35 protein-coding genes (2 of these 35 only partly in view) are annotated in these 57,671 nt (G+C 59.9%); 12 read left to right on the forward strand and 23 right to left on the reverse strand.

The window, feature by feature from the left end:
• The 7 genes from DW821_RS01285 to DW821_RS01315 all read right to left on the reverse strand — a co-directional run.
• Positions 1-6,534, reverse strand: partial view of a DUF4430 domain-containing protein gene (locus DW821_RS01285; protein ID WP_147487016.1) — the 5' portion only. The gene continues 741 nt to the left of window position 1, outside the view; the window shows 6,534 of its 7,275 coding nt (coding positions 1-6,534); the start codon lies at positions 6,532-6,534; its stop codon lies beyond the left edge, outside the window.
• 384 nt (positions 6,535-6,918) lie between these two features.
• Positions 6,919-8,682 carry an AarF/ABC1/UbiB kinase family protein gene (locus DW821_RS01290; protein ID WP_118065111.1) on the reverse strand — a complete coding sequence of 588 codons (1,764 nt, stop codon included), beginning with the start codon at positions 8,680-8,682 and terminating at the stop codon, positions 6,919-6,921.
• Positions 8,683-8,690: 8 nt separating this feature from the next.
• The gene (locus tag DW821_RS01295; protein ID WP_117637319.1) at positions 8,691-9,107 is read right to left on the reverse strand and encodes a hypothetical protein; all 417 of its coding nucleotides are present in this window, start codon (positions 9,105-9,107) and stop codon (positions 8,691-8,693) included.
• A 148-nt stretch (positions 9,108-9,255) separates the two neighbouring features.
• A complete protein-coding gene (locus DW821_RS01300; RefSeq protein ID WP_117564483.1) occupies positions 9,256-10,779 on the reverse strand; it encodes a C69 family dipeptidase in 1,524 nt (507 codons plus the stop codon).
• 366 nt (positions 10,780-11,145) lie between these two features.
• Positions 11,146-12,000: a bifunctional 5,10-methylenetetrahydrofolate dehydrogenase/5,10-methenyltetrahydrofolate cyclohydrolase gene (locus DW821_RS01305; RefSeq protein WP_117637321.1), complete on the reverse strand. Its 855-nt coding sequence runs from the start codon at positions 11,998-12,000 to the stop codon at positions 11,146-11,148.
• Between the two features lie 2 nt (positions 12,001-12,002).
• Complete coding sequence (locus tag DW821_RS01310) at positions 12,003-12,635, reverse strand: cyclodeaminase/cyclohydrolase family protein (RefSeq protein ID WP_158551275.1); 633 nt, start codon at positions 12,633-12,635, stop codon at positions 12,003-12,005.
• Positions 12,636-12,819: 184 nt separating this feature from the next.
• Complete coding sequence (locus DW821_RS01315) at positions 12,820-13,659, reverse strand: zinc-ribbon domain-containing protein (RefSeq protein WP_118065113.1); 840 nt, start codon at positions 13,657-13,659, stop codon at positions 12,820-12,822.
• Between the two features lie 352 nt (positions 13,660-14,011).
• Between DW821_RS01315 and DW821_RS01320 the strand changes: the two genes are divergently transcribed.
• From DW821_RS01320 to DW821_RS01360, 9 genes are all read left to right on the forward strand, one after another.
• On the forward strand, positions 14,012-14,623 hold the full coding sequence (locus DW821_RS01320) for a hypothetical protein (RefSeq protein WP_117637325.1): 612 nt from the start codon (positions 14,012-14,014) through the stop codon (positions 14,621-14,623).
• Between the two features lie 226 nt (positions 14,624-14,849).
• Complete coding sequence (locus DW821_RS01325) at positions 14,850-15,443, forward strand: hypothetical protein (RefSeq protein WP_117637326.1); 594 nt, start codon at positions 14,850-14,852, stop codon at positions 15,441-15,443.
• 304 nt (positions 15,444-15,747) lie between these two features.
• Positions 15,748-18,207: a phosphatidylinositol-specific phospholipase C gene (locus DW821_RS01330; RefSeq protein ID WP_118065115.1), complete on the forward strand. Its 2,460-nt coding sequence runs from the start codon at positions 15,748-15,750 to the stop codon at positions 18,205-18,207.
• Positions 18,208-18,613: 406 nt separating this feature from the next.
• Complete coding sequence (locus DW821_RS01335) at positions 18,614-19,525, forward strand: YhcG family protein (protein WP_304999776.1); 912 nt, start codon at positions 18,614-18,616, stop codon at positions 19,523-19,525.
• A 62-nt stretch (positions 19,526-19,587) separates the two neighbouring features.
• On the forward strand, positions 19,588-20,376 hold the full coding sequence (locus tag DW821_RS01340) for an ADP-ribosylglycohydrolase family protein (RefSeq protein WP_118065117.1): 789 nt from the start codon (positions 19,588-19,590) through the stop codon (positions 20,374-20,376).
• 35 nt (positions 20,377-20,411) lie between these two features.
• Positions 20,412-20,633: a hypothetical protein gene (locus DW821_RS01345; protein WP_118065119.1), complete on the forward strand. Its 222-nt coding sequence runs from the start codon at positions 20,412-20,414 to the stop codon at positions 20,631-20,633.
• An 866-nt stretch (positions 20,634-21,499) separates the two neighbouring features.
• Positions 21,500-24,589: a type I restriction endonuclease subunit R gene (locus DW821_RS01350; protein ID WP_118065121.1), complete on the forward strand. Its 3,090-nt coding sequence runs from the start codon at positions 21,500-21,502 to the stop codon at positions 24,587-24,589.
• A gap of 14 nt (positions 24,590-24,603) precedes the next feature.
• On the forward strand, positions 24,604-26,127 hold the full coding sequence (locus DW821_RS01355; protein ID WP_118065123.1) for a class I SAM-dependent DNA methyltransferase: 1,524 nt from the start codon (positions 24,604-24,606) through the stop codon (positions 26,125-26,127).
• Positions 26,117-26,668 (forward strand): restriction endonuclease subunit S, encoded by a 552-nt coding sequence (locus DW821_RS01360; RefSeq protein WP_118065125.1) that lies wholly within the window; start codon positions 26,117-26,119, stop codon positions 26,666-26,668. The genes DW821_RS01355 and DW821_RS01360 overlap by 11 nt, the downstream gene beginning before the upstream one ends.
• On the opposite strand, the gene DW821_RS01365 is transcribed toward DW821_RS01360, so the two are convergent.
• Both DW821_RS01365 and xerA read right to left on the reverse strand, forming a co-directional pair.
• A complete protein-coding gene (locus DW821_RS01365) occupies positions 26,640-27,596 on the reverse strand; it encodes a restriction endonuclease subunit S (RefSeq protein WP_199584239.1) in 957 nt (318 codons plus the stop codon). The two genes, DW821_RS01360 and DW821_RS01365, sit on opposite strands and share 29 nt — an antisense overlap.
• A 186-nt stretch (positions 27,597-27,782) precedes the next feature.
• Positions 27,783-28,706, reverse strand: a complete 924-nt coding sequence (gene xerA, locus DW821_RS01370) for a site-specific tyrosine recombinase/integron integrase (RefSeq protein ID WP_118065187.1) — start codon at positions 28,704-28,706, stop codon at positions 27,783-27,785.
• A 200-nt stretch (positions 28,707-28,906) separates the two neighbouring features.
• Between xerA and DW821_RS01375 the strand changes: the two genes are divergently transcribed.
• Entirely contained in the window at positions 28,907-29,566 is a 660-nt protein-coding gene (locus DW821_RS01375; RefSeq protein WP_147487017.1) for a hypothetical protein, read from the forward strand.
• 20 nt (positions 29,567-29,586) lie between these two features.
• On the opposite strand, the gene DW821_RS01380 is transcribed toward DW821_RS01375, so the two are convergent.
• The gene (locus DW821_RS01380) at positions 29,587-30,924 is read right to left on the reverse strand and encodes a hypothetical protein (protein ID WP_118065129.1); all 1,338 of its coding nucleotides are present in this window, start codon (positions 30,922-30,924) and stop codon (positions 29,587-29,589) included.
• 259 nt (positions 30,925-31,183) lie between these two features.
• Between DW821_RS01380 and DW821_RS01385 the strand changes: the two genes are divergently transcribed.
• On the forward strand, positions 31,184-32,365 hold the full coding sequence (locus DW821_RS01385; RefSeq protein WP_118065131.1) for a cation diffusion facilitator family transporter: 1,182 nt from the start codon (positions 31,184-31,186) through the stop codon (positions 32,363-32,365).
• A 110-nt stretch (positions 32,366-32,475) separates the two neighbouring features.
• Here the strand turns inward: DW821_RS01385 and DW821_RS01390 are convergent, their stop codons facing one another.
• Positions 32,476-33,432: a hypothetical protein gene (locus DW821_RS01390; protein WP_118065133.1), complete on the reverse strand. Its 957-nt coding sequence runs from the start codon at positions 33,430-33,432 to the stop codon at positions 32,476-32,478.
• A 137-nt stretch (positions 33,433-33,569) separates the two neighbouring features.
• Between DW821_RS01390 and DW821_RS01395 the strand changes: the two genes are divergently transcribed.
• Positions 33,570-33,806 (forward strand): hypothetical protein, encoded by a 237-nt coding sequence (locus DW821_RS01395; protein ID WP_118065135.1) that lies wholly within the window; start codon positions 33,570-33,572, stop codon positions 33,804-33,806.
• Between the two features lie 105 nt (positions 33,807-33,911).
• Here the strand turns inward: DW821_RS01395 and DW821_RS01400 are convergent, their stop codons facing one another.
• From DW821_RS01400 to DW821_RS01455, 12 genes are all read right to left on the reverse strand, one after another.
• Positions 33,912-35,963 (reverse strand): zinc ribbon domain-containing protein, encoded by a 2,052-nt coding sequence (locus DW821_RS01400; RefSeq protein ID WP_158567522.1) that lies wholly within the window; start codon positions 35,961-35,963, stop codon positions 33,912-33,914.
• A gap of 191 nt (positions 35,964-36,154) precedes the next feature.
• Positions 36,155-37,822, reverse strand: a complete 1,668-nt coding sequence (locus tag DW821_RS01405) for a formate--tetrahydrofolate ligase (RefSeq protein ID WP_118065139.1) — start codon at positions 37,820-37,822, stop codon at positions 36,155-36,157.
• A 144-nt stretch (positions 37,823-37,966) separates the two neighbouring features.
• Positions 37,967-39,034 (reverse strand): Holliday junction branch migration DNA helicase RuvB, encoded by a 1,068-nt coding sequence (gene ruvB / locus DW821_RS01410; RefSeq protein WP_118065141.1) that lies wholly within the window; start codon positions 39,032-39,034, stop codon positions 37,967-37,969.
• Positions 39,034-39,654 (reverse strand): Holliday junction branch migration protein RuvA, encoded by a 621-nt coding sequence (gene ruvA, locus DW821_RS01415; RefSeq protein ID WP_118065143.1) that lies wholly within the window; start codon positions 39,652-39,654, stop codon positions 39,034-39,036. The genes ruvB and ruvA overlap by 1 nt, the downstream gene beginning before the upstream one ends.
• Positions 39,654-40,175 carry a crossover junction endodeoxyribonuclease RuvC gene (gene ruvC, locus DW821_RS01420; protein WP_035137351.1) on the reverse strand — a complete coding sequence of 174 codons (522 nt, stop codon included), beginning with the start codon at positions 40,173-40,175 and terminating at the stop codon, positions 39,654-39,656. The genes ruvA and ruvC overlap by 1 nt, the downstream gene beginning before the upstream one ends.
• A 137-nt stretch (positions 40,176-40,312) precedes the next feature.
• Entirely contained in the window at positions 40,313-42,298 is a 1,986-nt protein-coding gene (locus tag DW821_RS01425; protein ID WP_118065145.1) for a hypothetical protein, read from the reverse strand.
• A gap of 117 nt (positions 42,299-42,415) precedes the next feature.
• A complete protein-coding gene (locus DW821_RS01430) occupies positions 42,416-42,778 on the reverse strand; it encodes a desulfoferrodoxin family protein (RefSeq protein WP_089572163.1) in 363 nt (120 codons plus the stop codon).
• Between the two features lie 150 nt (positions 42,779-42,928).
• Positions 42,929-46,393 (reverse strand): DEAD/DEAH box helicase, encoded by a 3,465-nt coding sequence (locus tag DW821_RS01435; protein WP_118065147.1) that lies wholly within the window; start codon positions 46,391-46,393, stop codon positions 42,929-42,931.
• Positions 46,394-46,553: 160 nt separating this feature from the next.
• On the reverse strand, positions 46,554-50,357 hold the full coding sequence (gene dnaE, locus DW821_RS01440) for a DNA polymerase III subunit alpha (protein WP_118065148.1): 3,804 nt from the start codon (positions 50,355-50,357) through the stop codon (positions 46,554-46,556).
• A gap of 175 nt (positions 50,358-50,532) precedes the next feature.
• Positions 50,533-54,159, reverse strand: a complete 3,627-nt coding sequence (locus DW821_RS01445) for an exodeoxyribonuclease V subunit beta (RefSeq protein WP_118065150.1) — start codon at positions 54,157-54,159, stop codon at positions 50,533-50,535.
• A gap of 3 nt (positions 54,160-54,162) precedes the next feature.
• The gene (locus DW821_RS01450) at positions 54,163-57,261 is read right to left on the reverse strand and encodes a PD-(D/E)XK nuclease family protein (protein ID WP_118065151.1); all 3,099 of its coding nucleotides are present in this window, start codon (positions 57,259-57,261) and stop codon (positions 54,163-54,165) included.
• Between the two features lie 157 nt (positions 57,262-57,418).
• Positions 57,419-57,671, reverse strand: partial view of a YerC/YecD family TrpR-related protein gene (locus DW821_RS01455; protein ID WP_006235366.1) — the 3' portion only. Its footprint extends 47 nt past the window's final position; 253 of the gene's 300 nt are visible here — the last part of the coding sequence; its start codon lies beyond the right edge, outside the window; the stop codon is at positions 57,419-57,421.

A 57,671-nucleotide genomic window follows, 5' to 3' on the forward strand; every position in this document is an offset into this window, starting at 1 on the left:
CTCGGTGTCACCCAACTTGTAACGATATACGCCACCGCCCGTGGTGTAGTTAACGAAATCAGGGCTCTCGCCGTAGTTAACCGTGAAGTAGACATACGCGTCTTTGCCCTGGGCACTCACGAGCGGAGCGCCCTTGATGCCACCAAGTCCGGCCGGCAGCTGAGAGCCGTCCGCCGTCGTGACCAGCGTCCTGGCAAAGTCCTTGGCCGGGTCAATAATCGCCAGCGCAGAGCCGCCAGCAACCTCGCCGCCAACAATTAGCTTGCCATCATACATCGTAGGCGCACACGCACAGCCGGTAAGGCCAAGGTCAACTACGCGCTCCTCGGTAATACGCGAAGCGGCATCCGCATCGCGTGAGTCGCCATCAGAAATCGCCAATACGTGCAGCTTGCCGTCGCGCGAGATGAGATAGGCATGGCTACCGTCGTCAGAAAACACGCAGGTGGAGTTGACAATCGCCCCAACCGAGACGCTGCCGAGCACATCGCCCGTCGACTTGCTCAGCATCTCGACGGTACCGGAACTGGTGGGAACCAAGACAAAGTCATCGCCCACCGTAGCGCCTGTCCAGTAATAGCCCTCGTTCGGATTGACATGCTGCCAAGAAACCGCTCCGGTCAGGATATTGATGCGCGTCAGATGGCCGTTGTCATACGTGCCCTTTCCATAGTCGACATCAACGGTGCCGACATAGAGGTAATTGCCATCAACCGTCAGCTGAGAATTCGACTGAGCAGTCCCGCTCACGAAGTCAGTGACCCAAACCGTTGTGAGCGTGTCAGCCGTCAGAGCCTGGACCGCACCGCGGTCGAGCGGAACGATAACCAAACCGTTCGCGTAAATCGGGCGCGAGGTGTAACCGACCGCAGTCTTAAGCTTCGACTCGGCAAGGACCTTGCCCGACTCGGCGTTAATCTTTAGTAAACGCTTGTTGACGGCGAGGTATACGTAGCCGTTAACAACGATAGGCTCACTTGCGTTGGGATTCGTGGCACCCGAGTACGCCTTCCAATCGAACGTCCAGGAGCTCGCTAGCGCACCCGTAGGCGTCGAAACGTTCTCGACCGCTGCATTGGACTTGCCGTCCCAATCGGACTTCCAATCGGTCGGACGTGGGGCGCTCGGATTGACTACGACCTCGTCGGGATTAGGCACCGTATCGCCGGCAGCATAGGCCCAGACGATCTCGTCACGCGACTTGAGCACGTAGTCACTGTCGAGTTGAGATCCGGGAACACCGTTAACAAAGTACGACCAAGCGCCGGCCAACTTAGTGCCGTCAAGCGGAGAGACGAGGCTGTGAACGCCCCAGAAGCCCAGCTGATCGTACATCTCGGACTTGATGCCCAAAGCATCGAAGTAGGCGGCAGTGGCGTCCTTGATCGTCGTGCCCCCAACAAACACCTGCTTCGAAGGATCGGTCCAGCGCTGTGCCTTATCGTCCTTCTTGCCGATGATCTCCATCGAGACAGAGACCTGACCGGGCATGGTGCCATCGGAACCATAGACCCAGGTAATCTCATCGCCGGCCTTGAGCGTGTAGTTGCCGGCGCCGACATTGGCCATCTTGCCGTTAACGAAGAACTGCCAGGACTTCCAGGTGCTTTCGTTTACCCGTACGGTCGAAAGCTTCACGCTCTTATTGAACGGAGAAGTCAGCGAATTGAGGAACCAACCATACGAACCGGTTTGGACGTCGGCGCCAATACCGGCCCGCTTAAAGACCTGCTCGGAAAGATCGGCGGCAGTTGCGCCCTCTTCCACCAGTGCAGTCGTAGGCTGCGCCCACGTCTGCTGAGCACCCGAAGCGTCCTGACCGATAACGGTGCAGCTTACCGAAAGCTGGTCGGTGGGTGCAGCGTCGCCGTACTTCGAATAGCACCAGACAACAGAGTCGCCCGCATCGAGGGGGTAACTGCCAGCGCCAACCGACGCCGCAACACCATTGATAAACAGCTGCCAATAGGCACCCGTAGCGGAATCATACGCAAGAGTACGATCAGCGTCGAAAGGCGACGTAATGGAGTTGAGCACCCAGCCCCAAGAACCATTGGGGTCGTAGTCGACCTTGAGACCGGCCTGCTTAAAGAGCTCTTCGGAAAGATCGGCGGCCGTCGAGCCATTCTTGAGCGTGTACTGCGTCGCGGCAGCCCACGTTTGCTGTTTACCCTTGGCATCGATGCCAATGACGGAGCACGTCGCCGTAACCTCGGGATCGTTTTGACCGCTCGTGCCCAGAACCGTGATCTTTGCCGACACGTCCTGGTTGGCAAGCTTGGCGTACGTAGCGTTGTCGGGGTAACGCTCAGCGTAGCGAGCGTACTTCTCGCTCGTCAGACGCGAGGAAACGACAACCTTCGTGTTGTACTGCGGCTGCGTGACCTTGAGATTCTCTGCGGAAACAATAGAGCTGTTGCTCGACTTAAACAGACGCCAATCCTGCCCGGACATCGCGTCATAGCCAGGCAGATCGACCGGAACAATACCGGGGGACGTCGAATCGGTCGTTGCCTTGTTGTAGCTCCAGGCAAGGTTGCCGTCGGCATCGAGATATGCCTTCTGGAACGCGTGCATGTCGGTCGAAACGGCACTAGCGTCCTGGCCATTCAAGATGGCAGCGGCGTAGCCGGCCTTAGCCTGCTCCATAAGAGAAAGCTCGGCATCGAGCTCGCCCTGGTCCTGCGGAGCAATCGCAAAATCGAGGGTCTTACTAGCCGTGACCTCGGAGTTCGACTTGTCGGTCACCGTGAGGGTGATCTTGGTGTTTGCGGCCTTGGCTCCGGGCAGCGGCTGATAGACCGTGCCCTTGTAACCGTTGAACGTGATGTCATCGGTGCTGGCAGAGTACTTGACCTCGTAATACTTGCCGTCGAGATTGAGCGTGCTCGTGCGTGGCATCTGCAGGTCGGCGGTCAAGCCGTCCTTGTTGGCGACCACGTCGGTGCCGGAGTACTTGATATTATCGTAGGTAAAGGCCGCATTGACCTTCTCCTGCAGTGCCTTCTTGTCGGCGTTGACTTTCTCGGGATCGCCCTTGACCGTCACGACGAAGTCATGCGAGCCGGCAAGCTTGATGTCGCCGCTCGTAACCGTAACCTTGGCGGTCAGCGTCACGTCTCGATCGCTCGATGCGCGCGAAACCTTACCCGTCTTATCTTCCCAGCTATAACCAGAAACAAACAGGCGCTCGGTGTCGGAGCTTGTCCATTCAACAGAGAATTTCTTTGCGGAACCCGCCTTGTACGGAAGCGTGACATTTTGAGTCACGCCATCGGCGGACTCGCCCGACGCGTAGTCAATCTGCAGGGATTCGGCGGCTCCGTCAAGAAGGTCTTGCAGTTTAGCCTCGTCCCAAGCAACCTGCACGGACTTGTTGGGCAGGTAATACTCGGTCTTGCCATCGCGCGACAGTTCAAACGCCACATCGGCGTTACGCAGACCGTCGATGTTGTAACCGGTGTAGTTGTTGGGGTCAATGAAGAAGAACGTCACATTGCCATTGGTCTTATCCTGGGCGTCGGAGATACCGACCGTAGCCTTGGCGTCCTCGGCCTTAAAGGCAACGCCGCCCTCAGAGACCTTGACGTCAATATCGGTAAAGCCCAAATCGGCAAGCTGCGCCTTCAGGACATCGTTGACGTTGCCGCCCTTGGCGCTGTAATCAACGGCGATCTGCTTATTGGCATCGTTAAGCTTTTGGACTGCGGCCTCAAGCGAGCCCGCGGCGATAACCTTGTTAGCGGAGACGAGCTCGACCGTCGAGCTGCCGCTCGTGGCGACAGCCTTCAGATACTTGCCAGCAGCAGATGCCGAAACCGTTGCCGCGGCGCCCGACATATCGGGCAGCAGCGTCCAGTCGGCCGCCGGAGCCTTCGCGTCGTCGGCCGCATACCAGGCTACAGTCGCCTGGTCGGTGACATCGATACCGTTGGTGGTCGAACCGTCGGCGCGCTTGGCCTGCGCTGTCGCCTTTACGCTATCGCCCGAGACGAGATGGGTCGAATCGCTATTAATCTGCGGGCTGGCGATCACGCGCAGCAGGCTATACTCCCCCGCCGCGGTGACGCTATCGGACGAAACCCATTCAACCGTGTTGTCGAGAGCGCTCGCCGTAACTTTGATGCGCTTGCCGACAAGCGCATCCGTAAGAGTCAGGCTGCCATCGGTCTTATCGATGCCGTCGGTGAGCTCGGTCCAATCGGCATCGCCCTCGCCCTTGGCATACCACGCCATGGTGAGCTCGGCATCTTCGGGCACGTCCTTCGTCGAGCCCGACCAGCTGCCCGGAACCTGCACGCTCGGCGTGATCTTTGAACCCACGCTGAGCGTAACGTTCTTATCGGCAAGCTCAATGCCTGCCAGCTTGTACTGGCCCTTAAGCGTCACGGGGCCGAGCGGGGCAACGGACTGCGTGCCGCCGTAGGAGCTCTTCTTCTGCGTGCTGGAAACGGTATTTTCGCTCGTCACCTTCACGCGCAGATACTTGCCAGCATAGGCAGCGTCAACGGTATAGGCGGCCTCGGTAGCACCGGGAATATCGGTATAGGCGGGGTCGTAGCTCGAGCTGCTGTTTGCATACTGCCACTGGTAGGTCACGTTATCGGTGCGGTCGATATAGTTGTAGCGCGAACCGTCCTTTTTGCGCACCTTAGTCTTGAGCGTATCGCCTACGTGCACGCCATTGGTAGCAGGAGAACCCTCGAACTGCACGTCATAGAGCTCCACTTGGCCCGCGACGGAAACGGGACCCACCGCATAGTACGGCTTCTGCTCGCCATAGCCGCCGTTGGCCTTGGCCACGACGTAGTAGCCCTTAAGGGCGGCGGTCACCGTCAGGGTGTTACCGGTCTCACCCTTGATAGGCGTGTCGCACTTGCTTGCGGTGTTCGAGGTGCCCTTATACCACTGCCACGTGACATGCGAATCGGCGGTAACGTCGGTGGAACCCGCCTTGGCGGTCGCCGTAATCGTAGAACCAACCTCGACTTTGCCCGAAGTCGGGCTCATAGTCACGCTCGTAACGTTAATTGAACCGGTAGCCGCAACGAGAGCGCCCGTGTTGTTGGCCATGCTCGAAGAGCCGATCTTCGAGGACACCTTGCACTTGAGGTACTTGCCACCTAAAGCGTCGGTAAGCTCGAGGGTCTCACCCGTGGCACCCGCAATGTCGGTATACGTGCCACTCTTGGTGTCAGAGCTCTGCCACTGATAGTTGAGCTTGCTCGCGTCGACGAACGCGCCGTACGCGCCGCCCTTCTCCTTAGCGCGGGCCTTAGCGGTATCCCCCACCGCAAAGACGCTCGTATCGTCCTTGGTATTGATGATGGACACGGCCGAAATCTCGACCGCACCGGCCTGTTTGACCTTGCTGGAAGTGGTCTTGTTCACCGTGTTGACGCCAGCGTTGGCCTCGACCCTGATGTACTTGCCCTCAAGGTCGTCGCCCACCACGAGCGAAGCACCCGTCTTGCCCTCGATCTTGGTAAAGCCCGAGTACTGCGAGGTGGATGCGGACCACGTGTAGGTAACCTTGGCGTCGGCGGGGGCTTGCTGATAATAGCTTATGTACGGAGTCGCCGTCAGGGTGTCGCCTATGCTCGGCGTGTCGCTACTCAGCTTGACGTTGTTAAGCTCCATCTGCCCGGCACCCAGCACGGGACCGGGGATGTTGTTGGCATTGATACCCGAGCCGGAAGAAACGGACGGACCATAGTAGTCCTTGCCATCAACCGTTACCCTGCAGATGAAGTATTTGCCTTCCATCGCGGCGGTGACGGTGAGCGACTGCTCGTGGCCTACGACCTCGGTGTAGTCGGCGACATTGCTGCTGGCCCTAGTCGTACCGGCGAGCCAGGTGTAAGTCCAAGTGCCGGGATTGGCAACGGGCTCAGTCGAAGTGCCGTACCAGTCGTCCTCGACCTCATCGTACATATTTGCCCAAAGCGTCTCACCGGCCTTGAGCGCGCCCGACTTCGTGGAATAGGAGCTGTCCTTATCCTTGGTATCCTGGATGAAGACCTTGGCCTCGCTCGAAAGCGTTGTGGCAGACGCGGCGGCAACGGCGTTCTTCTGCTCCGAAGCAGCAGGCGTCGCAGCAGAGTTCTCGGACTCAGTCGCGTTGCCTGCGGCGGTGTCGGCACCATTCGCGGCACTCGCAGTTGCGCCCTGATCTGCGCCGGCGTCATCGGCAGCAGCGCTCGCCGCCGCACTGTTCGCGCCGGTGTCGGCAGCGGTGCCATCGTCGGCCGCCGCGCCCTCGCCGCCCGTCGCAGCCTGCGCCACGGCCTCGGCAATGCCCTCGGCGCCCTCGGCCCAAAGTTGCGCCGGCGTGGTGCCAAAAGCCATGGCAAAAGCCAGGAACGCCACCAGACCGCGCTTGGCTACGCCGCGGGCAATCGCTCCATGACGACGCCACGAGGCGCGTTGGCACTCATCCTCAAACATATCCATTTGTCTCCTATTGTCTGAACTTGGGACATTGCCCAGCGGCTGCCCCACGTCATCGCGCATATCGCGCTTGAGTACCCCCATCGGGGTCCCCCTTCCCTCCAGAGCCCAACGCGTACCGGCGGCATGCGCCGCGGCCGCGTACAAGATGGGAGGCGATCCGACTTAACCTTACCGACCCGGGCGCGCCGTCCGATCTGCGACGCGACCATCCCGGGCCAAGAGGAATTACGGTTACTGGTACAGCCGGGGACTTACACCCCGATTCTCCCAAACGCGCAGGAAAACCGCGCATTCGTGCGTCTCCGCACCACCATCTAGGCCATCGATTATTACTGTCGATATGGTAGCACGCAAAAGGGCCCCGCACACAGGCGAAGCCCAAGGTACAAGCTATGGTTTGCGATAGAAAAGGGCGGGGATGAAGTGCCGAGCAAAATAACCCGTTTCCCCGACCCCGGGAAATCGCTAACGCTTACCGCCGTGGCTATTGCGCCAGATCTCGCGGCCCAGCATCAGTGCCAGCGCCAGCGCGCTCACGTAGCCCATAAAGCCAATGACCGGGATACCAAACACAACCGGCTCGATACGCGCATAGTACACCACCGACGAACCGATAAACAGACCGGCGATCACGATAGCCATCGACATGCGGTCGATAATTCCGCCCAGCTGTCGCAGCGCCTTATCGCTGCTCATGATCTGCGTGTTCACCTTAAGCTGGCCGCGCGTGAGCATACGCGAAGCCAAGCCCAAATACTCGGCCGCCTCGAGCGAGCCTTTTGCCGCGCGATAGCTGCTCGCGGCCAGATCGCGTCCCATATCACGCACGCGCGCATAGGTGCTCTTCTCGTTTTTGATGTGCGTCTGGATGATCTGGATCATGTTGACGTTGGGCATATACTCGGTCAGCAAACCCTCGAGCGTCACCATGCCGCGGGCGAACATCGTCACCACGCTCGGCAGCTCAACGTCATTTTTGCGCGCCAGATTGAGCAGCGAGGTCAAAAACTCGCCGATATCTAGGTCCTTAAGGTCAAGGCCCGCAAAGTCAGCCACGATATAGTCAAGATCGGACAAAAAGGCCGAATGATCGAGCTCAGCCGAGTCGCCACGCGTCACGGCGAAGCGCATGAGCGAATCCTTGAGCTTGGGCACGTCACCCTCGGCCACGGCGAAAATCATGTCCTTTACGATACCGCGATCGTGGCTCGACATGCGTCCGACCATGCCCAAGTCGATAAAGTAGACAATGCCGTCCTTGAGGATGATGTTTCCCGCATGCGGGTCGGCATGGAAAAAGCCGTCGTCGAGCACCTGCGTCGAGTAGTCCTCGACAATCGCGGCACCGATCTTTTCCAAGTCATAGCCCTCGGCCACCAAGCGTTCAGGATCGGCGATCGAAATGCCGTCGACGTAATCCATGACCACCACGTGCTCGGTGCACAGGTCCAGATAGGATTTAGGGCACGTCACGCCATGAACGCTCTTATGGAACTCGTAGAAGTCGTTGAGGTTTTTGGCCTCGGCCAAAAAGTTGGTCTCCTCGCGAAACGAGGTCCACAGCTCTTCGACCACGCCGTGCAGGTCAACAAACTGGTCGGTGTTGACGAACTTTGAGACGATACGCACCACCGAACGGATGATGTCGATATCCTGAGCCATCACCTGCTGCGCGCCGGGGCGCTGCACCTTAACGGCCACGTCCTCGCCGGTCACCAGGCGGGCACGGTGTACCTGCGCGAGCGACGCGCTTCCGAGCGGATTGGGGTCGATCGCGTCGAACATCTGCCCCAGGCGCTGGCCGTACTCCTCTTCCAGACACCGGAGCACTACCTCATACGGCACCGGCTCTACATCGGAGCGCAGACGACGCAGCTCGTCGCAAAACCGCTGCGGCAAAATCTCGGAGCGGTTAGCCAGAATCTGCCCCATCTTGACGAACATAGGGCCGAGCTCTTCAAGCAGACGACGCAGGCGCATCGGCGTGAGGTTGTCCCACACGCGATACTTTTTGATCAGGCGAACGATCTGCCCAATGCGCTCACGACGACCTGCCGGCGTGAGCTGGTATTCCTCATCCGGCGCCATCGCGTCGGGCTCCTCGGGGACCATATCGACAGCGCGCGGCTTCTTGCGAGCGCCCGAGACGGCGGCATCGACCTCGTCGACAACCGCCGCCTCGTCACCCAAGGGATCTTGATTGTTGTAATCGGTGGTGGAATCTGCCATCTGCGCTACTACTCGGCCTCTTCGGCATCCTCTGCATCGTCGGGCTCAACAGACTCGACGGGCACCGAAGTCACGTTGTCCTCGACCGAATCGACGATGTCGCGCACATGGGCCAGGAAGGCCGTACGCTCGGGGGCGGTCATAACGCGGACGCGCGCCAGGATGAGCTCATCGAGCACGCGCTGCGCCGCAGTCTCGCCCTGCATGCCCAGGCGCTCGGTCAGGTCGGAGATGGTGCCACCCGCCTGCTCGAACATATCGGACACGCTGCGGGCGATATCGGGGGTGCCGGCATCCTTGCGGACCTGCTCGCCCTTGGTACCGAGGTCGTCGAGAACCTTCTTGCCGCCCTCGACGGCAACGGCGGCGGCGCCGAAGCCCACGTTGATGGCACCGTTAACAAGCTGATCGAGTTTCATAACCATGGTTGGCTCCAATCATGAACAACTGCATTGGACTTCTTGTACCCAAGATTGAGTGAACGACACAAAATCGTTTTACCGCCAAGATAGAAATCGAGCGGGCCAAAGCCTTTGACGGCGTTTGCCCCGCTCGTTCGCTGCAAGGTTGCCTTTACCTTACGTTGTCGTTCATCGCGAAAGAGTTCTTCATGGCGCAGCTCGTGGTGTAGAGCACCTTGCCCAACAGGGCATCGGTCTCCACGCGCACGAGCTCGGCAAACTCCTCGTTGGCGCGTGCAAGCTCGGCAGGCACCTCGGCCTCGGGCAGAACGGCTACGGCAGCGTCGACGTCATGAATCTGCTTGTGGCCCATGCCGCCGACCTTCTCCTGATAATCCTCGACTGCGCGGCCGCACTCATGGAAGCGGACGTCGGCCAGCGCGCCGATCAGGCGGTTGGCCCAGTAGAAGTTTTCGGACGTCACGCGAGCCTGCGTGTCGGCAAAGTACTCGGGCATGGTCTCGACGTTGGCGTACAGCGGAACCAGCGCGTTAAACGAGTTGGAGCCAAAGGCCATCCACTGCACGGCGCGGTAGGCCGGATGCGCATAGGGGCGCAGCTGCAGCACAGCGAGCTGGCTGTTGCGGTTGATGCCGATGGGGCGATAGGCGCCACGCGTGGCGGGCGTGCCCTTGCTGCCGTAGCAGTCGTACTCCGTGCCCTGGTAGTGGCTCGAGAGTACGTACTTGATGTCCTCGATGGTCACCTTGCGCTCGGGCACGCGGCTCCAGGGAATATCGTCGCTCTCGGGCGTGTAGTCGGCCTCGGGACCGTCCCACACATCGCTGGGGTTAAGGCAGCGCTGCATATACCAGGCGCGCGGCGTGTTGTAGACGTGGTCGCTGTCGCTGTGCGAGCCAAAGGCCTCGCGCGGGTTGAAGACCGCGGCCGGACCGTCGCCCTCGACGCCCAGCGTCAGGTCCAGATGCCACTCGGCCATCCAAGCGCGCAGGTCGGCGGAGCACATGTGATCGGCCTGGGCGCCCTCGGCGTCATCCAGGTCAAAGCTGTCGATACCCAGCTGGTTGGGCATGGTCACATAGGCGTCGTCAGGCACGCGCTTGGCGATCCAGTGGTGACCGCCGATGGTCTCGAGCCACCAGATCTCGTCCACGTCGCTAAAGGCGATGCCGTTGTTCTCGTAGGTGCCATAACGCTCGAGCAGGTCACCCAGAATGCGTACGCCGTCGCGGGCGGATTTGGCATATGGCAGCACCAGGGTCACCATGTCCTCCTCGCCCAGACCGCCGGGCTGCGCCGGAACATAGCCGTCCTCGTCCTCGTTGCCCTTGGCGGGCACGTAGTCGACGAGCGGGTCGGCGCCGCGAACGCGCTCGTTGGTGGTGAGCGTCTCGGTTGCGGACATGCCCACATTGAGCTCGTTGAAACCGGCCTCGGCCCAGATGCCGTGGCCCGGGACAACATCGGGGACGCTCGTGTAGCGCATGGGGTTATCGGGCAGTTCAACGGTCAGGTGACTCAGGACGCTCGTATAGACGCGCGGCTGCTCGTCGGGATGCACCACACGCATACGCTTGGGCTCAAACACCCCGTTGGACGAATCCTCGTTGCGGGCGACCAACGTCGACCCGTCGTAGCTCGCGTTCTTACCAACCAAAATCGTTGTGCACGGCATGCGCATCCTCCTTGAGCGAAGAAGTCAAACGATAACAGTGTATCGCTTCGGCGCAAAAAGGGCGAAACCACGGCCACAGCAACCCCTGTGTGCAAAAAATGTCAAATATGAGTACTGACACCAATTTAGTAGCAGCTATTTTGCCGGGCGTGGGCGTCGAAAGTCTACATTTGTACAAAAGTTAGACTATGTAATTCCTCAAAGGTCCAATAAAATAGGGGTCCCTATCGATACTAAATATCGTTAGAGAGCCAAAATGACCTAAATTATATGCGACTAGCTTGGCAACAGTACTCATATTTGGCATTTTTTGCACACGGCGTGTCACGGGAGTATATATCTAACCCCCTAATCAGCCAAAAATGCCTAGTTCAATGCGCGCTCCGCCGCCTCGATCACGTGTTTGGCGAGAATCGCCGTCGTCACTGCGCCCACGCCGCCCGGCACGGGCGTGATGGCGCCAACAATCGGCTCCGCAGCATCAAAATCGACGTCGCCGACCAGCTTGCCGGCGGCCTCGTCCCAGTTAATACCCACGTCGATGATCGTCTGGCCCTCGCGAACCGCATCCGCGCCAATCGTACGCGCACGCCCAACCGCGGCAACAACAATGTCGGCAGAACGGCACTCAGCAGCCAAGTCGCGCGTATGCGTATGGCACGTCGTCACTGTGGCATTGCGAGCCGTAAGCATGGCGGCAACGGGACGGCCAATCACCAGCGACCGACCAACGACCGCGACCTTGGCTCCATCCAGCTCAACGCCGTAATGGTCCAGCAACGCCAGCACAGCCTCCGCTGTGCAGGGGGCAAAGCCCTCGCCACGCCCCGAAAGCGTGGTAAGCAGCGAGGCCGGCGTCATGGAGTCAACATCCTTGGCAGGATCGAGTGCCGCGGCAACTGCATCCTCGTCAAGCCCAACGGGCAACGGACGAAACATCAGGCAGCCATGAACAGCGGGGTCGGCATTGATGTCCTCGATGGCCGCCAACAGCTCGTCCTGCGAAACATCGGCAGGAAGCAAAACGCGGCGAACCTCGATGCCGACCTTCTCGCAGCGCTTGAGGGCGCCACGCTCGTAGGATAGATCGTCCTCGCGCTCGCCCACACGAACGATGGCCAGCGTCGGCACGATGCCCCGTTCGCGCAGGGCGGCGCAGCGAGCAGCGAGTTCCTCAGTCAAAGCACGGGCAACGGGAGCACCCTTCAGCAGCTCTGCCATGGCTATCCCCTCTTCCTGGCGGCGTCGGCGGCGCGGCGCGCCAGCGCATCGGCGCGCGGCAGCCACGTATCGAGCAGTTCATCGCACGCCGCCTCGAGCTCCTCGGCGCGGGCACGATCCTTCATAGACGTGGTGTTCGCAAAGAGCGTCAAACTCGCGCCCTGCATGGCAGCGCGGCAGAATACGGCGCCGCACGCCACATCGGACAGCAGTTGGCGCGAACCCTTATCGGCCATGTCCTCGAGCAGCGCCAGCGCACGACCGCACGCATCCATAATGCGGTACGGCGGCATGGCTGCCACGTGCAGTGCATCCTGAATCGCAGCCGGTCGAGCCGGATCATCGCGCGGAATACCGTATGCCGCAGACACCTGGCCGTACGCACGAACGTCCTTGGCAACCAGACCCACAAGCTCCTGAGCCAGCTCGTCTGCCTGGGCAAACGCGTGCGTTAGATCGTCTGCGCGATCGGCAAGCGCGGGGTTCGTCGCGCCATAGCGAGCAACCATCCCGCACAGCGAGGCACCCAGTGCTCCCACAAACGCGCTGGCGCTGCCGCCGCCGGGAACCGGCTCGCGCGCGGCAAGCGCCTCGGCAAAACCGCGACAGGTTTTATCCATCATCTCTTGGCTCATCGAAACACCTCTGCCTAGAGCGCCGGTCGCCACGGACCGCGCCGGAATAAAAAATGGGACAACGACGCCAGGAAGCGGTTGTCCCATTCATCGATCTTGTCCAAGCCAGTCTAGCCCATAAGACAAAGGCTGTCAGGAGCTCTGGCTATCGGTGTTTCCGATTGCCGGCTATAGGCACGGGCGCCTAGTCCACCTGAAACGTCGGCAGCAGCGTGTCGATAATCTTCGATCCCATGTCGCGGTTTGCAGTCGAGTACTCCAAATGCGCCGTGGCAATCGTCGAATCCGTGACGATCGTCTTTTCGTAAATGACCGTATCGTCCTCACACCACGAGACCACGTACCAGTTGTCGCCCTCTGCGGTATAGAGGTCGGCCTTGCCCGAGGTGTCCTCATCGACAAACATCTCGTGTGCAGTTTCGTCGTTAATGTTGACGTAGCCAGACAGGCTGATCACAAAACCCGTCTCCGGATCCTCGTACCTTGTGCTGCTGCCGCTGGGAGTATCTTCCATCTCAAAACGGTTGGGAATCGACATGCTATAAGGATGCATGTCGTTCGTGTACGTATGCACGTCGGTCAGGTAATCGTCCGAATCGCCCGAACCGTAGTATGCCGACTCGTCCCCGGGGACGGCCTCGTCATCGGACGCCGAGGATTCCTTGGACTTGGACTTGTCGCTCTTCTTCTTGGCAGAAGAATCTTTCTCGTCCGAAGACCCGGTATCGACCACCGAAATCTGCGTGCCGGAGCTCTTTGACCCATTGAGCACCGTAAGCGCAAACACCGTGCCGCCGCCGATGAGGACCACAGCAGCACATGCCACAGCGATAATGACCGGCGCCTTGCTCTTGGGCTTTTGAGGCGCAGGCGCGACCGGCGGCATCGATTGGGTTAGGCCCGGGGCAGAGGAAGGACCAGCGCCCGTAGGCGTCGGCGCGGAGCCACCCGCAAGCGACGCCCCGCAATGCGTGCAAAACGTCGATCCATCGGGAACTTGCTGTCCGCATTTTTGACAGAACATCGTTCGACCTTTCGTGGTTTAGCTTTTGTCACAGCCAAGTCTATACGCCCCCACCCAGGGCGCTGTTGCGCAACATGAAAAAGCCGATGCCGAGCCGTACCGTCCCATGCGCCTGCCCCAAACATGGGACACATGGCCCACCTTTCGAGACTCCCGGGCAGCACAAGCTGGGGCATATCTATAAGTAAGGAACCCGTTGGGGCACGGCCACTCAACGGCCGAAAACTAAGAACGGAGGTATCGCCGCACCACACACAACGACATCCGCCACGCTTGCGAATAGCAACATACACCAACGGCTCCAACAACCCGCGGCGCCGTGATGTCACCGACAGACAAGGAGGACGCCACCATGAAGAAAAAGACCCTATCGATCCTTTCCCTTTGCATCGCCCTCTTTGCCGCACTCGCCCTTGTGGGCTGCGGCGGAAGTGCGTTAAGCGGAGGCGGGGGCAGCAGCGCATCCAAGAGCGAGGGCAAGGAAAAAGCTCCCGTCGCCAAGAAGACCGACTTTATCTGGTTTAAGGTCGAGATACCCGAGAGCGTTGGCGTGAGCGACTCCGCTGGCAAGAATGCCGACAGGGTCCAGCTCACCTTCCCCGAAGACGAGAACGGTTCGGCCGATCGCTTTATCCCCGTTTGGAAAAAAGCGCTGACGGCCGAGGAATCCCACGCCGACCAGGCGGAAAAGAAGGGGGATACGTTCCAGTGGAAGGATGGCGGATCCGTCGAGTATAACGGCAGGACGTGGCTCGTCGGAACGTACGAGGACAACAGCGGCGTCTCAACCCTCCTCTTTACCGACGTTGAGCCGGGAAGCGTCTACGTTCTCATCTCGAACTTCGATCTGCATAAGAAAGAAGCCGAGGCGCTCCTCAACTCCATCGAGTTTCCCGATGACATGGCGAAGGCAGTTGCCGAGGCACGCGAAGTCGAGATTTCGAGCATCGAGATCAAGCATTAGGGGCTCGCACGCAGCATCGCATGCGCAGTCATTAAATGATTGGACGCCCAGCCAGGGGAGGATCGGATCGGCCGGCCCTCCCCTCTTTTACGCCCGCGCATATTGCCACTTAACGGCGCAAATCCTGCCCCCAGAATGGGACACATGGCCCACCCGAACGAGCCGTCCACGCGTACAGTAAAGGCAGGTAATCCATGGGCGGTTACAGATCGAGGAGGACACGACCATGAAAAAGAAGGCCTTTGCGATTCTCACCCTCTGCATCAGTCTCTTTGCCGCGGTTGCCCTGGTGGGCTGTGGCGGAAGCGGCGGCGCTACCGGCAGTGGCGGTGGCGGCGGAGCAGAAAAGCCAGCCGTGGATATGAGGACCGACTTCATCTGGTTTAAGGTCGAGGTCCCCGAGGGCGTCGAGATCACCGACGTCGCAGGCGACACCGCCGACAGGGCCCAGTTTAAGTTCACTGAAAGCGAGCACGCCAGCGATCGCTTCATCCCCGTCTTCGACTCTGACAAGAACGCCGACGAGCTGTTCGACTACGAGGCAAAGTGGAATGCCAGCTTTGAGTGGACCGAGAATGACCCCGTCAAGTACAACGGCAAGACTTGGCGCAACGCTTCCTATACACACTCGGGCGGCGTAACGACCGAGTACTTCACCGACGTTGAAGGCGGCAGCGTGTACGTGCGCATCGACAACGTCGAGGAGCACAAGGATACCGTCGAGACCATGATGAAGTCCCTGGAATTTGCCGACGACATCGTCAAGGCCAAGGCCGAAGCCATGGACGTCAAGCTCGACGATATCGAGATCAAGCGCTAAGCGACTGGCGAGCGCAGCGGGAAACACAGGCACAGTGCAAACAAGCGACGATACCCCAGCGCTTCGCACCAAGGGAGGATCGGCTCGCCGGCCCTCCCTTTCTTATGCCGATAGCCGGCGAACGCGAGGGTGCCGGGCGGCAAAACCACCCCCAGCGCGGTAGCAGCACAAATAGACAAGCGCCCCAACGCGTCCGCCCGCCGATTTATAGCGCCGCGCAGACAATTAAGCCAACACGTTTAGACATCTGGGCAGTATAGTGACCCAAACGAGTGCATAACCGCACCCTGCGAATGGAGGAGTTATGACCGAACACCACGCCATCAGTCGCCGAGCGTTTACGTTGGGCCTAGGACTTGCGGCGTTGTCGCCGCTTGCAAGCCTGCCCGAAACCGCGACGCTGGGTATTCCCCTGCGAGCGGCATTTGCAGACGACGCTGCCACAGCGTCGGTCAGCCTCGACAAGTTCGTCATTCGCCTTCGCCCCGCGGGCTATTTTCGTACCGCAAGCGTCAACCAAGACGGCAACATCAAGGGCAACGTCTGCCACCTTTTTAATGACGGCACGTCCAGCAAGCTCATCCTTGAGCACGTAGTGACCGATACAAAAAATACAAATTGGTATGCCATCCGCACCCTGCTCAATTTCGAAGAGCACAAGAAGACGGGCTACAGCATTTGGTCGGTCGATGGCGACTCGGACAAAGATGGAAAGGTCATCCACGTATGGAGTGGCGAGCATGACGGCAAGGCCAGCCGCTCTTTTGCGTTCGACCGCCAGCTAAACGGAACCTACATCATCCGAGACCGCACAAACGAGGAAAAAGACATTAATTACCTGGCCATAGAAAAGGACGGCAAAGACCAAGACAACAACAAGATCTGCCACAAGAGGAAGAGCATTCCGTGGGAGCTCGAGCTTGTCGGCTACAGCATGGACAAGACCAACGCCACAGTTAGCAGCATCGACTGGATCACGTATAGCAGCTACGTCGACGGACCATGTTGGATGAGCTACGTCGATGGCAACAAGTTCCTCGACGAACTGAGTATCCCGGGCACGCACGATTCGGGCACCTGCAGCGTCGACAACGACACCGAGCCCCAATCCTCCCAAGCAAAATGCCAGCAGGATTACATCCCCACGCAGCTGCTCGAAGGCGTTCGCTATTTTGATATTCGACTCGGAAAGGGTGAGAACCCCGGCATCGACCACGGAGCTTGTTACCTGCTCAAAAAAGACGGGAACTTTATGCATCTCTCCGATGTCATCGGGTACTTCAATACGTTTTTGAGCGAAAACCCGACAGAAGCGCTCATCATGCTCGTGTCGCGGGGCAATGACGAGGCTACCGACGAAAGCCTCACGACGGCCTTGGGCAAGGTTTTTGATGAGAACCCCAACCTGTTCTACACATCGAGCCGTATCCCCACGCTGGGCGAGGTGCGCGGAAAGATCGTCCTGCTGCGTCGGTTTGGGCTCGCCGGCAACAGCGTAAGCAGCCACACATGGGGCCTCGACCTCACCCAATGGGACGACAAAATCGCAGCACACACCGACAGCACCTCTATGTGTCTCGTTCGAGACGAGCGGGGCTTTGAAGCCGCGGGGAAAACGGGTGACGAAGAGCCCTATTGCACCAAGGTATACGCCCAGGACCATTACGAATGCACAGGAACCGACAAAATCGGCTGGGTCGATATGGCGCTGAAGGAGACAACCAAGCTCGCCCGCATCATGGTGGACGTCGAGGACACTGACGGGGCCAAGGTAAAGGTCCTGGAGCATAGCTGGTGTATCAACTACACCAGCTGCACGAACTACAAACAAGGAAGCAGTCCTTTTACCGCAGCACGAGTGGTCAACGAGCATCTATACAAGAGCCAGTATATAAACAGCACCGGAAATGAGAGCACAAAGGAGGACTGCCTCAAGCACATTGGCATCATTGCGTCCGACTTTGTTGATGCGGCACTGGCCCGAAGCATCTACCAGCGCAATTACGATGCGAAGCACAAGCAGACCGTTTCGTACTACCTCCCGACCCGCATGCGCATGACGTACGGCGACTCGCTGAGCGATGCCTCATTCCAGGATGGCAAGACCGTTGGCGAGGGTCATTTCCGCCTTGTCGACAGCAGCAACGTACTCAACGTGGCGGCTTCGGGCTATGCGTTTACCATCGAATATGTGGATGTCGACGCCCTGGGTAACGAGACCGCTACGGGGCTGCAGGGCTCTGTGCCCATCGATATCGATCCACGCGCGCTGACGCCCCATTTTGAGGGACTCGAAGGCCTTAAGGCCGGCGAAGACGTGCGCGCCAAGATTGCGGCATCACTCGAGGGCAAGCTCGAAACCGATGCCTGCACGGCCCAGCTCGAGTTTGTGCACGACGCGGACGGCGCTCCGGGCACGGCAATGGCCGAGGGCGAAACATTTGCCGCAGGGACGTACTGGGTGCGCGCGAAAGGCCTTTTGGGCGACGCGGCACAAAACTACACACTCGCCAGCGACGGAGCCGCAAGCTTTACCGTTGCAGCCTCGGGCAACGCGGGCGGCACCGGCACTGGCGCCAACGCGGGCAGCGCCGACAAGAACGGCAAGGGCAACAAGAGCAAGGGCTCGGGCGGAAAACTCGCCGACACGGGCGACGGCTCCGGCATCGCCGCCGGGCTCGCCGCTGCCGCCGTGGCGACAACAGCCGTCGGCGCGGCAATGCTTGCCAACGACCATGAAAGTGACGAAGGCGCTAGCGAATAGGCCAGCCGGCTTTCAGACGCATCGGCTCAATCAGGGGCGCAGAATACCGTTCTGCGCCCCTATTTTTGACATGAAGGAGTAGCAAAGTGTTGTTATCCATGCGTGTCACTCCCGCGGGGTTCGCTAAAACTGCCTCTATGGCCACATTTTAGTCACCGCAAGACTCCCATGCGAAGGCGCCAGACAGCACAGCAATTCGTGTCCGCGCGAGGCTTTAAACTAAATGCGATAAAGATGCATTCCACAAGAGGAAAGTGGGGCGACAGTGACGGGCGAACTGGTAAACCGTGGAGAATCGGCAATCGTGCCAGAAGTTTTTTACAAGCAGGTTTCCTCGATTCTCAACGCCGCTCGCGACAAGGCCTATACCGCCGTTAACTTTGCGATGGTTGAGGCGTATTAGGAGATCGGCAAGAGCATTATTGATGAACAGGGCGGAGAGGAGCGCGCAGCATATGGAGAGGCATTGATTGCAGGCCTCTCCAGAAGGCTTACCGCGGATTTCGGAAGAGGCTTTGGCATCGCAAACCTTCGCAATATGCGTCAGTTCTTTCTTGCGTTTCCAATTCGCGACGCACTGCGTAGCGAATTGAGCTGGACTCATTACCGCAGGTTGATGCGCATTCCCGACCCTGATGCTCGCGCCTGGTACATAAACGAATACGCCGATTCTCGTTGGAGCACGCGTCAGCTCGAGCGCCAGATTAACACCATGTTCCGCGAGCGCCTGCTTGCCAGCAAGGACAAGGAGGCCGTCACCCAGGAAATCCAAAAGAGCGCCCTGGCTCGTCGCCCCGAGGATATCATCCGCGACCCATATGTACTGGATTTTTTAGGTTTCTCGGACGATGCTGCGTTTCGCGAGAGCGATCTAGAGCAGGCGCTCATCACGCATCTTCAGAAGTTCCTGCTGGAGCTTGGCCGTGGTTTCGCTTTCGAGGCGCGCCAAAAGCGCATCACCTTTGATGGGCGCCATTTCTATATTGACCTTGTGTTTTACAACTATCTGATGCGCTGCTTCGTGCTCATCGACCTTAAGACCGATGACCTCACGCATCAGGACCTGGGCCAGATGCAAATGTATGTGAACTACTACACGCGCGAGCTCATGAACGAAGGCGACAATCCGCCCATAGGCATCGTGCTCTGCGCGGACAAAAGCGACTCGATTGTCGAGTACACGCTGCCCGAAGACAACGACCAAGTGTTTGCCGCCAAATACCTGCCGTATCTTCCAAGCAAGGAAGAGCTGGCGCGCGAGCTGAGTGCCGAGTACCGCGCCATCAACGAAGCGACTAATGGCGAAGCGCAAGGGTAGCAGCACGTTGCGACCGATACCCCCGATGGCGCTCCACATCACCCGGGAAAGAGGAGCTTTCCATGACAGACAGACCGAAAACAACACTGCGCGACTGTATCTATGGGCTTGCCGTCGGCGACGCGCTGGGCGTTCCTTACGAGTTCAGGCCTCGTGGCACGTTCGAATGCACCGACATGATCGGCTACGGCACGCATGGGCAACCCGCCGGCACCTGGAGCGACGACACATCTATGACGCTTGCTACCTGCGACTCGATTAGAGAGCTCGGGCATATCGACGCCTCAGACATGCGCGACAAGTTTGTAAGTTGGATTGCCCGTGGGGGGTATACGATCGACGGCGTTTTCGATTACGGCGGCACGACCGCCCGCGCCTTGCGTACCGGCAAAGGAGGCTCCGGCGAGCGCGACAACGGCAACGGATCGCTCATGCGCATCGCTCCCCTGGCGTTCACCGATGCGACAGACGATGAGGTCAGCAAGGTCTCCGCGATTACGCACGCCCACAGAACGTCGACCGACGCATGCGTCATATTTGTCGAGCTGATAAGGAGCGTGATGAACGGCGCGCTTCCCTCATGGGTGCTCCAGCTGAAAGACGTGCCCGAGCGTGGAATCAGGTCTGGCGGCTTCGTGCGCGACACCCTTAAGGCAGCCACCTGGTGCTTCGTCAACACTAACAGCTACGAAGATTGCGTGCTTGCCGCCGTCAATCTGGGCGACGACACTGACACCACCGCAGCCGTCGCAGGCGCGCTCGCCGGCACGGCATACGGCATCGACGCCATCCCGCAGGAATGGATCGACACCCTGCGCGGAAAAGAGCTGATTGAGAGCTGCCTGTTTTAGGACACACTTACGATAGAAACTGACCAGGAGACACCATGGAAAGAGAGACCGCAAATATAGACGAGTTCCAAGTGGACGAAAACGGGATTCCGCTATTTCCAGCAGGACTGAAGGAAGAAGCCAACCTCTATGTCCTCCCCGACGGGCGCTACCTCCCCTGCGGGGTCTACCGGACCGAAGATGGCGGCTCGCTCATTTATGAGCCATCCGAACTAAGCTTCTTCGGGCAGATGCTTGCTCAATTCAAAGAGTGCTAGAGGTTTGATCGCCCGTTAGATCGATACTGCTCCAAACCATGGGATGGGCAGGATGCCTCCCACCGCGGCCTGTGAGGTAAAATCTTGACTGCCGCGGAATCCGCCTGCGGGCAACGCTCCGATCTCCGGTTGGGGTGAAGCCTATGAACTTGTTTCTTGAAATCCTGCGCCTCTCGATGTACGTGACCGGCATTGCCCGGAACCTCTACTCGATCTGGCGGGAATATAAGCAGTAACGGATAGCGAAGGGAGTCATGAAAAGGGCCGGTTGCAGCCGGCCCTTTAGACGATAATACCTGCGTTGCCCGCGCTTCCAAAGTTGACCGACTGAGGAGCGGGTTCCGCGGCACAACCTGATTTTACCCAGCGAGGCTGATCTTTTGCAGCCGCTCCACCGTTTATTTACATCTACCGCCACAAGCGGATACCGCGCGAACGAGAGCAAAGAAACAGCGCCGGCGCGGCCAACAGAGCAGACAATCCATGCGACCAAAGAAATAGAAAAGCGCCCGCGGCCTCGGTTCTTCACCCAGGTCTAGGCGCTTTTCTTGGCACCATCGCACCACATCCGCCATCGCCTCCGGCCCGACACTCATTAAAATGCAAGCGGGAAACGACCTCAAGATTACTAACAACAGCTTCAAGCAAGCGCTTGGACAACCGTCACAACACGAGCGCCCATAAATAGAAGTCGATTTAAATAAGTCAGAAAGCCTTGCCACCAATTGTCATTCGGGCACGATCAGCCAATAGGCCAAATGGCAACTAACGGGTGTCAGATATACCAATATATACAAGATTAACTGCTAGAATGCAATGGTGGACAGGCTCACCAGCGTCGTGGAAGCATAAGGTAAGGAGTGCGCATGATTGCTGTCGATTACAGCTCCTCAACGTCATTTAATGAGGATGCTTTCGAACAAGGCATCATTGACCACTTGCAAACGAGTCTGGGATACGAGCACCTCTATGGACCTGATGTCGCCCGTTCCTCCGACGCGTTTGACGACGCCTTCCTGCCTGACGTCATTGGGCCCGCTCTTGAGAGCATTAACCCCACGCTCAACCGACGCGCGATTGATGCCTCAATAACTAGACTAAAGGAAATCGAGGGCAGCGACCTCATCGCCAAGAACAGCATCTTTATGGACATGCTGCAGAACGGTGTGGAGGCAAGCTGGTTTGACGGCAAAGAAGAGCATACAGACATCGTGCGCTTGGTCGATTACGGCAATCCCGAAAAGAACAGCTTCCACGTTGTTAACCAGTGGACCTACATCGAACGCGGCACCAACAAACGTCCAGATGTCATCGTATTCGTTAACGGTCTTCCGCTCGTTCTCTTTGAATTGAAGTCGCCCGCTCGAGCCGACGCTGACAGCGAAGATGCCTACCAACAGATTCAAAACTACAAACGACAGATTCCATCGCTTTTCGTGTACAACGCCTTCTGCGTCACCAGTGACATGCTTCACACCAAGGTTGGCACAATCACCGCCAACGAGTCGCGCTTCGTTGAGTGGAAGAGCGTCGATGGAAGCTACGAGGCCACCCAGTACGCCGATTGGAAGACGCCTCTGGACGGCATGTTCCCCAAGGAGCGGCTCATCGACATCCTGAAGAACTTCATTCTGTTCTCCGAGGACGCGAAAATCCTCGCGGGATACCATCAGTACTTCGCGGTGAACAAAGCGCTCGAGAGCGTGCATGAGGCCATCGGCGGCGACGGCAAGGGCGGCGTCTTCTGGCACACGCAGGGCTCGGGCAAGTCGCTTTCGATGGTTTTCCTTGCCCATCTGCTCGAAGAGAAACTCGACAGCCCCACCATCGTAGTAATCACCGACCGCAACGACCTCGACTCGCAACTGTTCGCGCAGTTCTCCAGATGCTCAGACTTCCTGCGCCAGACGCCCGTTCAGGCGCAGAGCCGCGCCGACCTTGCGCAGCAGATCTCGAGTCGCCGCGCCAACGGCATCATTTTCACCACCATGCAGAAGTTCGAGGAGGAGGCCATCGCCCTCTCCGAGCGCAAGAACGTCGTCGTGATGGTAGATGAAGCGCACCGCGGGCAGTACGGGTTCGAGGAGAAATACGACCGTGACGGCAAGAAGCACACGGGCACCGCGTTGCTCATCCGCCGCGCCCTTCCGAATGCGACTTTCATCGGCTTTACCGGTACCCCTATTTCTGCCGAAGATCGATCGACTCGCGAGGTTTTCGGCGATTATATTGACGTCTACGACATGACTCAGGCAGTAGAGGACAACGCAACTCGACCCGTGTTCTACGAGAGCCGCGTTGTCGCACTCAAGCTGGATCAGGGCATCCTTGCAAAAGTTGACGATGAGTACGAAAAGCTCACCGAGCAGGCTAATGCCGAAACCATTGACGCAAGCAAGCGTAACTTTGCAAATCTAGACGCCGTTCTAGGTGCACCAGAAGTCATCGATGCCCTATGTCAGGACATCGTAGAGCACTATGAGACCAACCGTGCGCACGAACTCACCGGCAAGGCAATGATCGTTGCGTATTCGCGCCCCGCTGCCATGGCTATATATCAACGTATATGCGAGCTGCGACCCTCTTGGAAGGACGAGGGCAAGCTCGGCGTTGTCATGACCATGGGCAATCAAGACCCCGAGTGGTGGTTCGACGTCGTAGGCAATAAGGCCCATGTTAAGGAGATGGCAAAGCGGTTTAAGGATGACGCCGACCCGCTTAAAATCGTAATCGTCGTAGACATGTGGCTCACCGGTTTTGACGTGCCGAGCCTTGCCACTATGTATGTGTATAAACCCATGCGCGGATATAACCTGATGCAGGCAATCGCACGCGTAAACCGAGTATATAAAGACAAGGTTGGCGGACTGGTTGTTGACTACGTAGGCATAGCTAACGCCCTTAAACGCGCCATGAAGGACTACACCAAGCGCGACCAAAAGAAATACGGCGACATGGATATCGGGAAAACCGCCTATCCCAAGTTCTTGGAAAAACTGGCGGTCTGTCGCGACAAAATGTTTGGTTACGATTATTCGGAATTCATGAGCACCGAGTCCGCCGCACGTCGAAGCGAACTCATAACGGGTGGAGTAAATCATATCCTTGCACCCGGCGACGAAGATATCACCCGCGACTTTGTTGAGCAGGCAGGAGTCATGCTCAAAGCCTATGGACTCGCCAAAAGTCGCGCAACAGACATGCAGCGCGTCGAGGCTGGCTATTTCCAGGTTGTTCGAGAACTTATCCTTCAGCTCACCGAGCAGGGCGGCACCCGCAGCAAAAACGGAGGCAAACTTACCCTTAAGCAGGTAAATGACCGCATCAATGCACTACTCGAACAGAACATCGTCCATACCGACGGCGTAATAGACTTGTTTAAGGTGGAAGACGAAACGGTTTCGATTTTTGATCCCAAGTTTCTGTCGAGCCTCTCGCGTATGAAAGAGAGGAACCTGGCTTACGAGCTGTTGAAAAAACTCATCGACGACCAGATTAAGGGCTACCGCAGAAAGAGCATAACGCAGGCAAAAAAGTACTCGGAACTCATGCAAAGCATGGTAAATGGCTATCTCAACGGGCAGCTCACAAACGCTGAGGTATTCGAAGAAATGCTCAAGATGGCGAAAGAGATGCTTTCCGAAAACCAAAAGGCAAAGGCGCTTGGGCTTAGCGAAGAGGAGTTTGCGTTTTACGAGGCGCTAACACAACCGCAAGCAGTCGCTGATTATTATCGCGAAAGAAATGACGAGCTGGTCGCCATCACGCAAGAGCTCGCCGCGAAGATGCGCGAAATGCGCACGGTCGATTGGCAGAAAAAGCAAAGTGCTCGTGCTGCCATGCGTGTTGCAATCAAGCGCCTGCTCAAACATCATAAGTATCCGCCAGAGGGCATGGAGTCGGCACTGGCCACCGTGATGGATCAGTGCGAACTCTGGGCCGACAATGCAGCATAGGGAGTTAAAACAGCATGGCTAAAAGCAAGGCTAAGGACACCAAGAAGAACACGGCCGACGTCGGCTTTGAGGATCAACTGTGGAACGCTGCAGATGTGCTGCGTGGCAACTTGGACGCTGCCGAGTACAAAAACGTCGTATTAGGCCTCATTTTCCTGAAGTACCTCTCGGACCGTTTCGACGAACGCTATCTAGAGCTCGTCGAAGAGGGTTACGGCGACGAGGAGGATCGCGACTGCTACATGGAGCAGAATGTCTTCTTCGTTCCCGAAGAAGCACGTTGGGTGAATATCTCACAGGCGGCGCATACGCCCGAAGTTGGCCAGATCATTGACAATGCCATGCGCGCCATCGAGCGCGAAAACGACAAGCTCAAAGACGTGCTGCCCAAAAACTTCGCTCGCCCCGAACTAGACAAGCGGCGCTTGGGCGACGTCGTTGACTTATTCACAAACGTACAAATGACCGATAACGAGAGTGAGAAAGACCTGTTAGGGCGCGCATACGAATATTGCCTGCAGAAATTCGCATCAATGGAGGGCAAAAACGCCGGCGAGTTCTATACGCCGTCGTGTATCGTGCGCACGCTGGTTGAAATCCTCCAGCCTTTCCACGGTCGTGTGTACGACCCCTGCTGCGGCAGCGGAGGCATGTTCGTACAGTCCGCCGCCTTCGTCGAGCACCATGGCGGCAACGTAGTACAGGACATCACCATCTTTGGCCAGGAGAGCAACCCTACCACGTGGAAGCTCGCAAAGATGAACCTCGGTATTCGCGGCATCGAGGCCGATTTGGGCAACTATGCAGACACCTTCAGCGCCGACCAGCACAAGAATGAAAAGTTTGACTATGTGTTGGCAAACCCACCCTTCAACCTCAAGAACTGGGGCGGCGAAGCGCTGCAGGAAGACGTACGTTGGAAGTACGGCATGCCGCCCACGGGCAACGCCAACTTCGCTTGGATGCAGCATATGATTTGGCATCTTAACAGCACAGGTAAGATTGGCCTTGTATTGGCAAACGGGTCGCTCTCGAGCCAGACGAGCGGCGAGGGCGATATTCGACGCGCTATCGTAGAGGACGATTTGGTCGAGGGCATTGTAGCCATGCCGGGGCAGCTGTTCTACAGCACCCAAATTCCCGTGTGTCTGTGGATCCTGAACAAGAAGAAGGCTCAGTCCGGCAAGACGCTATTCATCGATGCCCGCGAAATGGGCACCATGGTCTCTCGTAAACTACGCGAGTTTACCGAAGAGGACATCAACAAAGTTGCATCCGCATTCGACTCCTTCCGTAAGGGCGAGTTCGAGCCCGTGAAGGGGTTCAGCGCCATAGCGGATTTGGATGAAATCGCCAAGCAAGATTTCATCCTGACACCCGGTCGCTACGTAGGCATTGCTGAGGCCGAAGACGACGGCGAACCATTTGAAGAGAAGATGGCACGCCTGACTAGCGAGATTGCAAAGTGCTTTGAAGAGTCCAACCGCTTGCAGGAGCAAATCAAGGAGAACTTGGAGGCGGTTGGTTATGGGATGTAGGGCATCTTATGTCCCACTGGGCGAAATAGCTAAGTTTGAGTCGGGCGGAACCCCGAGCAAAAAGAACAAAAGATACTGGGATGGTTCTATACCCTGGATTAGCGCAAAGACGCTTGTGGGGGATACGGTCTATGAGAGCGACCTTGCAATTACTAAGGAAGGCCTTGAGGCTGGTAGCAAATTAGCGCCAAAGGGCTCACTGTTGCTTTTAACGAGAGGTAGCGGGCTGTTTAAACGAATACCACTTGCTATAGCCGGAAAGGAAGTCGCATTTAATCAAGATATAAAGTGCGTCAACTCAGCCGCTAAAGGCATATCAAATAGGTATCTTTTTTATGCACTCACATCGCTGGAGCCTTCCATTTCCGCAATGCTGGAGACAACGGGCATTGGTGCTGGGAAACTAGCGACCGATAGGCTTAAAGCGCTGCCGGTCCCCGTTCTTGACGAAGCCGCCAGAGATAAAGTGACCCATTTTGCTGACTGCATCTATCGCAAGATACATCTCAACACTAAGCTAAATGGCTATTTAGCTGCTTGAGATCGACCTTCGAGACGTCGATTTCTCCTGACATTAATTTAGGGAGGAGATTGTCACGAAGAGCGGCAAGACGATGGTTCTCTTTACTTGAGCTTGATGCTTGGCTAAGCGCTGATTCAATAAAATCAACGGTTGCTCCACTTGGATTACTCGCAACTTTATAAGTGAGCATCTGCTTTTTGTCCCCTCTTGGCATCTTTGTGCCCTTTGCGCCCTTCATGACGTAATCGAAGAAAGCATCGCTGCGCATGCATGAATAGAGGTAACCGGACTGCTCCGGCTGCTTGGCTCTAAACACTAGGACATCACCCGAGCAGGTTCCAGTTCGGTCTGCATACCAAATTTTTTTAAAGTATGGGCGAATGTTCGAAACCAGAATGTCCCCGGCCTTGTAGACCGTAACTTTTCCGGTTTGGGGCAGGGACGACGGTGCCTGCCTACCCTTCTTGCCAGGGAGCAGAGACTCTGTTGAAACGTAGGTATCAAAGTCAGCCTCATTGTAATCGGCTTTTTCTTTCACTAAATCGCATAGCGAGGAAAGCTCGACAGCGAGGCCTTTTTCGTGATTGGCAACCGCTTCGCACTGTTCTTCTAAATAGCCATTTAGCTTAGTGTTGAGGGTAATCTTGGCTTGAATCGAATCGATAAATGCCGCAACCTTATTCTGGACGTCGATCGGCGGAAGATTGACGTCCAGGTTCTCTAGCATTCTCTTGGTCAGAGCATTTCGTGTCGCGCCAGAGGACGCGAGCTTTAGAAGGATACCCTTGTTCGCCTGCAACCAAGCGAGGAGGAACAGGTTGTTAGCTTTGTCATTTGCCCGAATAATAGCCACATGTTGATTTACCCTGGCAGGCAAGAATTTTGATGGAACGATACAAGCACGCGCCACAGAATCGCCCAGTAATATTAAGAAGCACGTCGCCATGTTTGACCTCAACGCTCGAAAGAGCCTCCGCCTGGTCATCGTCGATGAACGCAAGACCGCTAGAGCTAAAGCTCCAATCGAAAACGTTCTGGCTCCTTATGATGGCCATACCAGAATCCTTGTATGAGTCCTTGCCGCCGCGGGGCGTAGCGCCGCTACCGATTTTGCTGCAAATATCCCCAAGCTTCATTCCAAATACTTCCTATGCGAAGCCTTCACATTGCTCTGATTAACCATGGCGTAGTACATGGTTGTGTCTATTTTCGCATGGCCCAACAGCTTTTGCACCTGCTCTATGGGCATTCCCTTGTCGATAGCATGGGTGGCAAGCGTACGGCGAAACTTATGCGGATGAACGCGGTTGATACCGGCGCTTCTGCCTAGGTCACGTAAACGGAGTTCTATGCTCCCCACCGTAATACGTCGAGCTGAGGAATCGAGCGCGACAAATAATGCAGGACTCTTGTCAGCACGGCTCGAAAGATATTCCGTAAGATGAAGCTTAGCGCGCGCATCGAAGTAAACGGGGCGCTGCTTATTTCCCTTTCCCATTACAAGGCATTCGCGCTCGTGCAGATTGACATCCTTCCTGTCGAGTCGCACAAGTTCGCCAATACGCATACCCGTCGAAGCGAGTAGATCAACGATGGCAAGATCTCGCTTGGACTCACAGGCGTCTCGCAATACCTCCAGTTCCTCATCGCTAAGCACCTCTTTGGTTACTTGAGCTGTTTTGACGCGACGAATGCGCCTTACAGGACTTTTCACAATGTAATCCTCATCTTCAAGCCACGAAAAGAAACTCGACATGATGCGACGTATATTATCGATTGTGACCTTACTAGAACCGCGTTTCACCTCGTAATCATTGAGATAACGGCGCAAGTTGTCGCTCTCAACCTGGGTATAGGGCTTAGCAAGCGCTGTGTTCATATGCCGTAAGGTAGCCTCATAGTATGCAATGGTTTTAGAAGAGCATCCCTCGACCTCTTTAGCGGTGAGAAAGAGCGCAAGCAGATCTTGCCCTGGCTCTGTTTGTTTCGGTCCGAGTGCCTGTCTAAGCGTAATGGTTAGATGTTTGAGCTGGTGTGGGTCGAGAAGGCCCTGCATTTCCGAAAGTACGGTATTGATGACAGTTTCCACGCTGTTCCTTTCGTCGAGTACGATAGCCACAGTGTGGACGGCGCGTTGTACATAGTGAAGTAAATGGCTATTTAGAAGAGCTGGCCGCGCTTGAGTTCTCTAGACGATTTGGCGAGATTGAATCGTCTATTGATCTCGGTAAGGTTCTCTCGATTTCAACAAAAACATTGAAACCGCAAAACTGTCACGGAGAAATTTGGGAGCATTACAGCATTCCCGCTTATGATGCAAACCGTCGGCCTGTTTTTGAGTTGGCTGACGGTATCAAAAGCAACAAATATGTTATTGATGCCAATAGCATCTTAATTTCCAGGCTTAACCCTAGTATCAGGAGAATTTGGATGCCTGCCTGCTCAAGCAAGCGGGCTGTGTGTTCAACGGAATTCATTGTTTACAAGCCAAAGAACCCCGTCCATAAAGCTTTCTACTATGCCGCAATTGGCGCACCAGCTTTTAGAGACTTCCTTCTTGCGCATGTCACCGGTTCAACGGGTAGTCGCCAAAGGGCGCAGCCTAAAGCAACGCTAACATATCCGATTCCCAACCCTGGTTTGGAAGCCGTCGAAGATTTCTGTGCGTTTGCAAACCCGCTATATGAGCAGATAAAAGTCAATGAACGCAATTCGAAGCAACTCGAGGAGCTTCGCGACGCCCTTCTCCCCAAACTCATGACGGGCGAGATCGATGTCTCAAAGCTCGACCTCAAGCAGCTAAATAGCCATTTAGCTAAGTCTCTACGGCAGCTCGGACGCCATGTCTCGCCGCACAAAAACGGGGCAGCTCGCGCTTCTGCGAACTGCCCCGCACCCCTAGCTATCGCGTCATAAGACTAACCAGCACCACTTCCCTACTTACCAAAAATCGTCGCAAACAAGCCCTTGCGTTTGGGCTTCTCCTCTCGGTAGGAACCCTCGGCCGCCGCTGCCACCTGGCGCGGTTGCTCGCCGCCTCCACGGCGCACGATCTGGTATAGAAACGGCGATTTAACGTATTTGACCTCGATGGGCGTGGCGTGCACGGTGCTTTCGCTCGACAGCATCACGTTGGGATTGAGCGGTGCCACCACATGCGTCTCGCGCTTGTCGCTAAACACTACCGCGGCCGCGCGACCCGTCTGGCCGTTCACGGCAATGCGCACCTGCTCGCCGTCGCGGCTATCCGACGCCGGGCGATCGACAAAGTAGACCGGTACCATCACCAGGCCGTCCTTGTGCTTGCGAGCCTTGCGTGCCCAGGCGCGGATGCTCTTTTTATTGAGCCCCAGCACCGCCTCGGCATCGTTGCCGACAATATCGAGCGCCAGCTTATCAATAATCACCTGGTCCTTGGTGGACGCATCGACGGAAACGACGCGGAAGTCACCTTCCTGCATGGCGGGATCGAACGACCCCACCTTGCCAAAGTCCCACGGCTCCAAAATGCCCATAAGGTGAACGTCCAGGTAGTTTGCCCGCGGATACGCCCAGTCGAGCACCTCGTAGTACACCAAGGTCTCCTTGCTCAGGCCCTTTCCCGGGAAGGACGCCATCATGCGCAGGTCCGCCAGCGCCATGGGGAAATAGAAGAGCATCATGTCGTTTTGAATCGCGTCTTCCACGTCGTGCCCGGCAAAGGCATCAGGGTACTGGCGCACCAGCTGCAGCGCGTTGGCACGTGCCTGCTGCGGCGATATCTCACAGGGGACGCCCTGTTCGGGAACGTATTCGGCACCCACGCCCATGGTCAGGCGCTTACTAAACGTGCCGGGCTTGAGAAGGTCAGCCATACCGATTTTGTTGCCGCAGGACGGGCACTCAAACACGCGTTGGGTCGACTCGCCCTCAAAGGACGCGCCGCAGAAGGGACAGGGAATGCTCACGTGCGTCGCCTCTTGGAACTCCTGCGCCGTTCCGCGATCTTCCCACAGCAGATGCTCCAGAACCGACTGATTGCGCCAGTACGAATTGAAGAAATACCAGTCCGGGTCCTCTGGGCGCTCGAGCTGCGAGACGTGCGTGAGCTTGAGCAGCCCGTCAACCACCGTCAGCGGCGTATGACGGATACCCAGGGCGCTCTTGGGCTCCCCGGCGTCCGCTTGCCACGGAATAACCGTTTCGCAATAGGCGCACTCAAAGCTGCGCTTTGCCTGGTGCGAATACATGGGGCCGCCGCAGTTTTGGCATTTAATGGCAAACATCTCGTCCATGGAAACGTCCTCCTTTGCACAGGGCTGTCGACAATAAGTATGTCGAGCAAATCGGCACGTGCCCATACCCATGTGGCCCAAAATGGAGCACTCGGTCGAACGGGAAGGCTCAGTGAACTCGAAGGCGCGCGGATAATCGCCCCTCCGCCTCGCGCCCGTTAGCGCCGGCAGACCATTGCTGCATTTTCTGAGCATCGGTACACGTTGCGTCTGTGCGAGCTACACTATCCCCTTAAACATGATTGTGAGGACGATCGTTATGCTATTTGTAAATCGGCTGGTACATACGCTTGTTCCCGGCAGCGAAAGCGAGCCGGTCGATACCTCCTGCCGCACCAACGCGGGTTTTGCCGCAAGCCTCATCTGCATCGGTCTCAACATCACGCTGTGCCTGGCCAAGGGCATAGCTGGTCTGCTCGCTGGCTCCGTCTCGCTTATCGCCGATGCCTTCAACAACCTTTCCGACGCCTCGAGCAACATCGTGAGCCTGCTCGGATTCCGCCTTGCCAGCCGCCCGGCCGACGAGGGGCACCCCTATGGCCACGGCCGCTACGAGTACCTGGCGGGGCTGTTTGTCGCCGTTCTCGTTTGCGCCGTCGGCATCAACCTGGCGCTCGAATCCATTACCAAGATCATCAAGCCTTCCCCCACCGCGTATTCGGCGCTCTCCATGGCAGCCCTTGTCCTGTCCATGCTCGTCAAGTTTTGGATGGCGGCGTTCAACCGCACGCTGGGCAACCGCATCGATTCCGAGACGCTTATCGCCACGGCGCAGGATTCCAAAAACGACGTCATTGCCTCGGCCTCGGTCCTGGCCGCAGCGCTTATTTCGCAGACGACCGGCTTTGACCTCGATGGCTGGGCAGGCCTGGGCGTGGGCATCTTCATCTGCATCAGCGGCATGGGCCTGGTGCGCGACGCTATCAGCCCGCTATTGGGGCAAGCGCCCGACCCCAAGCTCGTCCAGGCAATCCGCGACAAGATCATGTCGTACCCCCAGGTCTTGGGCACACACGACCTCATGGTGCACGACTACGGCCCCGGCCGCCAGTTTGCCAGCGCACACGTGGAGATGCCCGGCGAGGGCGACGCGTTTGAACATCACGAGATCCTGGACACCATCGAGCACGATATCAAACGGCAGATGGGCATCGGTATCACGCTGCACTGCGACCCCATCGCCACCACCGGCGACGACCTGCGCGGCTGGGTCAAGCGCGGCGTCATGCAGATCGATCCCGCGCTCTCCATCCACGACCTGCACGAGCACGACGGGTTCGTTTCGTTTGACCTGGTGCGCCCCGACGGCTTTGACATATCCGACGAGGAGCTGCTGGAGCTCGTCACGCGCATCGTGCACGAGCGCCGACCCGATGTCTCGTGCGTCGTCACATTTGACTCGGGCTTCAGCTCGCCCGACCGTCCGGCCGAGCAGCTGTAATCGGCAGCAAAACGGGACGCAGGACCGACGACCAACGCGCCTACGCGCCCGGTCACGCAATCCTGCGCCCCGTTTTTGCTTGCACTGCTAAGGCTCTAGCCGCTCGACCGCTAGTTCCCCTGCGCGCCCGAAATACCGTTTTGCAGGGCACCCCAGGCGTTCGTTGCCATATCGCCCAGGTTCTGTGCGGTATCGCCGAGATTCTGAGCCGTGTCACCCAGCTCTTGGGCCTTGTCCCCAAGCTCCTGTGCCTTGTTGCTCAGGTCCTCTAGCGTGTTGGAGCTCGAGCTGTCCGCGCCGCCCTGGTCGCCGGATGCATTACCCGACGAGCCGTCCTTGCGCGTGAGCTGGACCTCGAGGTTACCGTTGTCGTTATAGTAGGCAGATGTCACGACCCAGTTGGCATCGACAACGGGCGTCGAGCCGTCGTCGGTCAGGATCACGGCGTTCGAAAGGTCGGCCCCGCGCGACTTGAGGAGCTTTTTGGCGTTGGACCAGTACTGACCCGGGATATCGCTCAGGTCGACGGTGCCGGACTGGGTAGTCTCAGTCTGCTCGGCCGTGGTATCAGTCGTGGTGCCCCGCTTGTTGAGCATGCCCGACACGATGGCAAACACAACCGACAGGGCAAAGAAGACCGCCAGCACGATCAGGATTTTCTTGATCACGCTCGACGAACGCGAAGGCTTCTTCTCCTCGTCCTCGCCATACTGAGGGATGGACTTGGGATACTCACGATACGGCTCGCGCGCATATCGGTCGCGCGAGCCGTAGCGCGGCTGTGCCGTGCGCGGCATATATGTCGTCTGCTGAGGTTGCGGAATGGGATTTTGCAGCAGGTCATCATAAGGGTCTGCCGCCGCGTCGCCATAGGAGCTCTGCGACGAGACACCATACGGGTCCTGCACTGCGTTCCCGCAATTCACAACGCGCGTGGGATCGGCCGAGGCCTGGGTCGCATCGGGGGCAGCGTAGCCGGGATTCGGCACGACGCGGGTCTCATCGGCGCCATTGCCCGTCCGCGGGGAGCCGTAGCCACCCATTACGGTCGTCTTATCCTGGTCCATGCAACGATTCCTTTCCGTCGCCCGTAAGCATCAAGTTATCCATGCATTCTACCCGCGCAAAAGCCTATGATGGGCAAATCCCGCCGGTATCTACAAGACATGCGCGGCCGACGGTCACAAGCGAATCGAGGAACGTCATGGCAAAAAGCAAGCTCATCAAAGACACAACGCGCGCCGAGCGCGAGGAGATCATTAAGCTGGCACTCGCGGGTTGCGGCAACGGCAGCTGCGATAACTGCGGAAGCTGCAGCTTGGGAGCCGGCGATCCGTACGGCACCTACCAGCCCTACATTGATGGCAAGATGGAAATCGCCGACATCAATATGATGGTCGCCGAGCGCAACGCCAAACTCTTCGGCCTCCAGCGCGGCTAGGCTTTTTGATCCGTTTTCCTCCGTCCCCTTGGGATCAAAAAGTCCCCGACGGCGCTGTGTTTTGCGCTACCGGGGACTATTCAGATTACTCCCTGCCGCTTTGTTCTACTCGTTGGGCACGTATGAGGCCCTGGCTCGTTCGGGCGTTACGTCCTGGCCGCTGGAATAGCTCGAGTCGAAGGCGTGCGCAACCAAGTCGTGCGTATCCCATGCCATGCAGTCAAACTCGCCAGTATCGAGGACGATGATATAGCCCTTGCCGTCGTAGTAGAAATGGTCCTCAGTGTAGTTATCGTCATCGTCGATGTTGTCTTCGGACACGGAGTCCATATCCGGCTTTGCCGTCTTAATTGCCTGCCTGGCCTCGCTCTTGAGGGTGTCATACGATAGCCCATGCTGCGCAAGCGAGTCCTCGAGCGAAACCTGCTCGCCCGTCTTGAGGTTGTAGTACGCCGACCTTGTCACTCGCTCTGATCGATACGGAGGTTGATAGCTGTCGGTAAACGTGCGCACACAGGCAATATCGCCATCGATCGAGACGATCTCGGCGGTGTACATCATGGTCACGCGGCTGTCCTCGTCATCCATCGAGGCCTGCTTGCTCGCTTCGAGCATATCCGCAACGAGCTGGACCATGTCCTTGTTGAACTTGGCGACACCCACGCCCTGGCCCTTCACCTGGGGATAGGTCCACGTAGCCGTAATCTGACATGTGTCATCGGGAGACGGATTCAGCGGGCCTTCGCCAACCGCAGCCGTAAAGTCGACATCCTGCGTGGCAGAGACGGCCTCGTAGCTCGCCTGCGCATCGTCGCCGGCATCCTTAGACTTCAGCTGCTCCAGCGTCGTGGCCACCGTGCCAATGGTGCTGTTAACCGAGCTCTCGTCGGCATACAAGAAACCAAAACCGCCCAAAGAGGCAGAACCGACTTCATTCGGGGCAACAAGATCGGTCATGGCTTTGAATGACTTGCCGTCGTAGCCAATGAATTTAACTTGGTATTCGTGAGCAGAAGGACCACTTTCACCAGAGAGATCGCTTTGTTTAATTGCTGTCCCATGGTCATACCACTGCGAAAAACCAATCTTGCCCTCGTATTCATCAAGCCAGACAGACACACACGCCTCCTGATGAGATACGTTTACCTCTGGCGTGTAGACCTTCTCAATCTCGCCATTCTTATACGCCCAGACCTCAAGATGCGCAGCGGCTGCGTTATCCCCACGGTCCACCGGTTCATCGGAATACTCAATCAGCAGCTCATCTTGACCATCGCCATCAAAGTCAATGAGCTTGGCGTAAGCAACACCCTGGGCTCCATACGCATATTCATCGAACCCGACAGCCTCACCCTCGCCGTACTTTTTCTGATACTCGAGGATTTTGTCGGTGAACAGCTCGTTTGCCGTCTTGACCGCTGCCTTGGCAGAGGCTTTGGCCTCCTTCTTGGACTGCGTGAGCTCGACGTTCTTGGGGGCGTCCGAACCTTCCTTGGTATAGTCGACCTTCATGGTGGTCGTGCTCTTCTTTTTGCCCTTGCCCGAGGTGATGGTCATCTGGTACTTCTGGTCGGGCAGCTCGCCAAAGTCCTCCATGGCAAAGCCGTCCTCGCCATCGACCTTGATGGTGTAGCTCTTGCCCTTGCCGGACACCGGCGCCAGCTCGACGGTATAGCTCTTGAGCTTTTTACCCTTGCTGTTCTTGGGCAGCACTTTAGTCTCGCACGCGCAGACAACATAGCCCTTGCCGCCCGAAGTCACCTCGGACGATGCCCCGATACGCGGTACGACGACAATTGCCGCCACAATGGCGACAACGGCAACACCGCCGATAACGGCAGCGACGATACGGCCCTTGTGCTTGGGTTTCTTGGGCTGCGGCGTCGGAACAAGCGGCTGAGCGGCCTCAGCAGGCTCGGTCATAGGAGACCCACAAAAACGTCCCACGATCAAAGGAGGCTCACGAAAACGTTCCCAGATCACAGGAGACGGGACATCCTGAAGAGCGCGCCGTCCCGCAGGGTCGTCCACCGGCACATCTCCTACCGGAAACGCCGCAGGCTCTGCTTGGTCCTCAACGCCGCCCACGCGAGCGCCGCAGCTCGTGCAAAACATGGAGCCATCGGGTATCTGAGCTCCGCACTTGGTGCAATACATCGCATCTCCCGTCTCTCGCCGCAGCCGCAATGCGCCCGCGCAGTTCTTCCAACTACACCGTACGAGAGAAATCCCCATTCTTGTTGCGCAACATTGCCGCCGCAAAAAATGATCCCTTGGGGACGAAGGAAAAAGCCCCGCCGGGCTTTGGTAGGCGCGACGGGGCGGGCAAGCAGCTATGGGCAACAAGCTTAGAACAGGCCGGTGATGTTGCCGTCGTTGTCAACGTCGATGTTCTCAGCCGCGGGGACCTTGGGCAGGCCCGGCATGGTCAGAACACTGCCGGTCAGTGCGACCACAAAGTGGGCACCGGCGGAAACCTTGAGCTCACGCACCGTGATGCGGAAGTTCTCGGGAGCGCCCAGGGCCTTGGCGTTGTCGCTAAAGCTGTACTGCGTCTTGGCCACGCACACCGGCAGGTTGCCAAAGCCGTTCTCGCGCAGCTCGGCGAGCTGGCGCTTGGCGGCCGGCGTAAAGTCAACGCCATCGGCGCGGTAGACCTTGGTGGCAATGGCCTCAAGAGCGTCGGCGACATCGGCGCCGTCCTCATAGGCAAACTTGAGCTCGCTCGGCTGCTCAATCAGACGCATGACCTCATCGGCAAGCTCGAGCGCGCCCTCGCCGCCCTTGGCCCAGACCTCGGAAAGCTTAACGTTGACGCCGAGCTTCTGGCACTCGGACTCGATGAGCGCAAGCTCAGCCTCGGTGTCCGTCGGGAAGCGGTTGATGGCGACCACACAGGGCAGACCATAAACGTTCTGGATGTTGTCGACGTGACGCAGCAGGTTGGGCATGCCGGCCTTGAGTGCCTCGAGGTTCTCCTCGTTGAGGTCGGCCTTGGCGACGCCACCGTTGTACTTCAGCGCACGAGCGGTCGCGACGATCACGACGGCGCTGGGGCGAACGCCCGTCATGCGGCACTTGATGTCGAGGAACTTCTCGGCACCCAGATCGGCACCGAAGCCGGCCTCGGTAATGGCGACATCGCCAAAGCGCATCGCCATACGCGTGGCCATGATAGAGTTGCAGCCGTGGGCAATGTTGGCGAAGGGACCGCCGTGGACAAACGCGGGCGTGCCCTCGAGCGTTTGCACCAGGTTGGGCTTGAGCGCGTCCTTAAGCAACGCGGCCATGGCACCCTGGGCCTTAAGGTCGCGGGCACGGACGGGCTCGCCGGCAAAGCTGTAGCCGACGACGATCTCGCCCAGGCGCTCCTTGAGGTCGTTAATGCTCGTAGACAGGCACAGGATTGCCATGACCTCGGAGGCGACGGTGATATCGAAGCCGTCCTCGCGCGGCACGCCCTGGGCCTTACCGCCAATACCGTCGATGACGTGGCGCAGCTGACGGTCGTTCATATCGACGACGCGCTTCCAAGTGATGCGTTTAACGTCGATACCGAGCTGGTTGCCCTGCTGGATGTGGTTATCAAGCATGGCGGCCAGCAGGTTGTTGGCAGCACCGATGGCATGGAAGTCACCGGTAAAGTGCAGGTTGATGTCCTCCATGGGGATGACCTGCGCCCAGCCGCCGCCGGCGGCACCGCCCTTGACGCCAAAGACGGGACCGAGCGAAGGCTCACGCAGGGCCACAGCACTCTTGACGCCGCGACGGCGCAGGCCATCGGCCAGACCGATGGTCGTGGTGGTCTTACCCTCGCCCGCAGGCGTGGGGTTGATGGCGGTCACGAGGACGAGCTTGGCCTGGTGATCAGTTGGCTCATTAAGCAGAGAGTAGTCGACCTTAGCCTTGTCGAAGCCGTACGGAATCAGGTGCTTTACGTCGACACCGGCGTTCTTGGCCACCTCGGTAATGGGCAGCGGTGTGACGGAACGTGCGATTTCGATGTCAGTAGGCATGGGCGGTCCTTTCGTTACCGAATGAGAAAAAGACCAATTCAGCATAGCACGGGCGCGCAATAGTAAAACACCCGTAACCGATGAATGGCGATATGTTTATCCAATGCTCAGCGATAGCTTAACAGCCCGCCAAAACAAAGCGCCCTAAATGGTAGGTTCAATCCCCAAGTGCTCAAAGGTGCGAAGCGTTGCCTGGCGGCCCTGGGGCGCGCGAATCATCAAGCCGCACTGCAGCAGATAGGGCTCATAGACATCCTCGAGCGTTCCCGGGTCCTCGCCCACCGCGCTGGCAAGCGTTGTCAGGCCCACGGCACGTCCGGAGAACGTCTTAGCGAGTGTCTCCAAAATGCGAATATCCATCCAGTCCAGACCAAGCTCATCAATCTCGAAGAACTCGAGTGCCTGACGGCAAATGTCAAGCTCAATAGGACCGTTGCCGCGTACCTGCGCATAGTCGCGCACACGCTTGAGCAGACGGTTGGCCAAGCGCGGCGTGCCACGCGAACGTGAGCCGATCTCGAGCGCACTCGGATGATCGATCGTCACGCCCAGAATGGTTGCCGAGCGCGTCACGATCTGGGCGAGCTCCTCGACCGTGTAGTAGTCCAGGCGATACGAAATGCCAAAGCGGTCGCGCAGCGGGCCGGTCAGCATACCCGAGCGGGTCGTTGCCGCCACCAGCGTAAACTTAGGGATATCCAGGCGAATCGAACGTGCGGCCGGGCCTTTACCGATCACGATATCGAGCGCAAAGTCCTCCATAGCGGGATACAGGACTTCCTCGACCGAACGATTAAGACGGTGGATCTCGTCGATAAACAGCACGTCACCCGGCTGCAAGTTGGTAAGGATAGCCGCCAGGTCGCCGGTGCGCGCGATGGCCGGGCCGCTCGTCGTCTTGATCTGAGCGCCCAGCTCGTTGGCGATAACGGTGGCCAGCGTGGTCTTGCCCAGACCCGGAGGGCCCGAAAAGATCACGTGGTCGAGCGTCTCGCCACGGCTCTGCGCCGCTTCGATAAGCACGCGCAGACTCTGCTTGATATGCTCCTGACCGCAGTAGTCGTCCAGGCGCTGGGGACGCAGGGTACGGTCGACATCGAGGTCTTCGGACGTCAGCTCCGAGCCCACCATGCGCTCACCGTGCGCCATGGATGCCGCCGGCGAATTGCCGGGCGTCGCCCACAGGTCCTGAGAGTCATCGGCTTCCCACATCACGCATCCATTCCAAGTCGCTTAAGCGCCGCGCCGAGCAGATCCTCGACACGCATATCCTGCCCATCATACCCGCTCAGGGCAACCTCGGTCTCCTGCGGGCTAAAGCCCATGGAAAGGAGCGCCGCACGGGCGTCATCGATCGCCGAAGGAGCGGCGGCGGGCACGGGCATCGCAACCTGACCGGGGATCGCATCGACCGGCACAAAGCCCTTGTCCTTGGCAAAGGTGCTCTTGAGCTCCAAGATGAGGCGCTGGGCGGTCTTTTTGCCCACGCCGGGCACCTTGGCCATGCCCTTGTCGTCCTCGGCCATCACCAGGGAATACAGCTGTCCTACGGTATAGGTGGAGAGCACGGCAAGCGCCAGGCGCGGACCGACACCCGAGACGGACACGAGCCGATCGAACATCGTGCGCTCATCCTTTGAGGAAAAACCGAAAAGTGTCATGGCGTCCTCGCGCACCTGCATACGCGTGTAGAGGCGGACCTCGCCGCCGGGCGTCGGCAACGTGGCCGCAGTGCTGCCCGAGATGCCGAGTTCAAAGCCAACGCCCGACACGTCGACGACGGCCGAGCTCATCGTGGCCTCGACAAGCGTTCCATGGAGCTGGGAAATCATCAGTATCCGGTTCCTCTCTGTTGATAGAACTCGCCGCCGGTGAGGGCGCGGGTGCGGCTGAGGTTAACGTGGCAGATGGCGCAGGCCAGGGCATCGGCGGCATGGTCGGGATGCGGGTCGTGATCGAGCTGCGTGAGCGTACGAACCATATACGCGACCTGCCGTTTGTCCGCAGCGCCGGTGCCCACAACAGCCTGCTTAATCTGCATAGGCGTATACTCGCCAATCTCGAGCGCGCATTCCGAAAGCGCCACGAGCGCGGCGCCGCGGGCATGCGCCGTAGGGATGGCCGAGCGAACGTTGGCGCCAAAGTAAATGCTCTCGATAGCAGCGGTATCGGGTCGATAGCGCTCCACGACACCCTTGAGGTCGCGGGCGATATGCGACAGGCGCACCGCGAGCGGACTACCCGCGCTGGTCTCGATGCAGCCATAGGCACGGCAGCGAACCTCGCCACGCCGCTCCTCGATAATCCCCCAACCCGTATGAGCCAAACCGGGGTCAATGCCTAAAATAACCAAGCCAACCTCCCCTCGTCTTTTACCAAGCGCAAGGCAAGGCCCCGCGCACTACTCACGAACGTCTGTTCTAGAATAACACAACGGGGTCAAGATGCTTAGTTGAAGTATCGGGGTTGAGAGCGAATCCCATCCCCAGTTTAGTTCTGCGAGAAGAATGGGAACTGTCGGGGATCAACCGGCGGATGCGGCATCGGGCCACCCTGGGGCCCACCCTGCGGGCCACCCTGGCCGCCCATCATCTTATCGATGGCGTCCTGAACCTCGCCCTCGAACTTTTTCATTCCCTCGCGTAAACGACGCTGACCGTCTTCAGAGCGCAACTCCTCCATTTGTTCGGGCGAAATACCCAGTAGCTCGCCCAGCACGCCCATCATCTCGTTTCGCACGCGCTCACTAGTATCCTCGTCAGCAAAACGGCGCACCTCGGCGCGCGCCAGCGAATCGACCGTCATACGCTCCTTGCCGTTAAGCCCCAGGTCGGACCACGCGAGCATGTACGGCCAGGAGCGCTCGGCAAACGAACGGGACGAAACGATCGGCGCCGTCGGCAACATGCGGCGGGCAGCCTCACCCTGTCGAACGAGCATCAGCAGCAGCGAGCAGGCCTCAGGCTTGCCAGCGGCCATCGGGATGTCGTCGAAAGATCGATTGCGGTCCACGTGCGCCTCAAGCGCGCCATCGATCTCACCCGGCTCGACCCCGCCGAGCAGCTGTGCCGCGCGGTCGAGCATATCGACCGGACCGTCGAGCGTCGAGAGCGCCTGCGCCAGCACTCGCTCCATACAATCTTCCACCGCGTTGAGCGTCACGAGCTCTTGGGGCACCACGGCAGACGTGCGGTTGCGCACGCGCGCCACAAACTCAAGCGTCGACAGGTACACATCGCCAAAGGGCGCATAATCGCCCTGGTAGCCGCCGCAAAGCGCCGGCGCCGCCAGTGCGTACTCGGTTTTGGACAGCGGGCTCAGCGCCATCGCACCCAACTCGAGCGCCGTGTCCTCCAGCATGAGGCCCAGCGTGCGAGAGCGCAGGCGCTCGGCGTCGCCCGCCGACACATCGCGGTCGAGCACGCGCGCGGCATCCGGCGCATCGCGCTCAACCGTGCGAATATGCAGGCGCTCGGCAATGGCGCGAACGGCGGCACAGCGAGCAGCCTCGGCCTCCTCCTGCGCCGGCGTAAAGATGCGGTTGCGCCCCAGCACCAGGCCAATCACATTACGTGGGCCCAGAGCGTCGACGGCCAGCGCCGCCAGCAGGGACGACGGCAAGTCGCCCTCGAGTGCCACCACGGCGCGCGACGCACCGTGGGCCCGGGCGTTGTCGCGCACGGCGAGCACCAGCGCCTGCCACAGCCACTCCTCGGAACGGAACTCGGGCAGTTCGTGATCTTCCAGGGCATCGAGCATCACGCCGCGCTGAATCTCCTGAACCAGCAGGCTCTCCTCAAAACACGGCGCTTGGGCCACCACGCGACCGCAGTCGTCGAGCACAAACGAACCGCCGGTATACACCGACTCGTCATAGGCACCGACCGGCGCCATACAGGCAAACCACACACTGCGCTTGGATGCGATCTTGCGGTAGGCGCCGCTGCGAACGGCGGCAATGGCGGCAGTCTCGCGGTCGGTCATGTCAAACGCATTGAATTGGAAATACGCAATGAGGTCAACACCGGTCGGCAGCATCTCGAGTTCGCGGTCCAAGTCAAAAATCACGGCGATGCGCACGCCGTCCACGTCGAACACCGGCGGCGCCCAACGCGTGTCGTTGTTCTCGCCACGCTGCAGGGCAATGCTCGAACGCGCCGGCACCACATGACCGTCCTTGAGCATCATGTAGTCGAGCAGCGGCTGGCCCTCAAACGAAACCGCCGCGGGCACGATGCAGATCATGTCAAGCTCCTGGATACGCTCGGCGACACCAGTCAAGCCGGCAAGCATGTCGTGCTCAAAGTCGGCAGTGCCCACCAGGCCCCCGGGCATGGCGCCCATAAAGAGCGGAGCCGGAACGCACAGCACGCGCGCCCCGCGCTCGTGGGCCAGACGAGCCTGGTCCTCGATGCGGCCGCAAATGCCCTCAATATCACCCAGGCGCATATCGATCTGTGCAAGCGCGAGCTTCATGGCTCAGCCCTTTCCGTCGTAAACCATCGTTGTCGTAGTAAAAGCGCCGGCCGCATAATGCAGCCGGCGCTCGCATGTGCATATGCTAGCTATGATACCCCGAGCGGGGGCGCGCTCCTAGAACGTCGCGGACCACAGCCCGTGCAGGTTGCAATAGGCATAGACGGTACCGGTCTTGGAGCCGCCCGCGAAAAACGTCGCGGGCTTCATGCCGGGCTCAAGGTAATGGACCTCTAAGCGGCCCTCGGCCTCAAGGGCGATCCACTCAATATAGTGCTCGGGCAGGCTGGGGTGCTCGACCGAGCCAACGCGTGCGCGAATCACGTGACCGTCGCGCTCGGTCTCGACAACAGGCACGTGCTTCTCGTGCGCCGCGTCCTCAGTGTTTGCGGTCAGTTCCGTGCAACCGGCAGGGGTTGCAACGTCGTTGCCAAGGGCGGCAATGAGCTTACCGTCGGGGTCCTTAAAGAATTTCGCCATGATGTTCTCCTTTGCTGACGTGCCAATGTTCTTGATGGTTCTTATGCCCAAAGGCAGACAAACCATCCACGGCATTGCAAATGAACACATAACGGGCGGGGACGATGGGGCAGCGTGCGCTATCCGCCCTGGCGGCCCCACCCGAGCGGGTTAGCGCCCGTCGCCGCCCAGCAGCGCCAGAACATCTTCGCGGGTAAACAGCGCCGACGAGATGCCGTCGCCGCCGAGCACGCTGTTGACCAGGTCGCGCTTGGACTCCTGCATCTGCATGATGCGCTCCTCGATCGTGTCCTTGGCGATGAGCTTGTACACGGTCACGGTATGTTGCTGGCCAATACGATGCGCGCGGTCGGTCGCTTGGTCCTGCGCCGCCACGTTCCACCACGGGTCGTAGTGGATGACCACGTCGGCCGCCGTCAGGTTAAGGCCCACGCCGCCCGCCTTGAGCGAAATCAAAAAGACCGGGACCTCGCCCGCTTGGAACTGCGCGACCATCTTGGCGCGGCTCTCCTTAGACGAAGCGCCCGTGAGCTTAAGGAAGGCGATGTCCTCCTTGGCCAAGCGCTTACCGATGATATCGAGCATACCCGTAAACTGGCTGAACAACAGGATGCGATGCCCGCCGTCGAGTGCGCCGTGCACGAGCTCCATACACGTATCGAGCTTTGCGCTCCCCGCCTTGTAATCCTCGTAGTGTAGATGCGGGTCGCAGCAGATCTGGCGCAGCTTGGTGAGCTCGGCGAGCACCTTGAGCTTGTCCTTCTTAAACTCCCCAGCCTCGCGGTGCTGCACCTGCTGGGCGATGCGGTCCTGGTTGGCCAGGTAGAGCTTGCGTTGCTCGCCGGTAAGCTGTGCCATGACGGTGTCCTCGATCTTCTCGGGCAGGTCGGCCACCACGTCTTCCTTAACACGGCGCAGCACAAACGGCGACACGAGCGCCTGCAGGCGAGCGGCGCTATCGCCCTCGGCATGCTCGACGGGGCTCTCAAAGAGCTTGGCAAACGACTCGCGCGTCCCCAAAAGGCCCGGCATCAAAAAGTCGAAGATGCTCCAGAGCTCGGACAGGCGGTTTTCGATGGGCGTGCCCGTCAGGGCAAAGCGCACGCCGGCAGGCAGGCGCTTGGCAGCGCGCGCCACCTGCGTGAGCGGATTTTTAATGTACTGTGCCTCATCGAGCACCACGCGGGCAAAATCCTGCTCGACGTACTCATCGATATCGCGCCGCATAAGGTCATACGACGTTACGACCACGTTATGCTCGGCCACGCCGGCAATCTGTACACGACGTTGAGCCTTGGCGCCCACAATGGCGCACACATCGAGCGACGGGGCAAAGCGCTCCAGCTCGGCAGTCCAGTTGTACACGAGTGAGGCCGGGCATACCACGAGCGTGGGCTTGGTGTCCCCCGCCTCCACGCGCGCCAGGATATGCGCGATCATCTGGAGCGTTTTGCCCAGGCCCATGTCGTCGGCCAAGATGCCGCCAAGGCCCAGGTGTTCGAGCGAGCCGAGCCACTGGTATCCGTCGACCTGGTAGCCGCGCATCGTTGCCTTGAGCGATGCCGGCACCGTAAAGTCCATCTTGCCGAGCGTGTCCAGGCGCTCGACGGTGCGGCGGAACGCAGCGTCGCGATCGGCCTCGAGCGCGGGCGTGCGCGCGAGCATGCTATCGACGAACAGGGTGCTCGACGCGGGAAGCGACACGCCGTCGAGCAGGTCGACGGCATCGACACCCAGGTCCTCGGCGAGACCAAACGCGGCTCGGGCGCCCTCGTCCAGGCGAATGATGTCGCCGGACGTAAGGCGCGCAAACGTTTGATGACGCTTGTACGAATCGAGATAGATGGCAAGGTCTGCCGCCGAAAGGCCGCTCGCGCCCAGTTCGACGTCGAGCAGGTTACTCTTGACGGTCGCACGCACCGAAAGCTTGGGCGCAGGGCGGACCGAGACCTGGCGCAAGCGGTCGCTGAGCATGACCTCGCCCAACTCGGACAGGGCAGACAGGCCCTCGGTCAGCAAGTGGAACAGGCTCTCGTCATCGCGTTCCTCAAACGCTAGGCCGCCCTCGTGGAAATCGAAGTACAGGGCCGCCGTGTCCATAACGCGAAACTCCGCCACCTCGTCGCGCGGCGGAACGCCCGGGCGCCGCTCTTCGAAGGGGCTGCCCGGAGCGCCCAGACTAAAGAGATCTGCCGACCAGTCGCCGTAGGTAACCGTAACTTTGCAGGTCACGAGCCCATCGTCGACGCCAATCGCCATGGCAAAGCTCGGCTCGGGCGCCACGGTATCGAGCGCAGCGGGCGCGGTAAGGTCGGTGTAGTCGCGCAAAATGGGCAGCACCATACGACAGAACTCCCCCACCTGCTCGGCGGCGATATGGACCGGCGTGCGACAGGGCAGCAAGCGCGATAGAAACGGCGCCGCATGCTGGGCAAACGCTACATCGGTACGGCGCGCACGGCGGGTGTCGACCAGATAGGCAACGTCGCCCGAAGCAAAGCAGTATGCATCGGCCGGCAGGCGTAGATCGTAGCTGCCACCAGCCGCCGGCGCGATTTTGGCGGCAAGGAGCGGTGGGCGCTTAGACAGCGCCTCGTCCGCCCCTTCCGGAGGCATCTCAACCGCCACGTCATAGGTGCGATGCGTCGTCGTCCCCCGCGACCAGGCGGGCTCAAAAGAGATAGTCTTGCCGCGCAACAGGTCCAGCACATATACGATGCTATGCTCGGACAGCGGTAACTGACGCTCGGCGACAAAACCGCTGCGTGCAAAGTCGTACGACGCCGAACGCGAGCTTGTGATGTCATCGAGATAGGCAACTGTCGTCACGACAAGGTTGAGCAGCTTTGTCGACACGTCTTCGAAGGCTTCGGGCGTATGGACAAACGTGAGCTTCTTGCCGTACGAGAACGTACCGCCTCGGACATAGGCGTCGGCCATGCCGTCGATATCCTTGACCACGTAGGACACCGAACCGCAGCGAATGCGGAACTCGAGCGCCCAGCTAAAGCGGTCAGCGAACAGCGGATTGTAGTACGGCACCAGCGAAGGCTCCAACGCCGCTTTGGGGGCGTCGGGATCAACGGCACCGGCAAGCTTGCGGCGCATGCTCGCCAGCTCATCCATGCGCGCGTCCGAAAGATCGGAGAGCGCCGCCATGAGGCTGGGGCTCGTGGGGACGGGCGCCGGAAAGGGAAAGTTGGGGTTGACGGCCGGCGCTTTGGGCGCGGTGCGAACGGGCTGTTTCGGCTGCGCCGTAAACGTGCGGACCGGCGTGCGCAAACCTTCGACGGGCTCGGCGCCGCTGGCATCCAAATACGCCAGAGCCGTGGCAATAGCGTGCTTGCACATACCGGGGTAACGATAGGCGGCGGGGCAATCGCAGTCGTAGTCAATCACCTCGTGCTCGTCCATGTCGAGCGCCACGTGCGTCTTGTACAGGTCGCCGCGCGAACCGCGCACCGAGCCCTCAACCGTCACGTTTTTGGAGAAGCGCGAGCCGCTGTCCTCAATCGACAGCACGGCGCCGTTGAGCATGAGCGAGCGGCCCTTCATAAAGGTGCCGCTCAGCGCCGCCTCTTTCCGGAGCGCCTGCACAAACGTCCCCTGTGCCATCACTTCCTCCAATCCACACAGGGTAGCTAATTTGGGACGGGGCTATTTTAGCTACCCCCATATGTCGGTTGAGATGTATTCCGACCCCGACTCATTCGCCGTCAGCCAAAGGGTAGCTAAAATAGCCCCGTCCCAAATTAGCTACCCCGGCAAAATCATTTTAGATAACCGTCACTCTGCCTTGGTTACCCACGATAGCCTTTGCCTCGGCCAGCAGCGGAATCGAGCGCGCGTTGACCTTGGCAGGTACCTCGGCACGCAGCACGCGCCCGTCCACCTGCTCGATAAAGATCTCCACGCGGTCGCCGCCCGGGTTAGCGGTGAGCACCGTGGCCAGGCGCGCCATATTGCCCTGGCTAAAGCGGCTGTTGGGCACCATGACCTCAAACACCTTGGGCTTGTTGTTCTCCTCGTTAAGCTCGAGCGGCACGATCTCCTGCGCGATGATCTGGTCGCCGCGGTCCGAGCGCTCGAGTTTGCCCTTAATGCGCACAAAGGCATCGGACAGCTGCGCGCCGGTCTCGGGATCGACCTCGCCGTACAGGTACCCCTCGGCCTCTTTATAGGTCTTGGGGAACACGACGACGGTGGCCTCGCCTTCCATGTCCTCGAGCTGCACGATGCCCATGGGGTCACCGTTTTTGGTCACGCGCTTGGACACGCTCGAGACCATGCCGGCCCACCACAGCGCCTTGCCCTCGGGAATCTCCTGGTTGATGGTGCCGCCCGTAGGATTCTGAACTTCGTAGCCGGTGTCGATCTGCGAGAACGAAAAGTCGCGCGCCTTGGCTAGTGCATACTCAAACGGGCGCAGCGGGTGGTCCGAGACATAGATGCCCAGAACCTCTTTCTCCTGGCTCAGCTTGAGGTGTCGGTCCCATTCCTGGCCGTCCGGATCGGGCACGCTGACCTCGAAGCCCGAGCCCTCAACGTCGCCAAACATATCGAAGAACGAGGTCTGGCCGCTCGCGCGGTCCTTCTGGCGCTTTATCGCGGCGTCGATGATGTTCTCGGGGTTGTTCTTGTCCACAAAGTGCATCATCTGGCGACGCGGATACCCCGTGGAGTCGAAGGCGCCTGCCTTGATGAGCGATTCGATCACGCGACGGTTGGCCTGGCTCGAGTCCACGCGCTCGACAAAGTCGTGCAGCGTCTTAAACGGACCGCCCGCCTCGCGCTCGGCGATAATCGCCTGCGCCACGCCGGTGCCCACGCCGCGGATGCCGGCCAGACCAAAGCGCACGCCCTCCTTGGTAGCCGTGAACTCGGTACCGGACTCGTTGACATCTGGCGACAGCACGGGGATGCCGTCGTGACGGCACGCCGAGACGTAGTGAACGATCTTGTCGGTCTTGCCCGTATAGGACGTCAGAACGGCCGCCATGTACTCGTGCGGATAGTGCGCCTTGAGCCACGCCGTCTGCATAACCAGGATGGCGTAGCCGGCGGAGTGCGACTTGTTGAAGGCGTAGGATGCGAACTCGAGAACATCGTCCCAAATCTTCTGGGCGACCTCGCGCGTGTAGTTGTTCTTGATAGCGCCGTTCATCCAGTGGTCGTAGGTGGTCTCGTCCGAGCCATCCTCCCAGTGCAGCACCGTCGACGTGAGCAGCTTAATCTTTTTCTTAGCCACGGGCTTACGGATACGCGAGTCCGATTCGCCCTTGGAGAAGCCGCACATCTCGACGGAGATGAGCATAACCTGTTCCTGGTAGACCATGGTGCCGTAGGTTTCGCCCAGGATGTCGTCCAGGCGGTCGTCGTAGGAGACGGCCGGCTCCTTGCCGTTCATACGGTTGATGTAGGACGAGACCATGCCGGCGCCCAGCGGGCCCGGGCGGTACAGAGCGATCAATGCCACGACGTGCTTGTACTCGGTGGGCTTCATGTTCTTGATCGTGGCCGTCATGCCGGCGGACTCGACCTGGAAGACGCCGGCGGTATGGCCGGAGCCCATGAGCTTAAAGATCTCGGGGTCGTCAAAGGGGATCTCTTCCTCTTTGATGTCGATGCCGAAGTTCTTTTTGATGTTTGCCTTGGCCTTAGAGATAACCGTCAGCGTGCGCAGGCCCAAGAAGTCCATCTTGAGCAGGCCCATGTCGGCAACGGTATGACCCTCGTACTGGGTAATCTCGACGCCGCCCTTGGTGTCGAGCTTGGTGGGTACGTGCTCGTTGACGGGGTCGCGGCAGATCAGAACGGCGCACGCGTGCACACCCTCGCCACGGGTAAGGCCCTCAATCGAGAGCGCCGTGTCGATGATGCGGCGGGCGTCGTCGTCCTTTTTATAGGCCTCGGCAAAATCGGGGTTAAACAGATCCTCTTTGCCGGGTTGCTTTTCGAGCACCTGCTTGAGCTTGACCTTGGGATCGCTCGAGACCATCTTGGACAGGCGCTGGCCCATGTAGACCGGGTAGTCCAGGACGCGCGCGGCGTCGTTAATAGCCTGCTTGGCCTTAATGGTCGAGTAGGTGATGACGTGGGTGACCTTCTCGGGGCCGTAGAGCTGGCGAACGTGCTCCACGACCTCGAGGCGCCGCTCATCGTCGAAGTCCATATCGATATCGGGCATCTCGGTACGCTGCGGGGACAGGAACCTCTCGAACATCAGACCGTTCTCGAGCGGGTCGAACGCGGTGATGTTCATGGCGTAGGCGACGATAGCGCCGGCGGCCGAGCCACGGCCGGGGCCGACGCCGATGCCGTTGTCCTTGGCCCATTGCACGTACTCGGCAACGATCAAGAAGTAGGCGGCAAAGCCCTTGTCGCAGATGACTTTGTATTCGTACTCAAAGCGCTCTTTGATGTTGACGCCACCAATCTCGCGCGTGGCCCAGTCGTCGCCGTAGTGCTGGCGCAGGCCCTTCTCGCACTCGCGGCGGAACTGGCTCTCGTGCGTCTCGCCGGGATCGAGCAGCGGGAAGCGCGGCAGGATGATGGAGTCCCAGTCCAGCTCAACGTAGCACTTGTCGGCGATCTCGAGCGTGTTGTCGCAGGCCTCGGGGCAATACGGGAACATCGCCCGCATCTCCTCCTCGGTCTTCATGTAAAACTCCGAGCCGGTCATGCGCATGCGGTTGGGGTTATCGACCTTGGCGTTCATGCCAATACACATGATGACGTCCTGCACCGGCGCGTCCTCGCGGCGCAGGTAGTGGAAGTCGTTGGTGGCGATGACCTTGACACCCACCTGCTTGGCGATATCGATGAGCGTGCGGTCCATTTGCTCATCGGTCAGGCCGTTGTCGGTGGTGATGCCGTGTTCCTGAATCTCGATGTAAAAGTCGCCGGGTTCGAAGGTATCGCGGAAGGTCTCGGCCCACTTGATGGCGCCCTCCATGTCGCCGCGGTCGATGTATTTGGGGATGATGCCCGCGATGCAGGCGCTGGTGCAGATCATGCCCTTGGCGTGGCGGCGTAGGTTGTCGAGCGTCACGCGCGGCTTGTAGTAAAAGCCCTGCACGGCGGCCTCGGAGACCGTCTGCATCAGGTTGACGTAGCCCTCCTGGTCCTTGGCCAGAAGGATCATGTGGTAGAGCTCGGGCTTATGGTCGCGGGCGAGCGTCTCGTCCGGCGTAAAGTAAACCTCGCACCCAAAGATGGGTTTGATGACCAGGGGCGGCTTGAGCTCGTCGATGTTGCCCTTCTCGTCCCACATGGCCATGTCCTTCACATACTGGGCATGCTCGCGCGGGTTTTCCTCGGGATCGGGCTCCACCAGCTCGTCGCGGCGGTCCTTTTCCAAGAAGGCCTTGTCGTGGCTCCAGGTTTTGTACTCGGGTGTGTTGTGGTTGACGGCATCGCAGGCCAGCGCCAGATCGGGCACGCCATACATGTAGCCGTGATCGGTAATGGCCACGGCGGGCATGCCAAGCTCAACGGCACGGTTGACCATATCCTGGATACGGGTTGCGCCGTCGAGCATGGAGAAAACAGTGTGATTGTGCAGATGGACGAATGCCATGTGATGAGCTCCGATGCAGGTTCGTGTTCTGACTGAACGATTTTACCGCACGGCACGGACAGCACCCGAACCTAGCCAAACCCACACGGCTACTCACGCAGTTGCGGTGAAATGCGGACTGTTTGGCGGCTTTTTTGGCCAAAACAGTCCGTATTCCACCGCAAGTTATTGAGGGCTAGAGGCTGTAGGTGACCACCTGAGGCTCGCACGGGTTGGCGAGGTCGACTTGCTCCACGCGGACGAACTTGACGGTCACGGCCTCAAAGCCCGCCTTGTGCAGAACATCGGCGTAGACGCGCGCCTGCAGGGCGTGCTTCTCCTGCAGCTGTTCCGGCGTCTCGTCCGGTGTGCCGCCCGTCTTGTAGTCGATGACCAGCGCGCGCGACGAATCCGCCGGGTCGGTCGCTAGCGCATCGATGGCGCCCTCGGCATATGCACCGTAGCGAGCGATGTCCTCGTCTTCGCAGCCCAGCGAAAAGAACGGCACCTCGGCGCGAACGCACGACCACGCGAGCAGGTCGGCACGAACAGCCGACTTGAGCCAGCGGTCCAGGGCAACGTCGAAGCGTTCGCGCTGATCCGGCGTCAGGCACCACAGGCGCGCCAGCGCATCGGCACGCTCAGCGGGCAGCGCATCGGCACCCATCTCGATCAGCCACTGGCAGGCGGCATGGAAGGCCGAGCCCAGCGCCATGGGATTGCCGGCGGGCTCGACAGCAGCCACGTCCGCATCCGTCATCTCGGAACCATCCGACTCCGCATCGTCGCCAGCCTCGTCCATGGGCACCCGCGTCACGGCGGCACGGTCTTCGGCCTCGGCATGCAGCGCCGCGGCAATCGACGAATAGCTGTACGAATCACGCGCCGGGAACGGACACGTGCCCATGCGCACGCCCGCCGCCTGGGGATATACGAGTTCAAACGAATCGGGCGACGGGTCGGCGGGGCCGGGCTCGACCGGGCGATCGGCGGCAGCATCGGCACCCTCCGCCTCCGCATCACCGCGAACGAGCCTACCCTCGGCATCCAGTGAAGCGTTGGCCTCAAACGCCTGCTCGCCAAACGTAAAGTCCGCGAGCGAGATGAGCTCGTAGTCGCCCGGCTGGGAGTTGTCGAACACCAGGCGGTCGGCATCGAGCTGTGGCATGTCCAGGCCGTCCGTCGGCAGAATACGGCGCAGCACGTCGTAGGTCAGATCGGTCTCGACGTCGAAGGTCGGCGCGCACAGCTTGCCGCGGCTCACGCCGGCATCCATCGCCAAGATCACCAGCTCACGCGCTCGCGTCATGGCGACATAGAGCAAACGAGCCCGCTCCTCGAGCGAAAGCTGCAGGTCGTCGTTGCGCAGGCGAGCAAATGCCTCGGCGGGAGAACCCGTCGCGCAGACATCCTCCATGAGCTCTGGCGGCAACCACAGTGACGTGCCCTTGCCCTTAAACGCGTGTTCAAACTGCTTTTTGACGTCATCGCCCTTCACGAAGGTTCCATCGGCAAGCTTAACGCCATCAAAACGAGCCGGCAGCGCCACGACTTGCGCCCCACCGTCGACGCGGCCCATCTGTGCCGCACCGGACGATTTGCGCACGCCAAAACACTCGGACACCGCGACGACCGGATACTCCAGACCCTTGGATGCATGCACGGTCATGATGCGTACCGCGCCGTCACCCTCCTCGTTGAGCGCGCCCGGCGCCTCCTTGCCCGCCAGGAAGCGGTCGAAGGCGAGCGCGATGGAGCGCGGCGAGTTGCCGAACTCGGCCTCCGCCTCGGCCACGGCGTCGAGCGCCTTGAGCACGTTGGCGGCGATGGCCTTGCCCTCGGGACCACGCTGCGCCAGACGCACGAACCAGCCCGAAGCGTTGACCACGTCGCGCGCGATGGCGGCGAACGAATCGCGGCCCACGCGACGAAGCGCATACCGCAGCACCTCGCGGGCGCGCGTCACGAGCGGCAGGTCTTGCAGGCCCGGCACATCGGAATCGCTCATGATGCCCGCGTCGATATTCCGGCGCGAGGTCTCCCCCGTCTGGTCGTCCAGCTTGGTCGCCAGCGCCAGGAACTCCTGGGCGCCGAGCGCAAACATCGGCGAGGCGAGCAGCGGCATAAGGCCCTGCGCCGTATCGGCCGGGTTGGCGAGCGCGCAGACTAGGGCGCGCACCGTCTGCACCTCGGCAGCTTGGGCAAAGACTGAGCCGCCTGCGATCACGCAGTCGAGCCCCTGGTCGCGGAAAGCCTGGGCGTAGACGTCGGCGTTGGTCATGCGGCCCAGCAGCAGCACCATGCCACCCTGGGGCTGGCCGGCATCGGCAAGCGCGCGGAACCGCTCCGCGATCGCGCGGGCCTTGGCCTGCGTGCGCTCCTGCGTACTGCCGCCGGCAACAAAGAGGGCCTGGCGGCGCGAGGCGTCTGCCACCAGCGTATCCTTGCGGCCGTTACTTGCCTCAAGGTCCAAAAAGCCCTGCATCAGGCCACCGTCATCGCCGTCGAAGACGCGTGCCACGTAACGCAGTACCTCGTCATGGCTGCGGAAGTTGCGCACAAGTTTAACGAGCTCGCCAGCAGGGGCGTCGGCCACGGCAGTCGCCTCGGACGCCGTCGTCGATCCCACCTTGCGCTCCTGGCGGCGGAAGACCTCGACCTCGGCACCACGGAAACGATAGATCGACTGCTGCGCATCGCCCACGGTGCACAGCGCACGCTCCCCCGCACCGGTCAGGTAACGAATCAAATCGACCTGCATCTGGTCGGTATCCTGGAACTCGTCAATCATGACCATCTTAAAGCGGCCCTCGTATGCCGCTCGGATGGCCGGGCAATCGCGCAGGGCCTCATAGGCCATGCGCAGCAAGTCGTTGTTGTCGAGGGCAGACTGGGCAGCCTTGAGCGCGCGGTACTCAGCCTCTACAGAGCGGGCCAAGCCAACCAGTGCATCGAGCGCGGGACCACCGCAGGCCAGCACGATATTGATAAACGCATCGGCAGCTTCCGCCTTGAGCAGCTCCACCTGCTCCTTGGGGAACGCCTTGCTCGCCCGCGGCATGGCGCACGACATCATGAGTCGCGCCGCGTCGGCCATGGTTTTGCCGCTCGCCTCAAACGCGTCGATGGCGTCGAGTGCCACTTGTGCCTTCTCGGTCGCGGCCTTGCTCGCACCCAACGCCGCGCGATAGGCATCGGCAAGGGCCGAGGTATCGGCCTGGCCGCGCGCCACGCACACATCGTCCATGCCGCCCGGCAGCTGGCTCGAGAGCTCCAGCAGGTCGCGCACCAGACCCTTGATGGTCGTGCCGGCGCCAAAGGAACCGCCCTCGCCCGCCATGGGATACCAGGCGTAGAGGGCCTTGAGCGATGCCGCGAGCTCGGGGGCGGTATCGGGTGCCGTCGCGCGACCCAGCACATGCTCAACAGCCTGGTCCATAAGCTCGTCGGTATCGGTGAGCACCGTGAACTCGGGATCGATGCCCAGCTCCAGCGCGTGCGCGCGCAGGATACGCGAGCACATGCCGTGAATGGTCGAAATCCATGCGTCGTCGACGGTCAGCGCTTCCTCGTCCATGCCCTCGTCGATAAGCGCACGGCGCACGCGGTCGCGAATCTCGGCCGCGGCATCTTTGGTAAAGGTAATGGCGAGCACCTGGTCCAGATGCTCAACGAACGGACCGGATTCGGGCGAAAGCGCGTAGACGATGCGGCGCGTGAGGGTAAAGGTCTTGCCCGAACCGGCGCCCGCCGAGACAAACAGCGGACGGTCGAGCGTTTTGACGATCTGCAGCTGTTGCGGCATCAAAGTCGAAAGATCCATGGTCTACACGTCCCTCCTTACAAACGTTCCTTCGTGGTTATACGAGCAGCGCGCATGCGCGGCCTGAGCCGACGTCGGGTCGACGGCGGCAACGTTGCCTGCTTCGAGCTCGCGCAGGCGCTCGGCGATGCCGGCCTCCACGCGATCGAGCAGGGCGTCGAAGTCCATGCTGCCACCCTCGCCGGGGAAACCTTTCTTAAGGCCCGGGATGCGACCGTCGCCGCGCTCTTCCTCGAGCAGCTCGGCGCTCGCGGCACCGCGCAACGCCGGCTTGCCGCCCTTGGTCGAAAAGTAGAGCGCCGCGCGGGTGTCCAAATCCAGCGCCCGGCGCATGGCCTGGGCGTAGATGAGCGTTTGGGTATGTGGCGGCAACCAGCGCGGATCGTCGATGGGCGCCGTGCCCGATTCCTCGTCGCGCACCGTAGGGTCGGCGAGCTTAAACTCCTCAACGCCCGTGCGATGCTTGTAGTCGATCACCACGGCACGATTCTCGGCGTCCACGTCCACGCGGTCGATGCGCCCGCCAAGCGGCCAACCGGCATACTCGACCTTGAGCTCGTTGAAGGCGAACTCCAGGTAGCGCGGAGCAAAGGGGGCAAGTGCCTCGGACTCGTAGGCAAGCACGCCCTCCAGCTGCGGCAAGATCTCGGCCACCTGGCGCTCCTCCACCGCAGAGAGCGGCACCAGCGGGCCCTCCGTGCCTCGCTTGCCGGCGTGCTCGGCCAACGTCTCGTCAAAGACCTCGCGCAGCAGCTCCTGAGCGCGCAGCAGATTCTCGGGCGTCACGCGCTGCATGCCCTCCTGGGGCAGGCGGGCATGCAGATGCTCCAGCACATCGTGGACAAAGTTGCCCTTCTCCATGTTGCCAAAGCCCGCGTCGATGGACTGGGGCTTCACGCGATACGACACGAACCAGCACAGCGGGCACGTCGAATACGCCTCGATCTGTGAGGCGGACGTCAGACGCGGCACGAGCGGCGCGTTCTCGCCCTCGCCATCGCGGCGACGCAGGACCAGATACGGCACAGCCGCTTCACTCAAATGCTGAGGAGCCTCGCACGCGACGCGCTTGCACTCGATGCCCTCGCCGGCCGCTGGATCAAAGCCAGCGATGATATCGCCCTCGCCCACGCATGTCACCTTGGCGGTGCCAGCGGCCTCGGCATGCGCCCGCAACTCGGTCCACACGGCAGCCGGATAGCACTCGCGCGCCTGGCGATCGTGGGTCACGCGGGCGAGCACAACGAGGCCGCGTGCCGCCTGCATCGCGCGGCCAAAGCGCACGCGCAGCAGAGCCGCGGGCTCAAGCGTCACACCGCTGCGCCCCAGCTCGGCCGTCAGCGTGGCCAGCGGGCCCTCCTCGTGCGAAAGCGGGTAACTGTCCAGGTCGACGTCGGCAAACAGCACGGCATCGTAGCTGGCGGGGCGCAGGGCTGCCGCATCGGCAAGCGACGCAAAGCGCACCTGGGCGCGCGGCGTGCGGTCGACCTCGTAGGTCTCGTAATCGTATGCGGTACTGCGCTTGTCCACCTTGGTACGAACGTCGTCGAGCACGGGCACGGTCGCGGCCTGCGACACGTCGAGCGCGCGAGCATCGTTCATAAGGATGTCGATGGCATGGCGCAGCAGAGCCGTCTCTGTCTGGCGACGGGCCTGGCCGTCAAGGCCGCCTAGAGCGCGATCGGGCAACGCCTCGGCGACGGCAAGCATTGCCTTGAGCGCCGTCACGGGTTTGTCGCGCCACAGCGCCTGAAACACGTCCGAGACCACACATGGCACGTTCTTAAACCAGTTCTCATCACTGGCAGCCTTGCGCGTGCCCCTCACCTGGCCCTGCACGCTCTGCAGCAGGCTCTTGACGGCCGTGGTGGTCTTGCCACGCGACAGGCGCATGTTCTTGTCGAAGGTGCGCGCGCTGGCGGCATCGGCACCCGAAAGCGGACTGTAAATCCAGTCGGTAAGCTCCGGCGCGGGCCACCACTCGGTCTTGGAGGCGGTGCCCTCGTCGGCGGCCTTCATGCGCTCGATCAGATTGGCGAGCGCCGTAAACTGCCCGCCCGCGATGGATTGGGAAAACGCCGTGAACTCAGTTGTCTCGGCCGCAATATGACGCGCCGCCAAACGGGCAGCGAGTTCACCGAACAGCCGAGGCGCCCGGGCAGACACCACGAGCACGCGCACGGGGTCCGCGGACGCCGCGACGCTGCCGTCGACCTCGGCGTCCTCACACGTTTTTACCAGCTCATCGATTGCATCCACATAGGCGTGGGCGCGGGCGTGAGGGCCGGCAACCTCTACAAAGGTAGGCTGAGCGGCGGACTTGGAGGCAGTCTGGGGCGCGACGGCACCCTCCCCCAGCAGCGCGGCCTCAAACAGCACGCCGCGGGCATCAAATGCCGCGGCAAGCTCCTCGCGCATCGCCGCCTGCTCGCGGGCAAGCAGCACGACGACCTCTCCCCCGTTGTTCGCCACGGCCGACAGCAGCTCGAGCAGGCCGTGCGTAAACGACGTGACGCCGCGCACGCAGACGGCGCGGGCGCACGCCGGAAGGTTGTCGGCCAGCACCTCGGCCATAAGGTCAGCCGCCTCGCAGGGCTCGACCATGCCTCGACGGTCCAAGCCGCTCGCACAGGCGCTCAACAGCTCAAACACGCGGGCCTCGGCGTCACTTTTGGGCTCGGGCTGAGCGGCGGCATCGCGGCAGCGCTCGGCACCCGTTCCCGCTACGCCCGGCAGCACATCGCGGGCCATGCGCGCGAGCATGCGCACCGTTCCCTGACTGCGCGAAAGCGGCTGCAGGTCGACATCGTCGCGACGGGCGATCATGTCCGAGAACAGCATCTGGCGCTGCATGTTGTCGACGAAGCCGCGGCCATCGCCCATAAGCTCCCACAGCGAACGAAGCCACGACGCAGGGGTTTTGTAGTCAACGCCCAGCGAGACGCCAGCAACCGCGGCATCATGACGGCACAGGTCGAGCTCGGCAAACGAGGGCGCCAGCAAAACGGCACGCCCGTGGCGGGCAACCAGGTCGGCGAGCAACGCAGCCTCGGCATCGCTCAAGTCCGTACCGGTATGGGTGGTATAGATTCGAACAGGCATGGTCCTCCACTCAAACCGTTCGCAATAATCAATGCATCCATCCTACCCGCCCACGCGGACAGATTTGCCCCACGCCAACAGATTTCCTCCGTCCCCGAGGGATCAAAAAACCGCCCCCGAAGGGACGGTTCTGCGCAATTCGTTTGTCGCCGCTGGCCTACTCGCCATCCTCCAGTTTGATGAGGATCTTGCGATAGCCACCGTACTCGCCATTAAGTGCCTTGGACACGCGGCTCACCGTGGTGGACGAAGCGCCGGTGCGGGCCTGAACCTCAACATAGGGCTCGCCCTCATCCAGATAGCGCGCGACCTGCAGGCGCTGAGAAAGATCGCAGATCTCGCGCGGTGTGCAGATATCGGTTAAAAACGCCTGGATATCGTTCTCGTCGTCCAAAAGACTAAATGCGTGG

Origin of the sequence: Collinsella sp. AM33-4BH (assembly GCF_003469205.1) — a bacterium.
Lineage (GTDB): Bacteria > Actinomycetota > Coriobacteriia > Coriobacteriales > Coriobacteriaceae > Collinsella.

Coding starts and splice junctions, on each gene's coding strand:
- DW821_RS01365 (WP_199584239.1), bottom strand. CDS start 27,596: ATGGCGACGTGCTTCTTAATATTACTGGGCGATTCTGTGGCGCGTGCT.
- DW821_RS01340 (WP_118065117.1), top strand. CDS start 19,588: ATGACAGACAGACCGAAAACAACACTGCGCGACTGTATCTATGGGCTT.
- xerA (WP_118065187.1), bottom strand. CDS start 28,706: ATGCAGGGCCTTCTCGACCCACACCAGCTCAAACATCTAACCATTACG.
- DW821_RS01445 (WP_118065150.1), bottom strand. CDS start 54,159: ATGGATCTTTCGACTTTGATGCCGCAACAGCTGCAGATCGTCAAAACG.
- DW821_RS01380 (WP_118065129.1), bottom strand. CDS start 30,924: ATGGACGAGATGTTTGCCATTAAATGCCAAAACTGCGGCGGCCCCATG.
- DW821_RS01315 (WP_118065113.1), bottom strand. CDS start 13,659: ATGTTCTGTCAAAAATGCGGACAGCAAGTTCCCGATGGATCGACGTTT.
- DW821_RS01405 (WP_118065139.1), bottom strand. CDS start 37,822: ATGCCTACTGACATCGAAATCGCACGTTCCGTCACACCGCTGCCCATT.
- DW821_RS01295 (WP_117637319.1), bottom strand. CDS start 9,107: ATGGTTATGAAACTCGATCAGCTTGTTAACGGTGCCATCAACGTGGGC.
- dnaE (WP_118065148.1), bottom strand. CDS start 50,357: ATGGCATTCGTCCATCTGCACAATCACACTGTTTTCTCCATGCTCGAC.
- DW821_RS01350 (WP_118065121.1), top strand. CDS start 21,500: ATGATTGCTGTCGATTACAGCTCCTCAACGTCATTTAATGAGGATGCT.
- ruvA (WP_118065143.1), bottom strand. CDS start 39,654: ATGATTTCCCAGCTCCATGGAACGCTTGTCGAGGCCACGATGAGCTCG.
- DW821_RS01290 (WP_118065111.1), bottom strand. CDS start 8,682: ATGGCAGATTCCACCACCGATTACAACAATCAAGATCCCTTGGGTGAC.
- DW821_RS01310 (WP_158551275.1), bottom strand. CDS start 12,635: ATGAGCCAAGAGATGATGGATAAAACCTGTCGCGGTTTTGCCGAGGCG.
- DW821_RS01390 (WP_118065133.1), bottom strand. CDS start 33,432: ATGGACCAGGATAAGACGACCGTAATGGGTGGCTACGGCTCCCCGCGG.
- DW821_RS01330 (WP_118065115.1), top strand. CDS start 15,748: ATGACCGAACACCACGCCATCAGTCGCCGAGCGTTTACGTTGGGCCTA.
- DW821_RS01400 (WP_158567522.1), bottom strand. CDS start 35,963: ATGTATTGCACCAAGTGCGGAGCTCAGATACCCGATGGCTCCATGTTT.
- ruvB (WP_118065141.1), bottom strand. CDS start 39,034: ATGTGGGAAGCCGATGACTCTCAGGACCTGTGGGCGACGCCCGGCAAT.
- DW821_RS01300 (WP_117564483.1), bottom strand. CDS start 10,779: ATGCCGTGCACAACGATTTTGGTTGGTAAGAACGCGAGCTACGACGGG.
- DW821_RS01320 (WP_117637325.1), top strand. CDS start 14,012: ATGAAGAAAAAGACCCTATCGATCCTTTCCCTTTGCATCGCCCTCTTT.
- DW821_RS01430 (WP_089572163.1), bottom strand. CDS start 42,778: ATGGCGAAATTCTTTAAGGACCCCGACGGTAAGCTCATTGCCGCCCTT.
- DW821_RS01305 (WP_117637321.1), bottom strand. CDS start 12,000: ATGGCAGAGCTGCTGAAGGGTGCTCCCGTTGCCCGTGCTTTGACTGAG.
- DW821_RS01345 (WP_118065119.1), top strand. CDS start 20,412: ATGGAAAGAGAGACCGCAAATATAGACGAGTTCCAAGTGGACGAAAAC.
- DW821_RS01355 (WP_118065123.1), top strand. CDS start 24,604: ATGGCTAAAAGCAAGGCTAAGGACACCAAGAAGAACACGGCCGACGTC.
- DW821_RS01450 (WP_118065151.1), bottom strand. CDS start 57,261: ATGCCTGTTCGAATCTATACCACCCATACCGGTACGGACTTGAGCGAT.
- DW821_RS01325 (WP_117637326.1), top strand. CDS start 14,850: ATGAAAAAGAAGGCCTTTGCGATTCTCACCCTCTGCATCAGTCTCTTT.
- DW821_RS01435 (WP_118065147.1), bottom strand. CDS start 46,393: ATGGCACAGGGGACGTTTGTGCAGGCGCTCCGGAAAGAGGCGGCGCTG.
- DW821_RS01425 (WP_118065145.1), bottom strand. CDS start 42,298: ATGAAGCTCGCGCTTGCACAGATCGATATGCGCCTGGGTGATATTGAG.
- DW821_RS01385 (WP_118065131.1), top strand. CDS start 31,184: ATGCTATTTGTAAATCGGCTGGTACATACGCTTGTTCCCGGCAGCGAA.
- DW821_RS01395 (WP_118065135.1), top strand. CDS start 33,570: ATGGCAAAAAGCAAGCTCATCAAAGACACAACGCGCGCCGAGCGCGAG.
- DW821_RS01360 (WP_118065125.1), top strand. CDS start 26,117: ATGGGATGTAGGGCATCTTATGTCCCACTGGGCGAAATAGCTAAGTTT.